This is a genomic window from Spirillospora sp. NPDC048819 (assembly GCF_040650055.1).
Taxonomy (GTDB): domain Bacteria; phylum Actinomycetota; class Actinomycetes; order Streptosporangiales; family Streptosporangiaceae; genus Spirillospora.
Map to the genome: position 1 here is coordinate 1 of NZ_JBEZGN010000052.1, position 47,961 is coordinate 47,961.

The window sequence follows — 47,961 nt, forward strand, 5'->3', positions numbered from 1 at the left end:
GCACGGGGCGGCCCGGCCAAACAACAACCGGACCGATAAAGGCACTGGCTTTTAACACGCTGTTGAGTTCTCAAGAAACGGACACCCACCGCGCCGAACCCGCTTCCGCAGGACCCGGTCTCCGGGGCAACCCTTCTAACTTACCTGTTCCATCTCCGTTGTCAAGCAGATCCGCGAAGATCTTTTTCGACGTCCGGAGGCGGCCCAGTCCCCTGCGGAGACGACACACCCCCAGGCCCAAAGCCTGGAGAAGATCGTTTCCTAGGAGGCGCCCTACGGGCCGGCCACCTTGCGGCGTCCTGCATCCCGTTTCAGGCTGTCAGGCCATCCTACAACAGTCCGAGCGTGGCTCGAACCATTTCGGAGGACCTGGTCCCCTGGGCCGGCCGCTCGGTGGCGTCCCGCATCCCTTGGGGCAGCAGTGACAGTAAGGTCCCCCGCCGAGGTCGTCAAATCGCGACACCTGAAGCGTGCCGCCCCTTTGTCCCTCGCGCACACCATTCGTCTCGCTGACCTCGCCGTTCACACACTACGTGGGTCGGGTCACAGTGGGATACGGTGCGCAGACCGCAGAGCACGCGGAATCCGGCGTCGCGGGCGTGCGGTGGCTCCCGGCAGGACTGCCGGCCGAGGTCTGGAGGAACGCCTCGTGAACGTGCCCGTCGCCATCCGTGCTTCGGTCGAGCGCCTGGTGGTAGCCGCGACGATGGGGCCGACGATCCACGACGTGCATGCGTGGCGGTTCAAGGTCGTGCCCGGTCTGATCGAGGTGCATGCCGATCCCGTGAGGTTCCGGCCGGCGCACGACCCGCTCGGGCGGAGCCTGCATCTGAGCAGCGGGGCCGCGCTCGTGAACCTGCGCCTCGCCGCCGCCCAGCTCGGGCACGAGGCGGTGGTGCGGCTGCTTCCCGACGCGGCCCGCCCATCGGTCCTCGCGTCGGCGCGGCTTGCGGGACGGCACCGGATCACGCGGGAGGAGCGCCTGCTGTACGCCGCCACGCTCCGGCCGTTCCCCGCGGATCGTCCGGCCGCCGCCGCGCGGCCGTCCGTCGCCAGCGTCAATGAACTGGGCGAGGCGGTGCGGCTGGAGGGAGCGGCACTTCATTCGCTGCCCACGGCGCAAGAGGCGATGACTCAGCGGGCGGTGCTGACCACCTACGGGGACTCCCCCGCCGAGTGGCTCCGCGCAGGACAGGCGCTCCAGCGTCTTCTGCTGAGCGGCACGGCGCGCGCGGTCTCGATCTCGTTCAGGTTCGATGTCGACGTCCCCGGTGTGGAGGACGTGACCCAGCCCGGCGAAGTGCCCCAGGTGCTCGTCGAACTCACGCAAGACGTAGATGCGCGGCGCCTACTCGAGCCGCCGGTACCCCGACAGCACGAAGGACATGGGCACTGGGAGCGGGTCGGGTAGCCGTCCCAGGCGTTCGCGGAGCCGTTCGGGCGGGACGTGATGCGCGCTGGGCCCCATTCCCACGAGCGTGGTGACTTCGTCGTGGGTCAGGACGGCCTCGGTCTCGATTTCCTTGCGCGAGTCCAGCTTGAAGTAACCGGCGAGTGCGGCGTCCGTGCGCTCGGTTTTGCGCCGGTCGACCGAGAGCAGCCCGAGCGGCTCAACGAGGGGTGCGAGGTGCCCGGGGGACGGCGTCACGGTGAAGAGCAACCCGTCGTCGCGGAGCACACGGTGGAATTCGGCGGCGTTGCGTGGCGCGAAGACGTTCACGACGATGTCGGCGGCTCCGTCGCGCAGCGGAAGCGGACGCCACAGGTCCGCGACGACCGCGCCGGCGCGCGGATGCGCCTTGGCCGCCCTGCGCGCGGCGTGTTTGGAGATGTCCAAGGCGAGCCCGGAGGCGTCCGGCGACCGGTCGAGGATCCGGCTCAGGTAGTACCCGGTTCCCGCGCCCGCGTCGACGACGAAGGATGGGGCAGCGCGTGAGACCTCCCACGCGAGCCGGTCCGCGAGTGCCGTGAAGTGGCCCGCCCCGAGGAACTCGGCTCTCGCGCGGACCATCTCGGGGGTGTCGGCCGTTCCAGGACGGGCGTTGCCGGGCAGCAGGTTCGCGTACCCCTGCCGCGCGATGTCGAAGGTATGCCCGGCCGGGCAGCGCAATCCGCTGCCGGCCAGTTCGAGGTCCGCTCCGCACACGGGGCACACCAGGTATCGGGCGACATCGGCGAGCATCCGTCCATCATCGACCATGTCCGAGGCGGAAGGGGCGGCACCGTCGGCTTCTTTGCCGTCACGCCGCCGCGCCGACAGCCGGGCTTCCCGCACGCGCCATCTGGGACGCCGGGTCCTCAACGGTTCTCCACGGCCCGGCGGCCAGGCCGTTCGGCGGGCCGGCGGGTTCAGGAACGGAGGCGGTTCAGGACTCCGCGCGGCGGCGGACGTCCTCCATGTCGAGGCCGCGGACCTGCTCGATCACGTTCTCCAGCGTCGACTCCGGCACCGCGCCGGGCTCGGCGAAGACGATCATGCCGTCGCGGATCGCCATCAGGGTGGGGATGGACCTGATCCCGAACCGCTGTGACAGTTCCGGCTCAGCGTCGGTGTCGACCTTGGCAAAGACGATGTCGTCGTGTTTGCCCGCCGACCTCTCGTACACGGGGGCGAACCTCTTGCACGGTCCGCACCACTCCGCCCAGAAGTCGACCAGGACGATTCCGTCCGCCTGAGCGACCTGGTCGAAGTTCTCTGCGGTGAGTGTGACCGTCGCCATGTCGGTTTCTCCTCAGTCGGGGTATCAGGACGTAGAGCGGCTCACAGCCTCGCAGTATTCCCCACCCGGGAATCACAGAGCGGTAATTAGCGTTGTCCTCCTAGGGAGATCGCACCGGAGAAGGGTCAGGATGGCTGCAACCCGTACCAAGGGCGACAGGGTCGACGTTCCCGACAAGGATCTGGTCGGAGCGTACCTCGACCGGATCGGCCGTACCCCCCTGCTCGACGCGCAGGAGGAGGTCGATCTGGCCAAGGCGATCGAAGGGGGCCTGTACGCCGAACAGCTGCTCGAGGAGGGGAAGGCGCCCAAGGGCGTGACCCGTGAGGAGCTGGAGGCGCTGACCGCGGCGGGGCTGCACGCCAAGCAGCGTTTCGTCGAGGCCAATCTACGCCTCGTGGTCTCGATCGCCCGCAAGTACCCGACCGACTCGTTGCCCCTCATCGACCTCATTCAGGAGGGGAACCTGGGGCTTATGCGCGCGGTGGAGAAGTTCGACTACCGCCGCGGCTTCAAGTTCTCCACGTACGCGACATGGTGGATCAGGCAGGCGATCGGCCGCGGGCTCAGCCACACCGCCCGCACGATCCGGCTGCCCGTCCACGTGGAGGAGGAGCTTTCCCGGCTGCGGCGCGCGGAGCGTCAGCTCGGCCGTGAGCTCGGCAGGGAGCCGACCCGCGAGGAGATCGCGGACACGATCGGCGCCGAGGCCGAGCATGTGGACGAGCTGCTGCGCTGGCGGCGCGACCCGGCGAGTCTGGACGCGACCGTCGACGAGGCGGGCGAGACGCCGATGGGCGACCTGCTGGAGGACCCGGACGCCGTGACGCCGGAGGCCGAGATCCTCGCGCTGGACGACATCGAGGGTCTCGGGCGGCTGCTGGACCGGCTGCCGGAACGCGAGTCCGCGATCCTGCGGGCCCGGTTCGGCATGGACAGCGGCCAGCCCCTGTCGTACGCGCAGATCGGCGCCCGGTACGGCCTGAGCCACAACCGGGTGCGGCAGATCACCGACCGTTCGCTGCGGCGGCTGCGGCAGCTGGCGAGCGAGGCCGACCTGAGCGGCCGCCGGACGCTGGCGGCCGGGCCGGGCCCCGCTCGGGAGCCGGTGCGCGCGACCGCCGGGAGCCGGGCGGCCTGAGGCCGGGCCCGCAGCCCCTCCGCTCCGTGATCGACGAGAAACGGGCGGCCCCGAAGCCGGGGCCGCCCTTTCGCGTTCCCGGGTCCATCCCCCGTTCCCTCGGCGGAAGCGGCCGGGCCCGTCCGGCCGCCCGGACGGGCCATGTCCGCCGGGCCGGATCGCCTTGTGTGACGGGGAGGGCTCGTCGTCCGGCAGGGCGGGGCGTGCCATAGCCTTTCAGCGTGAGTACATCCGCCCTCGGGGACCTCGACGCCTGGCGCTCCCTCCCCGCCCTCCAGCAGCCCGATTGGGACGATCCGGACGAGGTCCGGGCGGTCGCCGCCGAACTCGCCAGGCAGCCGCCGCTCGTCTTCGCCGGCGAATGCGACCAGCTCAAGGCCCAGCTCGCGGACGTCGCGCAGGGCCGGGCGTTCGTCCTGCAGGGCGGCGACTGCGCCGAGACGTTCGACGGGTCGACCGCCGACGCGGTGAAGAACAAGCTGAAGACGCTGCTGCAGATGGCGGTCGTGCTCACCTACGCCGCCAGCGTGCCGGTCGTGAAGATCGGCCGGATGGCGGGCCAGTTCGCCAAGCCCCGCTCCAAGCCCGTGGAGGTGCGCGGCGGCGTGGAACTGCCCGCGTACCGGGGCGACGCGGTCAACGGGTTCGGCTTCGACGCCGAGTCCCGGCGCAACGACCCGGACCGGCTGCTGAAGGCCTACCACTGCTCGGCGGTGACGCTGAACCTGTGCAGGGCGTTCACCAAGGGCGGGTACGCCGACCTGCGGCAGGTGCACGCCTGGAACCAGGACTTCGTGGCGACGAGCCCGGCGGGCCGCCGCTACGACCAGCTGGCCGGTGAGATCGACAGGGCGCTGACGTTCATGAAGGCGTGCGGGGCGAACCCCGACGAGTTCCACGGGGTGGAGTTCTACTCCAGCCATGAGGCGCTGCTGCTGGAGTACGAGCGGGCGCTGACCCGGATCGACCACCTCAGCGGCCTGCCGTATGACGTGTCGGCGCACTTCCTGTGGATCGGTGAGCGCACCCGGCAGCTGGACGGGGCGCATGTGGAGTTCCTGCGGCACATCCGGAACCCGATCGGGGTGAAGCTCGGCCCGGCCACCTCGGCCGACGACGCCCTGGCGCTGATCAACCGGCTGAACCCCGATCACGAGCCCGGCCGGCTCACGTTCATCACCCGGATGGGCGCGGGCCGCATCCGGGACGCGCTGCCGCCGCTGATCGAGAAGGTGCATCAGAGCGGCGCGCCGGTCGCGTGGATCTGCGACCCGATGCACGGCAACACCTTCGAGGCGCCGAGCGGGCACAAGACGCGGCGGCTGGACGACGTGCTGGACGAGGTGGCCGGGTTCTTCGAGGTCCACCGGGCTCTCGGGACTCATCCCGGCGGCATCCACATCGAGTTCACGGGCGACGACGTCACCGAGTGCGTCGGCGGCGCCCACGGGCTCGCGGAGGCCGATCTGCACCAGCGGTACGAGACGGCCTGCGACCCGCGGCTCAACCGCGGCCAGTCTCTGGACCTGGCCTTCATGGTCGCCGAGCTGTACCGCAAGTCCGCCTGACCGCGTGGGACCGCGCCCACCGAGGGCGGCCCCGCGGGGCCGCCCTCGGTGGGCGCGGTCCCACAGGAGGTCTTCCGCAGCGGCACGTTCCAGACCGGAACGCGACCGTCAGATGTCGACCTCGGCCCAGACGACCTTGCCGCCGGTCACGGGGTCGGCGCCCCAGGAGTTCGCGAAGCGGTCGACGATGAACAGGCCGCGGTGCGACTCGTCCAGCGGGCCGGGGACGGTCAGCCGCGGCAGCTGGGCGGCGCGGTCGCGGACCTCGACGCGGATGCGCCCGCTGCCGCGCAGCAGGCGCAGCTCCAGCGCCGTCCCCGCGTGCCGGACGGCGTTGGCGACCAGTTCCGCGACGATCGCGGTGACGAGTTCCTCACGCTCCATCAGCGCCCAGGTGCGCATGGTGCGGGCGGCGAGGCGCCGCGCGTACTCGACCGCCTCGGTCTGCGGAGCCGCGCGCAGTGTGGTCTCGGTCATCGGGTCGGTCACTCCGCCCGCTCGCCGTTCTTCATCGTCTCTCCTCACCGCCCATCGGCCGGAGCCTCCTCCGCCGGACCTTCGATCAGGAAGCGATCGAGGCCGGTGGTCCGCAGCACGTTCTCGACCCGGCCGTAGGCGCCGGTGACGGTGAGCGTGGCGTTCTGCGCGCGCGCGTGCTTGTACGCCCGCACGAGGACGTTGAGACCGGAGGAGTCACAGAAGTCGACCGCGGCGAGGTCGACGACGACCGCCCGCTCTCCCGCGTCGACCAGCTCGGTCAGCCGTGACCGCAGCTCGTCGGAGGAGTGCAGGTCGATGGAGCCGCGCGCGGCGATCGTCGCGCGGCCGTCCTGTCGTGTCGTGTGCAAGGCAAGCCCCACGCCACCCCACCTTACCGATTGTTGGTCTCCATCATGACGCCCGCAGAACGATGAGGGCAACGTCGTCGTTCGACGGCTCGGGCCCGAAGTCGCGGACGGCGCGCTGGATACGGGCGGCGACGGCCCCCGCGCTCAGTCCCGTGCAGTCGGCGAGCAGGTTCTCTAGCCCTTCGCCGTCGCCGAGCAGCCGGTTGCCGGAGCGCCGCTCCGTGACGCCGTCGGTGACGCAGAGCAGGACCTCCCCGCGGCGCAGGTCGATCGTGTCGGTGTGGAACTCGACGCCGTCGAACACGCCGAGCAGCGGCTGCGGCGAGGCCGCCTCCCGCACCGTGCCGTCCGTGGCGAGCACCAGCGGGGGCGGGTGCCCCGCGCTCGTCAGCCTGATCGTCACGCCGCCGGCGCCGCGCCTGGCGGCGATCTCGCCGTGCAGCAGGGTGAGCAGCCGCCCGCGTTCGCCCTCGCCGAGGATGAGCCGGTTGAGCCGGCCGAGGACGCCCGGGACGGACATGTCCTCGGCGGCGAGGATGCGCAGCGCGTGCCGGGCGAGCCCGGTGACGGCGGCGGCCTCGGGCCCGGTGCCGCACACGTCGCCGATGGCGAACCGCCAGTGGGACGCGGCGGCCGGGCCGCCGGGGCGCCGCCCGCTCTCGAAGACGTCGTAGAAGTCGCCGCCGACCTCGCTGCCCTCCCCGGCGGGCTCGTACACGACGGCGACCTCCAGGCCGGGGATCTCGGGGATTCCGGGCGGCAGGAGGCTGCGCTGGAGGGCGCTGCTCATGGCGGTCTGCGCGGAGAACAGCCGCGCGTTGTCGACGGCGAGGGCGGCGCGGCGGCTGAGCTCCTCGGCCAGCTCGATCGCGCTGCGGGGGAAGCGGTCGCCGGACGGGCGGCCGATGACGATGGTGCCGATGCGCCGGCCGCGGGCGATCAGCGGGAACGCGTAGACCTGGTCGGCGGCGGTGCCGCCGGTGGCGGCCCGGAGCTCCGCGGGCGCGGCGGCGAGGCCGTTCCAGGGGCCGGGGACGTCCATCGGCGGGGCGGCGCCCGCGTGTTCGAGCAGCTCGCGGAGCCCGTCGGCGCGGTTCTCGTCGGCGTGCCACACGTAGGCCAGCCGGTCGGGCTCGGACTCGGTGACGTTGTAGACGGCGCACCAGGTGGCCAGGCGGGGGACGACGAGCTGGGCGACGAGCGCCATCGTGCGTTCCTGGTCGAGGGTCCCGGCGAGCAGGTCGCTGGCCTCGGCGACGAAGCTGAGCCAGCCCCGCCAGGACCGTTCCAGCTCCCCCACCCTGGCCTTCTCCAGGGAGAGCGACATTTCGTCGGCGAGCCGGCCGAGACGCGCGCCGTCGGCCTCGGCGAACCGGCCGGACACCGACGAGACGGCCACGAGGAGGCCGGTGAGGCGTCCCTGGGACTCCAGCGGCGCGGCGGCCAGCGACCGCGCCTGCAGGGCCGCGGCGGTCGGATCCGAGGCGTCCGAGGCCACCCAGGCCGACCCGGCGCGGGCGGCGGGGCCGAGCCCGGCCACCGACAGTTCGCCGAGGGGCATCTCGGCGGCGGTTCCGGCGGACGCACCCATGATCAGGCGCCCGTCGCGCTCGGTCAGCAGGACGGCCGCGCCCTCGGCGCCGAGGACGTCCCGGACGCCGGCGACGCCGTCCTCCATGGACTCCACGGCTGTCGGGGAGCGCAGGAGCCGGTCACCGGCGGCGGGGACCTCGCCCACGCCCTCGCCGAGCCTGCCCTCCCTGGCCTGGCCTCCGGGGCCCGAGCCGTCGCGGGCGGACTCGCCCGACCCGTCGCGGGCGGCACGTTCGCGGGTGCGCTCACGCCTGGGGGCGCCGTCGCCGGCGGGCTCGGCGGAGGGCCCGGCCTCGGCAGGCTCGCCGGCCAGGGATCCGGGCACCGCGGCGCCCGAGGCGCCCGGCCTGGGCAGCCGGAACCAGACGCCCTTGGTGCGGCGGTCGTAGGAGACGCCCCAGGACGCGGCGAGCCGGGAGATCGACGGCAGGCCGCGCCCGCTGGAGGCGGTGACGCCCGGCATGTCGATGCCCCGGGTGGGATGCCGGTCGCGGACCTCGACCTTGATGTCGCCGTCCTCCAGCCGGCAGGAGACCTCGAAGGACGTGCCGGCGTAGGCGATCGCGTTGGTGGCGAGCTCGCTGGTGGCCAGGACGGCGTCGTCCGCGACCTCGTCCATGCCCCAGTCGGCGAGCACCTTCCGGACGAACCGGCGCGCATCCGCCACCGCGGGGGCGGCGGACGGAAAGGTGGCCGACGCCGTCTGCCGATCCAACTGTCGTCCCTCGTTCGAAGCGTCACTACCGGGCCTGGCCATCGTGACAGACCGGTCGGTGACCCGGCCACGGGACCCGTGGGCCGGGAGGCGGAGCAATGCGCCGGACCTCGGTGACTCGGCCCCCGCCACAACACGACAGACCGTAACACGAAGACTACAAGGGCGGATGCACGATCATTGCCGTCCGTTCACCTCCGGCGTGCGGACGGCGCGTCCAGCACCGCACGGCGACGTAGAGTACTGGGTGCGGCCAGGAAGGCCCTAGAGAAGGAGTCCGTGCCACCAGGCGACCCGGTCTCCGGATACCCGACAATCGCGGGCCAGGAGGATGAAACAGCATGCCGCGTACCGCGTCTCGCGCCCGCCCCGGCGGCGGGTACCGCGACACCACCCCCCGCTACAGCGACGCAGATCTCGAACCGCTCCTCAAGGCGCTCATCGCCGTCCGGGACGGCAAGACGAGGTCGGAGCTGAACGTTCCGGGCGAGGGCGCCGTGGCGGAGGCCGCGGCGGTCCTGGAGGAGATCCGGCAGAACGGCGACGAGCTGTCGTCGGGGCTGAGCCGCGTCCGCCGCGAGATCGGCCGGGAGGGCCAGCTCCGCGGGAGGCTGACGCCGGGCACGCTGCGCGGCACCTGGGCGACCGCCGTGGAGGACGCCAACGCGATCATCGACAAGCTGACCGACCTCGCCACGGGGATGAGCCAGGTGGTGGAGGCGGTGGCCGCGGGCGACCTGAGCCAGCGGGTCGAGCTGCGGGTCCGCGGCCGGCCGATGCGCGGGGAGCTGCTGCGCATGGCCAAGTCGGTCAACGGCATGGTCGAGCTGCTCGACCAGTTCACGTGGGAGGTCACCCAGTTCGCCCGCGAGGTCGGCACCGAGGGGCGGCTCGGCGGCCAGGCCCCGGCGCGCGGGATGACCGGCCGGTGGCGGGACGTGACGGCCTCGGTGAACATCATGGCGGCGCGGCTGACGTCCCAGGTCCGCGACATCGCGGAGGTCACCACGGCGGTGGCGAGGGGCGACCTGACCCGCAAGGTCACCGTGGAGGCGACCGGTGAGCTCCAGGAGCTGAAGCTCACCGTGAACACGATGGTCGATCAGCTGTCGGCGTTCGCCGACGAGGTGACCCGCGTCGCCCGCGAGGTCGGCACCGAGGGGCAGCTGGGCGGCCAGGCCAACGTGCCCGGCGTCAGCGGCGTCTGGAAGAACCTCACCGACAACGTCAACGCGATGGCGAACAACCTGACCTACCAGGTCCGCAACATCGCCCAGGTCACCACCGCCGTCGCCGACGGCGACCTCGGCAAGAAGATCACGGTCGACGCGCAGGGCGAGATCCTGCAGCTCAAGGACACCGTGAACACGATGGTGGACACGCTGTCGGCCTTCGCCGCCGAGGTCACCCGCGTCGCACGCGAGGTCGGCACCGAGGGACGCCTGGGCGGCCAGGCCCGCGTGCCCGGCGTGAGCGGCGTCTGGAAGGACCTGACCAGCAACGTCAACGGGATGGCGTCCAACCTGACCTACCAGGTCCGCAACATCGCCCAGGTCACCACCGCCGTCGCCGAGGGAGACCTCGGCAAGAAGATCACCGTGGACGCGCAGGGCGAGATCCTGGAGCTGAAGGACACGGTGAACGCGATGGTGGACACGCTGTCGTCGTTCGCCTCGGAGGTCACCCGCGTCGCCCGCGAGGTCGGCACCGAGGGGCGCCTCGGCGGCCAGGCGCGGATGCCGGACGTCAGCGGCGTCTGGAAGGACCTGACCGACAACGTCAACTCGATGGCGAACAACCTGACCATGCAGGTCCGCGGGATCGCCCAGGTCACCACGGCGGTCGCGAAGGGCGATCTGACCCGCAAGATCGAGGTGGACGCGCAGGGCGAGATCCTGCAGCTCAAGGACACTTTGAACACGATGGTCGACACCCTGTCGGCGTTCGCCGACGAGGTCAGCCGCGTCGCCCGCGAGGTCGGCACCGAGGGACGCCTCGGCGGCCAGGCGCACGTGCCCGGCGCGGGCGGCATGTGGAAGGACCTGACCGACAACGTCAACGGGATGGCGTCCAACCTGACCTACCAGGTCCGCAACATCGCGCAGGTCGCGACGGCGGTCGCGCACGGCGACCTGACGCGGCGCATCGACGTGAACGCGCAGGGCGAGATCCTGGAGCTGAAGACCACGCTGAACACGATGGTGGACACGCTGTCGTCGTTCGCGTCCGAGGTCACCCGCGTCGCCCGCGAGGTCGGCATCGAGGGCCGGCTCGGCGGGCAGGCCGAGGTCGAGGGCGTGTCGGGCACCTGGAAGCGGCTGACCGAGAGCGTGAACGAGCTGGCCGGCAACCTGACCACGCAGGTCCGCGCGATCGGCGAGGTCGCCAGCGCGGTCGCCACCGGCGACCTGACCCGGACGATCACCGTGGAGGCGCGCGGCGAGGTCGCCGAGCTGAGCGACAACGTCAACCTGATGGTCGCGACGCTGCGCGAGACGACCCGCGCCAACGAGGAGCAGGACTGGCTCAAGACCAACCTGGCGCGGATCGGCGGGCTCATGCAGGGCCACCGGGACCTCATGCAGGTCGCCGAGTTGATCATGCGCGAGCTGACGCCGACCGCGACCGCCCAGTACGGCGCGTTCTACCTCGCCGAGACCATCGGCGAGGAGACCGAGCTGGTCATGATCGCCGGGTACGGGATGCGGCGCGGGCGGATCGGGTCGGTCCGGTTCGCGATGGGCGAGGGGCTGGTCGGGCAGGCGGCGCAGGAGCGCCGGCCGCTGCTGATCGCCGACGCCCCCGCCGACTACGTCAAGATCGGGTCGGGTGTGGGCGAGGCGTCCCCGGTCAACATCATCGTGCTGCCGATCGTGTTCGAGGACGCGGTGCTCGGCGCGATCGAGCTGGCCGCGTTCGGCCGCTTCACCGACGTCCACCTGGCGTTCTTCAGCCAGCTCATCGAGACGATCGGGGTGACGCTGAACGCGATCAGCGCCAACACCCGCACCGAGGCGCTGCTCGGCGAGTCCCAGCGCCTCGCGCAGGAGCTGCAGGAGCGCTCGGACGAGCTGCAGCGCCAGCAGGGGGAGCTGCGGCATTCCAACACCGAGCTGGAGGAGAAGGCGGCGCTGCTGGCCCAGCAGAACCGCGCGATCGAGATCCAGAACTTCCAGATCGAGCAGGCCAGGCGGACGCTGGAGGAGCGCGCCGAGCAGCTGGCGATCTCCTCGCGGTACAAGTCGGAGTTCCTGGCGAACATGTCGCACGAGCTGCGCACGCCGCTGAACAGCCTGCTCGTGCTCGCCAAGCTGCTGTCGGAGAACCAGGGCGGCAACCTCACCGAGAAGCAGGTGGAGTTCGCCCAGACGATCCACGAGTCCGGCACCGACCTGCTGGAGCTGATCAACGACATCCTGGACCTGGCCAAGGTCGAGGCCGGGAAGATGGAGGCGCACCCGCAGCGGCTTTCGGTGTCGGCGCTGGTCGACTACGTCGACGCGACGTTCCGTCCGCTGTCGGTCGACAAGGGCCTGCAGTTCGGCGTGGAGGTCGCGCCGGACGTCCCGTCCGTCCTGAACACCGACGAGCAGCGGCTGCAGCAGGTGCTGCGCAACCTGCTGTCGAACGCGGTGAAGTTCACCGCCGAGGGCGAGGTGCGGCTGCTGATCGAGCGGGCCGGCGACATCGACTTCACGCTGCCCGCCCTGTGGAACACCCCCGACGTGATCGCGTTCCGGGTGATCGACACCGGCATCGGGGTGAGCACGGACAAGCTGCAGGAGATCTTCGAGCCGTTCCAGCAGGCCGACGGGACGACGAGCCGCCGCTACGGCGGCACCGGCCTCGGCCTGTCGATCAGCCGGAACATCGCGCGGCTGCTGGGCGGGGAGATCCACGCGGAGAGCCAGCCGGGCCGCGGCAGCGTGTTCACGCTCTACCTGCCCGCCCAGTACAGCGAGCGCGACGACCGGCGCCGTTCGCCGCTGACGGACGACGTGGTCATCGCGCCGGAGGGCATGGCGGGCATGTTGCCGGGCGGCGAGCCCGGCAACGGCGGCCTGGCCGGCGTCGGGGCCGGGACCGCGCCCGGCGGGGACAACGGGCTGCCGGCGGATCAGCGGGCGCCGGGCGGGGAACGTCCCGGCGAGCCGGAGGCCGCGATCGCGGGCCTGCTGGAGGAACCGCCCGCGGACTTCCTCGACACGGTCCTGTCCGGCCGCAAGGTCCTGATCGTCGACGACGACGTCCGGAACGTGTTCGCCCTCACCAGCGTGCTGGAGGGCTACGGGATGGAGGTCCTGTACGCCGAGGACGGGCAGGCCGGGATCGACGTCCTGCACCGCAACCCGGACGTGGCGGTCGTGCTGATGGACGTGATGATGCCGGGCCTGGACGGCTACGCGACCACCGCCGCGATCAGGGAGATGCCGCAGTTCGCCGAGCTGCCCATTATCGTGATCACTGCGAAGGTGATGAAGGGCGACCGGGAGAAGAGCCTGGAGTCGGGCGCCTCCGACTACGTGCCCAAGCCGGTGGACGTGGACCATCTTCTTGACGTCATGAGGAACTGGCTGCAACCCTCCATCGTCCGCTGAGGAGAGGAGAGGCCTGGAAGTAGGGTCGCCGTAGGCGCTGAAGCGGCCGGCGATGGCGGGGACCGGAATCGGAGAGACGCGCGTGGACGACAAGGCGAAGATCCTGCTCGTGGACGACCGCGAGGAGAACCTGATCGCGCTGGAGGCCATCCTCAGCTCGCTGGATCAGGACCTCGTCCGGGCGCGGTCCGGGGAGGACGCGCTGAAGGCGCTGCTCACCGACGAGTACGCGGTCATCCTGCTGGACGTCGTCATGCCGGGGATGGACGGGTTCGAGACGGCCCGCGACATCAAGCGCCGCAAGAAGACCCGCGACCTGCCGATCATCTTTCTCACGGCGGTGAACAGCGACCCCGACTACGCCTTCCGCGGCTACGCGGCGGGCGCGGTCGACTTCATCTCCAAGCCGTTCGACCCGTGGGTGCTGCGCGCGAAAGTGTCGGTGTTCGTGGAGCTGCACAACAAGAACAAACAGCTCCGCGACCAGACGACGCTGCTGCGCGAGCAGGCCGCCCTGCTGCGGGAGCAGTCGACGCTCCTGCGGGCGCGCCCCGCCGAGGAGGCGCCGCAGCGGGCCGGTGAGCGGCTGGCGGCCGTGGAGGAGCAGGCCGAGGTGGTCGGCAAGCGCGTCCCGGACGCCCTGCGCGGCGAGTTCGACGAACTCGGCCGCCGCCTCACCGAACTCCGCCAGGCCCTCAACGGCGAAGGCCCGGCGTCGTCCTGACCCCCGGCTAGCCGCGATCCAGTACGGCCCTGGCGGCGGCGATGCGGGCGAGCGTGCGGTCGCGGCCGAGGATCTCCAGGGACTCGAACAGCGGGAGCCCGACGGTGCGGCCGGTGACGGCGACGCGGACGGGCGCCTGGGTCTTGCCGAGCTTGAGGCCGTGTTCGGCGCCGATGCGCTCCAGCCGGTCCTTGAGCTCGGCGGCGTTCCACGGCGCGTCCCGGTAGGCGGTCTCGGCGGCGGCGAGGATCGCGGCGGCGGGCTCCTTCATCGCCTTCTTCCAGGACTGCTCGTCGGACGGCGGCTCGTCCAGGAACACGAAGTCGATCATCGGGACGATCTCCGACAGCAGCGCCACCCGGGTCTGCGCCAGCGGCGCCAGCTCGGCGAACACCGCGACGTCGACGTCGAACGGGGCCTCCTGCAGGAACGGGAGGCACTCGGCGATGAACTTCTCGACGGGCAGCGCCCGGAGGTAGTCGCCATTGAACGAGCGGAGCTTCTTCTCGTCGAAGAACGCGGGCGAGGTGTTGACGTCCTCGATGCGGAACTCGTCGACGATCACGTCCCAGGGGACGATCTCGCGGTCGCCCGACGGGGCCCAGCCGAGGAGCATCAGGTAGTTGCGCATGGCCTCGGGGAGGTAGCCCTCGGCCCGGTAGTCCTCCAACGCGACCTTGTCGCGGCGCTTGGACAGCTTCTGCCGCTTCTCGTTGACGATGACGGGGACGTGCGCCCAGACGGGCGGCTCGCCGCCGAGCGCCTCCCACAGCAGCTGCTGCTTGGGCGCGTTGGACAGGTGCTCCTCGCCGCGCACGACGTGGGTGATGCCCTGGCTCATGTCGTCGACCGCGTTGGCCAGCAGGAACGTGACCGACCCGTCGGCGCGGGCGATGACGAAGTCCTCCAGGACGGCGTTCTCGAAGACGGGCTTGCCGCGCAGCAGGTCCACGACGGTGGTCTGGCCCTCGTCGGGCGTGCGGTAGCGGAGGGCGCGTCCGGGACCGGCGTCCAGGCCGCGGTCGCGGCAGAACCCGTCGTAGCCCTTGTGCTGGTCGCCGGTGCGGGCGATCACGGCTTCGCGGGTGCAGTCGCAGTAGTAGGCGCGGCCGGCGGCCTTGAGCGTCTCGACGGCCTCGGCGTGCCTGTCGGTGTTGGCCGACTGGAAGTAGGGGCCCTCGTACTGTTCGCCGTCCATTCCGAGCCAGGCCAGGGCGCGGATGATGCCCTCGGTCCATTCGGGGCTGTTGCGGGAGGCGTCGGTGTCCTCGATCCGCAGCACGAGCGTCCCGCCCGACTGCGCGGCCATCACCCAGTTGAACAGCGCCGAGCGGGCGCCGCCGACATGGAACATGCCGGTCGGGGACGGGGCGAAGCGGACGCGGATCGAAGAGGTCGAAGACATGCTTCAAGGGTAGAGCGCGCGGGGCCCCGTTCGCGCCCGGGACCCGCGCGCCCCGCCCGTGTTCCCACCGGGCTACGCGCCCGGTGCGGGCCTCCAGTGCGGATCGCGGCCGGCCAGCCCGACGAGCCGGTCGAGGAGCGGCGCGTCCTCCGGCACGGGCACCTCGGCGCCGAACGCCCCGTATTCGCGGCCGACCTCCGCCGTCGGGACGAGCTGCTCCCACGCGGCCCGCACGACCTCGGGCGGGTAGCCGGGCTCGCGGCCGGTGGCGGCGGCGAGGTCCCAGCCGTGGGTGACGGACTCGCCGAAGAGGATCCCGGCGATGAACTCGGCCGGCATGCCCTCCTTGTTGCCGGTGAGGCTGGTCGTGCCCTCCCACGCCGCCGGGTCCTGCCAGGCCTCGGCGGTCTTCCTGGCCTGCTCCTCGTACCGCTCGGCCCAGCGGGGCTCGGCGGTGAAGTCGTGGTCCTCCCCCGGCCCGGTGATCGGCAGCTTGTGCGCGGCGGCCTCGCCGCGCGCGCTCCACAGGATCAGGTGGTTGATCAGGGCCCGGACGTCCCAGCCCGCGCACGGGGTCGGCGCGTCCAGCTTCGCCTCGGGGATCTCCAGGACGATCCGCGCCGCGGCCTCCGCGGCGGGAAGCATCTGGCTCCGGATATCCATGATCTCTCCCTCGCTCATCAGTTCGAACACGCCGTCCACGGTAGAACCGGCCGCGGGGTCCGGTCTTGAAGAAACGCGCCACGTTAGCCTGAGCTGATGGAACGACCTCTACCCGGTGGGACGCGGGGCATCCTGCACGCGCGGACGGGGCTGGAGCACTTCCAGGTCGAGCGGACCGCGCCGCCGCCCGCGCTCGCCCCGTTCGCCGAATTCTTCTGGGTGCTGCGCTGGGATCTGCGCGGACGGCCCCCGCACCGCCAGCGGCTGCTCACGCTGCCGTCCGTCCACATGACCTTCACCAGCTATCTGACCAGCGGGGCGACGCGGGCGCGGATCGTGGGCGTGGTGCGCGAAGAGTTCACCGAGGAGATCGCGGACGAGGGCCGCGTGGTCGGGGTCGGTTTCCGGCCGGGCGGTTTCCGGCCGTTCCTCGGCGGCGACGTGCCGGTCTCCGCGCTCACCGGCCGGTTCGCCGGGGTGGACGAGGTGTTCGGCGAGGACGGCCTCGCGCTCGCCGGGGAGATCTTCGCGGCCCCGGGCGCGGCCGAGGGCCTGGCGCTGCTGACGGAGTTCCTGATCGGGCGGCGTCCCGTGCCCGACCCGGCCGCCGAACGGGCCGCCGGGATCGTCGCGCGGATCGCGGCGCGTCCTGGCCTGCTGCGGGTGGACGAGCTGGCCGGGGACGTGGGGATGAGCCCGCGCAGCCTGCAACGCCTGTTCCACGAGTACGTGGGCGTCGGCCCGAAATGGGTGATCCGGCGGTACCGGATGCAGGAGGCGCACGAGCGGGCCGCGTCCGGCTCGGACGTCGACTGGGCGGAGGTGGCGGCGGAACTCGGCTACGCAGACCAGGCGCATTTCACCCGCGACTTCACCGCCGCCGTCGGGACCCCGCCCGCGAAGTACGCGCGGGAGGCGGCGCCGAACCGTGAGCCGGGGACGGAGCGCGAACCGGGGCCTGGCACCATCGACGCATGACCGACCCCCTCGATCCGTTCGGCGACCTCGCCTCGTTCCGGAGTGTCGCCGCCGACAGGCTGGCCTCGTTCGAGCACACGACCGTCCCGGACAAGCCCGGCCTGCGCCGCGCAGGGGTCGTCCTGTGCGCGGTGGAGCACGACGGCGTCCCCGCGGTGATCCTGATCAAGCGCGCCTACCGGGGGCGCAACGCCGGCCAGTGGGGGCTGCCCGGCGGCCGCGTGGAGGAGGGCGAGACGCCCGAGGAGGCGGCCCTGCGGGAGCTGCACGAGGAGATCGGCCTGACCGCGGGGTCCGCCGACGTCCTCGGCAGGCTCGACGACTTCCCCGCCACCTCCGGTTTCTCGATCACGCCGGTCGTGGTGGTGCTGGACGACCCCGGGCCGCTGATGCCGAGCCCGGACGAGGTCCACTCCGTCCACCACACGAGCCTGCGCAAGCTCGCGGACGACGACACGCCGAAATGGGTTCCGCAGCCCGGCGGCGGTCATCTGCTGCAGATGTGGCTGGGGCCCCGGTGGCGCGTCCATGCCCCGACCGGCGCCATGCTGTGGCAGTTCCGCGAGGTGGTGCTGCTCGGGCACGACGTCAGGGTCGCCGATTTCGTCCAGCCCGACTGGACACGCCACTAGCTTCGGCGCTAGAACGTCCCCCCGTCGATGACGATGCGCTGCCCGGTGAGGTAGGACGCCCCGTCGGAGACGAGGAACCGCACCACTCCGGCGACCTCCTCGGGAGTGCAGACGTGCCCATAGGGGGATGAGGCGTCCGCTTGCCGGATGTCCTCGATGCCCGTGGTGGCGCGCACGAGCCGCCGTCCCATGTCGGTGTCGACAACGCCGGGCGCGACGACGTTGACGTGCATGCCGTTGCCGCGCTCCTCCTTGGCGAGGGTCCGCGCGAGCGCCTCCATCGCGGCCTTGCCCATCGTGTAGGGAGCGCCGAACGGCGGCGTGGTGTCGGTGATCACGCTGGAGACGAACACCATGTCGCTGCGTCCGGCGCGGCGCATCAGCGGCAGCAGCGCCTGGCTGAGGTGGTGCGGGCCGAACGCGTGCACGCGCAGCACCCGCTCGAGCTCGGCGGGGTCGGTGTCGGCGACGCTGTGGCCGCGGCTGGCGATCCCGGCGCAGTGCACGAGGATGTCGAGGCCGCCGAGCTCCGCCTCGACGCGGGCGGCGAGGGCTCGGCACTCCTCCAGGTCGTCGACCGACGCGCGGAACGCGTGGCCGCGCACGCCCGCGGCCTCGATGTCGGCGACGGTCTTGCGCGCGGCGTCCTCGTCGCGCCGGTAGGCGACGGCCACCCCGGCCCCGTCGGCGGCCAGGGCCAGGGCGATCGCCCGGCCGATCCCCCGGCCGCCTCCGGTGACCAGGGCGGTACGGCCGGCCAGAGAACTCATGGGGCGCTCCTTCGTCAGGGGGCGGACGACAGCACCATCCTGCACGCTCGCGCCCTCCCGCCGTAAGCGGGGGCCCTGACGAAGACGCCCCCGGGCCTACCCGGCCGGTTCCGCCTCGATGACGTGGTAGGCGGACGGCGGCAGCGGCCCGGTCAGCGAGACCACCGTGAGTCCCGCGCCTTCGAGCAGCTCCCGGAACTCCGCCTCGGTCCGCTCGCGTCCGCCGGTCGAGACGAGCATGTTGAGGTCGTTGCGGACGACGCCGGCCGTCTCCGGCGTGACGATCTCCGGCATCACCTGCTCCAGCACGAGCACCCGGTCGCCGGGACGCATCGCCGCGCGGACGTTCTTCAGGATCGCGGTGGCCTTCTCGTCGTGCCAGTCGTGGATCACGCTCTTGAGGACGTACGCGTCCGGGCCTTCGGGAACGGACTCGAAGAAGTCGCCCGGCATGATCTGCGCCCGGTCGGCGACGTCCGCCAGCGTGCCGGACGCGGCGTCGAGGCCGGCGGGCAGGTCGAAGAGCACTCCGCGCAGCCCGGGGTTGGCGCGCAGGATCGCGGCGAGCAGCGTTCCGTCACCGCCGCCGAGGTCCGCGACCGTGGCGTAGCGGCCGAAGTCGTGCGCCTCGATGATCCCCGGCGCGACCGCCCGGGTGTGCTCGGCCATCGCCGCGTTGAACGTCGCCGACAGCTCTCCGTCCGACTTGAAGAACTCGAACGGCGTCTTGCCGGTCGCGCGTTCCCACGCGTACTCCCCGGTGCGCAGCGTCTCGGTCATGTCGCCCCACGTCCGCCACACGTCGGGGCCGCAGAACAGCTTGATCAGCGCGCGGATCGAGTCGGGGGCGTCGGCGCGGAGCCGCCGCCCCTCCGCGGTCAGCGCGAAGAGGTCGCGCTCCTTCTGGTCCACGACGCCCAGGCCGGTGAGGCCGCGCAGCAGCCGGTACAGCGACGGCGCGTGGGTTCCGGTCTCCTTCGCCAGTTCCGCGCTCGATCTCGGCCCGTCCGCCAGGGCGTCGGCCAGCCGTATCTCCGCGGCCACGTGAAGCATCTGCGCCGGCATGTACCCGAAGGCCAGGTCCAGCAGCGGTGATCTCGACATCGTCGGCTCCCTTCTTTGTCACCAGGGACGCTACGGAGTAGCCGGGGGGCCGTCTTGGACGAATGAAACCTGCCCGGCAGCCGCGGCCGGCATGCCTGCGGCGTCGGCGGGCCTGCGGTGTCAGCGGGCCCGGGTGTGAGCGGGCCTGCGGTGTCAGCGGGCGAGGGCGCGCAGCCAGGTCGCGGCGGCGGCGAGGTGCTCGTCGGTCAGGCCGCCCATCGGGTCGATCTCCACGAGCAGATGCTCGGCGACGTCGGGCTCGCCGGCGATGCACTCGGTGGCGTCGGGCTCGTCCTCGAACCAGACGAACGGGCGGCCCTCGGTCCACGCGGCGACGTGGCGGGCCTTCCACGCGCCGAGCGTCCGCCCCTCCTCGGCGCCGGGGAACTGCGGGATCGGGACGAACGGCAGCTCCGGCAACCCGACTCTCGGAGCGATCCACACGTTGGCGTTGTCGCACCAGTAGCTCGCCCAGGCCAGTTCCGCACCGGCGGACTCGGCCAGGTCCAGCAGGGACGGGCCGTGCGCGGGGTTGAGCCACAGCCTGAACGACATGCCGTTCGGCGAGCAGCGATGCCGTTTGTAGCCCCGGTGGGGCCTTTCGAATGGGTTGAGAACTCCGTCCACGTCCAGAAGAACCACCGGCGACCCCATACCCGGACGGTACGACATCACGGACCGTCCGTCGAAGGTCATTTCCGGCCGCGCGTCATAGGTTTCCGCCGAGCGGGCATGGTGCGGTCATGTGCCGGCTCTTCGGGATGACCACGGGAGGACCGCGCGTCCACAGCACGTTCTGGCTGCTGGACGCTCCGGACAGCATGACGTCCCAGAGCCGCCGCATGCCCGACGGAACGGGACTCGGCTGGTTCTCGCTGGGCGAGGAACCCGTCCGCGACCGCGCGCCCATCGCCGCGTTCCAGGACTGCGACTTCAACGCCGAGGCGCGCCACGTCGTGTCGCACACGTTCGTCTCCCACGTCCGGTTCGCGTCGACGGGCGCACCGGACGTCCACAACTCCCACCCGTTCGTCATGGACGACCGGCTGTTCGCCCACAACGGCGTGGTGAAGCGCCTCGACGTCCTCGGCTCGTGGCTCACCGACGTGGAACGGGCCCTGACCCAGGGGCAGACCGACTCCGAGCTGGTGTTCGCCTACATCACGGCGGAGATCCGGCGATGCGGCGACGCACTGGCGGGGCTGATCTCCGCCGTCCGGCGCATCGCCGCCGAACTGCCCGTCTTCGCGCTGAACGTCCTGCTGGCCGAGTCGCGGCGGCTGTGGGCGCTGCGCTACCCGGACACGCACGAGCTGTGGGTCCTCAAGCCCACGCTGGAGAAGACCGGTCCCGCCCGGCACCTGAGCTCCGGCCGCGAGCCCGGTCAGGTGAGCGTGGGGGCGCACAGGGAGCCGTGCCCGGCGTTCGTCCTCGCCAGCGAGCGCATGGACGACGACCCGGGGTGGCGCCTCCTCGCGCCCGGCGAACTGCTCATGGTGGACGGGCTGGAGGCGACCTCGCTGTTCCCGTTCGACGACCCGGCGCACCCGCTGACGGTCGCCGAACTGTCGGCGGCGGAGGCCACGTCCCAGACGTGATCGACTCCGGCGCGCGGGACGTAGAGTGGGCGGCCGAGTCCTGAAGGAGCCTGGATGACGCACCAACTCACGCTGATGGCCGTGCACGCCCACCCCGACGACGAGGTGCTGGGCACCGGCGGCCTGCTCGCCCGCTGCGCCGCAGAGGGCATCCGCACGGTCCTGGTCACCTGCACCAACGGGGAGCAGGGCGACGACTCCGGCGGCGTGAAGCCCGGCGAACCGGGACACGACGCCTCCGAGGTCGCCGAACGGCGCCTGGCCGAACTGCGCGAGTCGGCCGGCCTGCTCGGCATCGGCCATCTGGAGCTGCTCGGCTACCGCGACTCCGGCATGGCCGGCTGGTCGGCGAACGACGATCCCGAGGCGTTCGCGAACGTCCCGCTGGAGGAGTCCGCCGGGCGGCTCGCCGCGCTGATGGAGCACTACCGCCCGCAGGTCGTCGTCACCTACGACGAGAACGGCGGCTACGGGCACCCCGACCACATCCAGGCCCACCGCATCGCGCTCGCCGCCGCCGAGAAGAGCGGCGTGCCGGACAAGCTGTACTACACCGCCATCCCCCGCTCGGGCATCAAGCAGATGTTCGAGACCATCCGCGAGGCGGGCGTGGAGATCGACTTCGATCCGCCCGAGGACTTCGGGACCCCCGACGAGCTGATCACCAGCACGGTCGACGTGTCCGCGCATGTGGAGGTCAAGCGGAAGGCCCTCCAGGCCCACGCGAGCCAGGGCGAGAACATCTTCCTCCTGCGGCTGCCGGAGGAGGTGCAGCAGGCGGCGTTCTCGTCCGAGACGTTCGTCCGCCACTACTCGCGCGTCGAGGCGTCCGGCAAGGAAGAGGACCTGTTCGACGGTCTCAGGTGATCCGGGCCTGGGCCCTGTAGTGGTCGAGGACGTCCTGACGCAGCAGGTAGCCGAACCCGGACCGCTCAAGCCGCAACGCGAAGGCCGCCTCATCGGTGCCCAGGGAGGCGGCGGTGGCGTCCAGCCGCCACTCGTGCGCGGCCAGCCGCTTGAGGAGGTATCCCCGCTTCACCTGCGCGTCGGAGAGCCGGAACGTCTTCATGTACGCGACGCGCCCGTCGGCGCCGGTGATGGTCTCACCGATGTGGTTCTCCTTGCGCAGGCCGAACGACGGCAGGAACCGCGCCAGCTCGAAGCCGTTGAGGAACTGCACGACCTGGCGGGATCCGTCCTCGTCGAGGAGCTGCCCGGCCATGACCTCGTCATGGAAGGCGGCCCACTCGGCCTGCCGCCTCTCCGCCGCCGCCCGCAGGTCCTTGAGCGAACGGATCCCGGTGTCGTCGATCCCCGCCGACAGGTCGCCCGCGGGCATCCCCAGGAGGCCGTACACGTAGATCAGTTCCCCGAACAGGTCTTCGACCAGGGTCGGATGCAGCGCCCGGTAGTCGTCGGGATGCGGGGTGACGAACGCGCTCGCCAGCGCGTCCGCGACGTAGACCATCACGCCGCACTGCCCCGGATGGATCTCGAAGATCCGCAGGGCGTCCTCGAGCCCCCGCACCTGATGCCCGAGATAGGTCTCCTCGCACCGGGGCGACAGCCCGTGCGCGACCGCCCTGCGCGACCACTCCTCCCACGCGATCTCCGGGCCGCCGAAGTGCAGCGCGAGATAGCCCTCGACGGCCAGGTGCAGCGGCAGGAAGCGAAGCCGGTCCTTGCCCGTCCTCCTCGCCATCCGGCGCGTCGTCCGCACCGGCATCCGCGGCGGCGCGGCCTCGGTGTCGTGCTCCAGGAGCCGCGTCCCGTACGCGGCCGCGGGCAACTGGTCGTTCTCACTCCAGGTCGCCACGAACGCGTGCGGGACGAACGACGTGTACACCGTCCCGTCCCCGACCTCCACGACCGACACCGGCTCCTCGTAGACCTTCCGGTGCAGGCGCAGATGCGGGACGGGCTCGTCCCGGACGAGCGGGACTAGCCGCACGCTGCCCCACGTCTGCGCGGCCCTGGTCTCCAGCCCGTCCAGCGTGAACGTCATGAGAGGTCCCCCAGGAAGCGTGCGGCCCGGTCGTCCAGGTGAGCCCGCAGCTGCGCCAGGCCGACCCGCCCCTCGGCGAAGCGGGCGAGCTCGACCAGCGTCGGCAGGTCCTCGGCGTCCCTGATGCCAGCGGTGGGCACGGTCGGCGCCAGCCGCCGCACGTCGAAGTCGTCGGCGTCGTACACCGGGTTCAGGTGGGCGATCATCACCCGCTGGCCGGGCGCACGCCGGTGCCCCGGGTCGAGGCGGGTCCGCCAGATCCGCAGGACGTCCGCGGCGAGGCCGGGCGGCGCGTTGTCGCAGCCGTCCGAGACGATGAGGAGACGCTCGGGCCGCGTCTCCAGCGCGTCGATGATCCGCTGCCCGAGCGGCGTGGGGCCGAACGGGTACACCAGCAGCTCGTCGGTGCGTCCCGACGTCCACAGCGGCGTGTACTCCTTCGCGAGCGCCTCCAGCAGGTAGTTCGAGGCGAGAGCGACCGCCAGCGGACGCCGCCGCTTCTGCCCCGACCCCGTCGCGGAGTAGCTGTCGTCCAGGACCGCGGTCACCGTGCCCCACGAACCGCGCGCCGCACCGGCCACGCGCCGTGCGGCCGTGCGCAGCGCCTCGGTCAACTCGGCGCGCCGCTCCGCCCTGGCGTCCAGCGACAGGGACAGCACGTACGAGGCGAGCCGGGTGAGGGGCATCTCCCCCAGGTCCGCGCGGACGTTCTCGACCGCGGCCTTCCGCGCGTTCTCCTGCAGGCGGAGCCGCTCCAGCCGGGTCATCCGCGGCTGGATGCGCTCCAGGAACACCTCGCGCGGAACGCCGTGCTTGGCCGCGAACCCCTCCGCGACCGTGTACGGAAGCTCATAGATCGCGGCCTGCTCATAGTGCGCCCGCCGCCACTGCTCGAAGATCGGCGTCTTGAACGCCTTCACGCTGAACGGCGCGAACAGGAAATTGCGCTGCTCCCCCTGAAGCCGCAGATGCGCATGCCGCGCCGCGGCCTTCACCGCGCTCCGGTACTTGACGGAGTCGAACGCCGGGTCACCGCGCCCCGCCATCCAGTCGCGGATGATGGCGCGCGTCCGCCGGTTGTTCACACCGCGCCGCCTCAGTTCCCCGAACACCCGGTACACCCGGTGCTGCGGCATCAGCTCCAGCCGCCGCGCGATCAGGCGCCCCTCGTACCGGCGCCGCCCGACCTCGACGTCCCCCGCCCGCACCAGCAGATTCCGGACGATGATCGCCGCATTGTGGTCGTTGACGTCCAGTGCGAGAGCGGCCGCGTACACCTCCCGGTAGTTCTCCAGCATGTATTCGTGCAGGAATTCAAGGCTGAGCCGCTGATCACCGGGGTAGTGCTGGAATTCCCGCTGCCCGGTCGACGTGATCGCCGCATTGACGAACATCAGCGCGTCCTCGCAGGCGACGAGTTCCTCGAACGTCTCGGTCATCGCTTTCCACGCAGGTCGGGGGGCGGGGTGCCGGCCGGGGAAGGATGGCGCGAGCGGCGAATCATCACTTGAAAGGTGGGTTCCGGAAGTCGCACCGAAGTCCCGCGGCCGGCTTCCGCACCGTAACACCGCGCGGGAACCGCGTGCCTCCCGATATTCCGGCCGGGCTCCCGCCCGTTCCCGGATCAGCGCGTGGGCTCGCCCGGGGCCGCCGCAGGACCGTGGTCGAAGGTGTGGCGCGGTCCCCGCAGGCCGCTGGGCACGGCGGGAGAGCTCTGCGCGACGCGCCGTGCGCCGAGACTGCCGGCGACCTCGTTGCGCAGTTCCGGCAGCCGCGCGTACAGGACGTCCCCAGGGCAGGCGGTGGCGTTGTAGTCGCGATGCCCGACGATGGCCGCGTGCGGGTCGAGCCCGTACGTGTCGCACAGCCACGCGCACGTCGCGACGAGCTTGTCCCACAGCGGGCCAGTGGGCCCCTGGGTCATGTAGATGCCCTCGTTCTCGATGCCGATCGTGTGGCTGTTGTGATTGAGGGTGTGGGCCCCGACCACGTGGTCGCCGGCGTTGACGGCCGCAAGGCTGCGGTTCCGTCCCTCCATCAGGTGGCCGCCGCGGCTGATGGTGAGCTGCTGACCGGTGTCGCTCCATCCGTTGCCGTCCATGTGGAAGTTCTGGATCGAGCGGGACAGCGCGAAGGCGTGCTCCAGCGAGTAGTCGGTGGAGTTCGCCGAGGCGGTGTGGTGGACGACGATGTGGTCGGGGGCCCGGTCCAGCACGGTCGCCGTCGAGGTGGGCGGCCGCGCCCCCCACTCGGAACGGGTGTGGACGCGGGGCGCGGCCTGCGCCGAAGCCGCGGACGGCGCGCCCGCCACCGGACCGAGCAGCGCGCCGCCCAGGACCGCGCCGGTGCCTCCGAGCAGTCCCCGGCGGGTGAGACGCATTTCCGCGGCCATGAGCAACTCCCTCCAGAGATGATCAACCAGACACATGGTCGCGAAAGACAACAAGCGAGACAACAGGGCCCTATGCGCCTATTTTGGATTTATGTGGATCGTGTGATTGTGTGCCAACCCGCCGGGCCCCCGACTGTGGAACTCTTCGGGGTGTGCAGGAGAGGGCGACGGTCGGCCAGTCCGGTGCGGTGGTCAGCAGACGGGACGGGGTCCACCGCAAAGAATCCGACGGCTGGCGCGTAGAGGGTGCGTTCCTGCCTGAGGGGCGGCCCGCCGCAGGCGGCATCGACGCTCAGGGACGATGGGTCGAGGTGCCGCCGGACGGGAGCAAGACGCTTCCCGGACGCTTCGTGCTGCCCGGCCTGGTCGACGCGCACTGCCATCTGAGCATCGCCGGCGGCGAGGACGGATGGCCGCGGCCGCTGAGTCTCGAAGAAGCGCACGCGAACCTCGGCACGGCACGCGACGCGGGGGTCGCGGTCGTCCGGGACCTCGGCAGCCCCGGCAGCCTGACACTGCGGATGCTGGAGGACACCGGAGGCGTGAGGCTACTCGCCTGCGGTCGTTTCCTCGCGCCGGAGGGACGGTACTTTCCAGAGTTGCATTCGCCCGTGTCCGCCGACGAGTTGATCGAGAGCGCGCTGGCGGAGATCGCCGGCGGGGCGCGCTGGGTGAAGCTGATCGGCGATTTCCCCCTGGTGGACGGCGGTGCCATGCGTCCGGGCGACGCCGTTCCGGCGTATCCGGTGGACGACGTCCGGAGGCTGGTGGAGGCCGTCCATCAGGCCGGGGCCAGAGTCGCGGCGCATACGACCACGGGGTTCGCGGGTGACCTGATCGCCGCCGGCGTCGACTCGATCGAGCACGGCGACGGCATGAACGAGGCCGACGTGGCGGCCCTCGCCGATCAGGGCGGCGCATGGACGCCGACGCTGTGCGCGGCCATCGCCCCCAGGCCCGGCGAGGACTCTGGGCGCCGCAGGCGGCGCATGCGGCGACGCGAGCACTTCGAGCACCTGCTGCGGATCGCGGTCGCGCGAGGTGTACGGATCCTGGTCGGCACCGATGTGGCCGGGAGCGTCGCCGATGAGGTCGCGCTGCTGGTGGAACTCGGGGTGTCACCGGAGGAGGCGTTGGCCGCGGCCAGCACCGCGGCCTGCGACTTCCTCGGCGTTCCGGGGCTTCGGGTGGGGCGCCCGGCGAGTCTCGTCACCTTCCATGACGATCCCCGCGAAGATCCGGCGGCGCTGGCGCGGCCGGCCGCCGTGGTCGTCGGCGGGCGCCGGGTCGCTCAGGGGCGGTAGGTGCCGAAGTACCATTCGTTGCCGTCCAGGTCGCGGGCCGCGTAGTCGCGGGAGCCGTAGTCCTGGTCGGTGAGTTCGCGGAAGATCTCGGCGCCGGCGGCCTTCGCGCGGTCGTGGTGGGCGTCGGGGTCGTCGACGGCGACATAGAGCGCGGATTTGCCGGGTTCGCCGTTGCCGAACATGAGGATGCCGGTGTCGTAGCTCATCTCGGCGTGGACGATCTTCCCGTCGTCGTCCCGGTGCACTTCGGTGGGCTTGAAGCCGAACGCCTTCTCCAGCCATTCCATGGACTTGGCCGTGTCGGCGCAGTTGATGAGCGGGTAGAAGGTCCGGCGGATCTCGCTGGTCATGTCGTCCTCCCTCGGTCGTGGCTGACATGCCCAGTCTGGGAGCGGTGGATTCCGGCCGTCTTGGACGAATGTGACCTCAGCGGCGGGCGGCGTCGCGTTCGGCGGCGAGGCGGCGGGTCTCGGGTGAGACGGGGGCGCCGAGGATCGCGGTGACGACGTCGATCAGGTAGCTGGTGAACAGGCGGTCGTCGGCGTGGGGGCCGGAGCGGGCGCGGCGGGCCAGTTCGATCGAGGCGTACAGGATGGCGGTGAAGCGCCGGTGCAGGCGGGCGGCGTCCTCTTCGAGGAGCGGCTCGACGAGGGTGCGCCAGCGGCAGAGGCTGTCCGCTGGGTCGTCGAGAACCGCCATCGGGACCAGGGGGTTCGGGCGGTTGACGACGTCCGCCCAGATCTGGAGGTAGGCGCGGCCCGACGCGTCGGAGAGGCGGGCCGCCATGGGGCGGACCAGGGCGGCGGCCAGGGGGCGGACGCCCTGCTCGCCGTCCTCGCAGACGTCGAGCAGGGCGTGCCGGCGGGCCTCCACTTCGGCCGCGTGCCGGGCGAGGATCGCGCGGACGATCCCGGCGCGGTCGCCGAAGTGGTACTGGACGGCCGTGGCGTTGCGGGCGCCGGCCTCCTGGATGATCTCCCGGAGGCTGACGGCGTCCACGCCGCGTGCGGCGTAGAGGGACTCGGCGGCGTCCAGCAGGCGTTCGCGGGTGTCATTCATTGCCGATTGCGTGCTCCAGGGCGTCGGCGAAGCGTTCGCGGGCCGCCTCCCGGCGGGTGGGCAGGTGGCCGGACGGCCACAGGCCCTCGACGGGTTCGACGTCGCGCAGCAGCTGCCGGGCGAGGGTGATCTTGTGGACTTCGGTGGGGCCGTCGGCGATGGCCATCGCCTGGGCCCCCATCATCATGGCGGCGAACGGCATCTCGTTCGACACGCCGAGGGCTCCGTGCAGGTGCATCGCGCGCTGGACGACGTCGTGGTAGACCTTCGGCATCGCGGCCTTGACGGCGGCGATGTCCTTGCGGACCGCCTTGTAGTCCTTGTGCTTGTCGATCAGCCAGGCGGTGCGCAGGACGAGCAGCCGGAACTGCTCGATCTCGATCCAGCTGTCGGCGATCTTCTCGCGGGTCATCTGCATCTTGGCGAGTGCGCCGAAGCGCGTCTGCCGGGAGACGGCCCGTTCGAGCATCATGTCGAACGCCTTGCGGACCTGCGCGATGGTGCGCATGGCGTGGTGGATGCGGCCGCCGCCGAGGCGGGTCTGGGCGATGACGAACGCGCCGCCCTCGTCGCCGAGGAGGTTCTCGGCGGGCACGCGGACATTGTCGTAGCGCAGATAGCCGTGGGAGCCCTCGCGCTCGCCGCCGACGCCCACGTTGCGGACGGTGATCAGGCCGGGCGCGTCGGCCGGCACGATGAACATCGACATGCCCTCGTAGGCGGACACGTCGGGGTTCGTCACGACCATCACGATCAGGAACGTGGCGTGCCGGGCGTTGGAGGAGAACCACTTCTCGCCGTTGATGATCCAGCCGTCCCCGTCGCGGACGGCCCGCGTGGTGAACAGGGTCGGGTCGGCGCCGCCGTGCGGCTCGGTCATCGAATAGGACGAGGAGATCTCGCCGTCCAGGAGGGGGCGAAGGTAGCGCTCCTTCTGCTCGGGAGTGCCGAAGTGAGCGATGATCTCCGCGTTGCCGGAGTCGGGCGCCTGGCAGCCGAAGACCGAGGGGGCCCAGCGGGAGCGTCCGAGGATCTCGTTCAGCAGCGCCAGCTTCACCTGGCCGTAGCCCTGGCCGCCGAGGTCGGGGCCGAGGTGGCAGGCCCACAGGCCTTTCTCGCGCACCCGGTCCTGGAGAGGGCGCACCAGTTCCTTGTAGCGGGGGTCGGTCTTGTCGTACGGGTCGCCGAGCACCAGGTCGAGCGGCTCGACCTCGTCCCGGACGAAGGCGTCCGCCCAGTCGAGAAGTTCCTGGTAGGCGGGGTCGGTCTCGAAGTCCCATGCCATGGCGAGCCTCCTGACGTCGTTTCCTGGATAATGCCTGCACCTGAACGAGTAATGCAACCGCATGACTGTTACTCTCCGGTATCTCGTGTCGGCAGGTGATCCGTGTCCGGAAAGGGACCCGCCAGTGCAGCCTGAGCAGATCGATCGTGCGCTCGTCGACTTCGACGTCCTGACCGGCTGGATGGACGGGCAGGGCCTCCCGGGCGGCCCGTTCGAGAACGTCGAGCCGCTGGCCGGGGGCACGCAGAACACCCTGATCCGGTTCCGCAGGGGCGGCCGCGACTATGTGCTCCGGCGCGGCCCGAGCCATCTGCGCGCGAGGACGAACGACGTCCTGCGCCGGGAGGCCCGCGTCCTGGCGGCCCTGGACGGCACGGACGTTCCCGCGCCGCGCCTCATCGCCGCCTGCCCGGACGAGTCCGTCATGGGCGGCGCGGTCTTCTACCTGATGACCCCGGTGGAGGGCTTCAACGCCACGGTGGCACTGCCTGACCTTCATGCCGGGGACGCGTCCGTCCGGCGCGAAATGGGGCTGCACGCTGCGCGCGCACTGTCGGCCCTGGGCGCGGTCGACCACGAGGCCGCCGGCCTGGGCGACTTCGGCAAACCCGAAGGGTTCCTGGAGCGGCAGGTGGGCCGCTGGCTTTCGGAACTCGACTCCTACGGCGCGCTCGACGGGTACCCGGGTCCGGACATCCCGGGCCTGGACGACGTGGCCCGCTGGCTGGGCGAACACCGTCCGGCGACGTGGCGGCCGGGGATCCTGCACGGCGACTATCACCTGGCGAACCTGATGTACTCGTTCGACGGTCCCGAGGTCGCCGCGATCGTCGACTGGGAGATGTGCACGATCGGCGACCCGCTGCTGGACCTCGGGTGGCTGCTGGCCACCTGGCCCGACCGCGACGATCAGGGCGCGGCGCTGGCCGGTCCGCTCGGTGAGGCGGGCGGCCTTCCGGCGGCGGACGAACTGGTCGCCGCCTACGCCGAGCGCGCGGACGCCGTCGCCGGACGCGACCTGTCGTCCATCACCTGGTACGCGGTGCTCGCGTGCTTCAAGCTCGGCATCGTCCTGGAGGGCACGAACGCCCGCGCGTTCGCGGGGAAGGCGCCCCGGGAGACGGGCGACCTGCTGCACTCGATCACCCTCGGCCTGTTCCGCCGCGCGCAGCAGTTCATCGGCGCCTGAGGCGTCCCCCGTCTCACGCCGCCGATCGAGAACCTGTCAGGATCGGCGGCACGAGGAGGTGCGATGGAGATCCGCAGAGGCGGCGCCGCCGACGCGCCGGTGATGATGGCGATGCTGGACGGCGCCGTGGCGTGGCTCGCGGCGCACGGGCGGTCGGGGCAGTGGGGCAGCGAACCCTGGTCGGAGGATCCGCGGAGGGTGGAGCGGATCGCCGGCATCGCCCGCGACGACGAGATCTGGGTGGCCGAGGTGGACGGCCGCCCGGCCGGGGTCATGGCGGTCTCGCCGCGGCCGCCTTCCTACATCGACGCGATCGACGAGCCCGAGCTCTACATCACGCTGCTGGTGACGGACCGCGCGTTCGCCGGGCACGGCGTCGGCGGCGCGCTCATCGGCAAGGCGAAGGACGAGGCCCGGGCCAAGGGCGTCGGCCTGCTGCGCGTCGACTGCTACGGCGGCGGCGGTGGACGGCTCGTCGAGTACTACCGGCGCAACGGCTTCGAGCCGGTCGCCGAGTTCAAGGTCGGCGACTGGCCGGGCCGCCTGCTGTCCCAGCGCGTCGGCCCGCAGGCGTCCCGTGGCCACATGTAAGAACACCGCGGGTTGCAAATCGGGGAATCGCGACGCAGCCTGGAAGTGACCGGTGGGACCGGGGCAGTCGGTGACGCCCTTGCGCCGCACGGACGGCGAATCGAGCCACTCGCCCCGTTCCGCCGGTCGGCCCCTCGCCGCGAACCCGGTGTCGGATACCCGCCAGCGCAGGGGCCGCCCGCCCCGCATGCTGACGGCATGGACAGGAAATTCCGTTTCGGTGTCGTCGGAGAGTCGATCCGTTCCGGCGCCGAACTGACCGGCACGGCACGGCGCGCCGAGGAACTCGGCTACGACGCGCTGGTTCTGCGCGACCATTTCGTCGCCGAGCCGTTCGGGGACCAGCTCGCGCCGATGGTGGCACTGGCGGCCGCCGCGGCCGCCACGACCACGCTGCGGCTGGGGACGATGGTCCTGGCCAACGACTACCGGCACCCCGTGATGCTCGCCAAGGAGGCCGCCACCCTCGATCACCTGTCGGGAGGACGGTTCGAGCTGGGCATCGGCGCGGGCTGGTTCCGCGAAGAGTACGAGGCCGCCGGAATGGCGTTCGACCGGGCCGGCGCCAGAGTGGGACGGCTGGAGGAGTCCCTGGAGATTCTTCGGAACCTCCTCGCGGGTCGGAAGACCGCGTTCGCGGGCGACCATTACCGGATCGACGGGCTGACCGTCTTCCCACCGCCCGCGCACCCGCCGCCGATCGTCGTCGGCGCGGGCAGCAGGCGCATGCTCGGCATCGCCGGCCGGCACGCCGACACCGTCGGCATCCTCCCCCGGGCCCTCCCCGAGGGGGCGATCTCCGAGGAGGTCGCCGAGCGGCTCCCGGACACCATCGCCCGCAAGGTCGGCTGGGTCCGCGAAGCCGCCGGAGGCCGGGACGTCGAGCTGAGCATGATGGTGACGCCCACGTTCGGGCCCGATCCGCGCCGCGCCGCCGCCCGCGTCGCCGTCCTGCGCGGCTGGGGGACGTCGGCGGCCGGCCTCGTCCTCGACATGCCGTCGCAGTTCGTGGGCCCGCCCGAGCACGTCGCCGAGCAGATGCTCGCCCGCCGCGACCGCTTCGGCTTCACCTACTACCAGGTCTCGGACGAGGTGATGGAGGAGTTCGCCCCCGTCATCGCGCTGCTCGCCGGCTGAGCTGAAATGGGGATTCCCCGGTGATCTCGCGATACCGGGGAATCCCCGTTCTCCATGCACCGGCAGCCCTGTGCCGGGTCTGTGGGAGGCCCCGCGCACCTTTCGTGAGCTGGCTCACATCGGTTCGGTGAGTCCTTTCACGGCCGGTTTGCGAGCGGCCTCATGTCAGGAGCCGAAAGGCTGCGGCTTGCCCTTCCCGGGGCCCTTGCCCCAGTCGAGGACTTCCCACTTGAGGCCCTTCAGGTGTCCTTGGCCGGTACCGGCGACGTACTTGCTCTCGGGCTTGCCGCCGTCCAGCAGGTAACGGAACGTGTAGGTGTCGAGGTCCAGCATGATCCCCCGGTGCGAGGGCTCGCCGGGCCCGCGGTCGCCGACGAAGCCGGTGACGCTCCGGCCGTTGTAGGAGACCTTGACCTTGGTGAGCATCGGCCAGCTCGGGCTGGCGAACATGCCCTTCTGCATCGGCTTCCCGCTCGCGGGCGCGCCGGTGTCGCCGCGGACGCCGGAACCGTCGTCCCAGAAGTAGGACGCGGTGGTCGTACCGCTGAGCAGGACCTCGGGGTCCTTCACCTCACGCTTGGTGTCGGCGGCCCCGGACTTCGCGGCCCCGGACTTCGCGGCCCCGGACTTCGCGGCCTCGCGCTTCGCCGCCTCGCGCCTGTCGGCCTCGCGCTCGCCGGCCTCGCGCTTCTCGGCGGCGCCGGCGGAGATCTTCTTCTCGGCCTCGCGCTTCTCGGCGGAGGCCTCCTTGCCCGCCTTGTCCTGCTGCTTGCCCGCGGCGTGCTGCTGCGCGGCCACGGCCTCCTGGGTCAGGAACTGCTGCTCGCCGGGAGCGGAGTCGACACTGGCGGCGGCCACACCGGCCACGAGCATGCCCGCGAGGGCGGTACCGGTGACGCCGGTCAGGACGGCATTGATCGCTCGCTGCTGCATGAATTTCCTTCGTTCGGGGTACAGGGCTGCCGTTCCGCGCCGGGCGGCGTACGCCGGAATCCGGGCAGGGGGGAACGGCTCCGAGACTCGGGACTCGGGAGATGCCGCCGCGAGAAGGACCCCGCAGAAACGGACCGCGGGCATGGCGGACCGTGCTCGCGCTCAACGGCGCACGACCGTTCTCGGGCATGCGTGTGACGCGGGCTGTATTAAGCGGGGATGAACGCCGACCGGGGGCTCATAGGCCCAGCACGGTGAACGGCCGGTGCATGGTGCGGCCGTGTTCTCGGCGCATGGATCCCGCCTGGCGGGCGGGAGGCGACGGCTTTGTGATCAGCCGGGTCAACGGTTTCATGACCCTGACCTGGCGTTGACTATATCCGCAATAACCGAAGTTTCGCCAAACAGGCGATTTCTTTACCTTTGGCCAGGTAGATCTTTTTCTCCGGGACTGGGCCGGAGCGCCTTTCCTGTCGGGCTTCCCGGCCGATGACCATGCACCGGCGACGGGCAAAAAGATCTTTATGCTCGGATGGCTCTTACCTGGTTCCAGGGTTCAGCGCTTGCGGGCCCGGATATGTTCCCGGAGCCGGCCGCCGGATGGACGCCGACGAGGCGCACGGCCGATGGGGATCCGCACCGTCCGGACCTGGAATCCCGCACAGCGGGCGGTGCAGAGCGGCCAGGTGAGGCGGCCGGGTCAGTACGTGGGGTAGACCGACGGCACGAGGGGCGTCGGACCGGTCCCGCCGGTGTAGACAGGGCCTCCCGGCTGCTGCTGGACGAACCGCGGGTCCCCGTAAGGAGGCTCGCCGTAGGCGGGCTCTCCATAAGCGGGATCACCGTAGGCGGGCTCACCGTAGGCGGGGTCTCCGAATGTTGCGGCCACCACGGGGCCCTGGGCCGCCGGAACGGCCTGGGCCGACGGCGCGCCCGGCACGTGAGAGCCGTCGATCCGGCGCTGTTCCCCGGACGGGGGGCCGGCCCGCTCCATGCGACGCTCGGCCAAGAGAGCCATCAGCGCGCGGGCGGTGTCGGCGTCCATCCGCAGCAGGACGCTGGGCATCCCGGTCTGGTCGACGAACGGGGAGACCGAAGGGGCGGCCGGCAGCTGTGGAAGCGCCGCCCGCATCTCCTCGCGGAGATCGTGGGCAAGCCGCAGCGCCTGTCGGTCACTGTCGCTCAAGTGTGCGTTCATCGCGATCTCCGGGGAGTTCACGTGCGGGGGTCCGGGCTCATCCTGCTAGGGATGGCGTGCAGGTGCAAGAGCTGATGCACGTGCATTTTAGGAAAGTTCACCCCGTAACCCTTGCGCCCGCCGATCGTTCCCGATCACGCCGCCCCGTTGCCCCCAGGTCTCCGGGAGCCGCTTGACGTGCGAGAACTCGCGTCCTTCGCCGCGCTCGGCGCCCATGCACGGCCGTGGGCCTGCGCCCCGCAGGTGGTCAGGGCATCCTGGTCGGATGACAGACATCCTGAGCGTCAGGGCACTGAACCGCGCAACGCTGGCGCGGCAGCTCCTGCTCACGCGGGAGCCGATCCCCGTCACCGAGGCGGTGGAGCGGCTGGCCGGCATGCAGGCGCAGGAGCCCAAACCGCCGTTCCTGGGGCTGTGGACGCGCCTGGACGGCTTCGAGGCGTCCGAGCTGAACAGTGCCTTGCACGACCGGTCACTCGTCCGCGCCACGATGATGCGCGCCACCCTGCACCTCATGTCCGGTGCTGACTACAGGGCGTTCCGCACGACGATGCAGCCGATGCTGGACGGCGCCCTCCGCGTCCTGGGCGACCGCGCCAAGGGAATGGATCTGAACCAGGTCGTCCCGGCGGCGCGTGCGCTTCTCGAAGCGGAGCCCCGGACGTTCAACGAGGTCCGTGCGCTGCTGCAGGAGCAGTTTCCGGACGTCAACGACAGGGCCCTCGGGTATGCCGTCCGGCTCTGCGTGCCGCTGGTCATGGTTCCGACGGAGGACAGGTGGGGCTTCCCCCGTACTTCGCGGTTCACGCCGGCCGATGACTGGCTGGGCGCCGCCCTGGCGGCGGAGTCCGCGACAGACGAACTGTTGCTTCGCTACCTGGCGGCATACGGGCCCGCGTCCGCCGCCGACGCGCAGGCCTGGTCGGGGCTCCCCGCGACCGGTGAGGCACTGGAGCGCCTGCGTCCCGGCCTCCGCGTCTTCGCCGACGACAAGGGAAGAGAACTGTTCGACCTGCCCGACGCTCCACGCCCCGGCGAGAACGTTCCGGCGCCGGCGCGGTTCCTGCCCGAGTTCGACAGCCTCGTCCTGGCGCACGCCGACCGCAGGCGCATCATCGCCGACGCGCATCGGCCGTCGCTCACCACCAAGAACCTCCGCGTCCGTGCCGTCTTCCTCTGGGACGGCTTCGCACACGGCGTCTGGGAGACGGAGTACAAGCGCAAGGTCGCCACACTGCGGTTGCGTCCCTTCGAGCCACTCCCCCAAGGGGCCATGGAGGAACTGACCACCGAAGGCGAGTCGCTGCTCCGCTTCATCGAACCGGACGCGAAGGAAACCGTCGTCACCGTCGCCGACGGCTGACGCGGCTGGTGCGGCCGTCTCAGGCGATGGTCCGGCCCAGGCCTTCCCAGTAGGGCGCGCGCAGATCCTTCTTGAGGATCTTGCCGCTGGGATTGCGGGGCAGGGCGTCCACGAAGTCGACCGAACGGGGGCGCTTGAAGCCGGCGAGGCGGTCGCGGGCATACGCGAGCAGCTCGTCCTCCGTCGGCGCGGCGCCCGGGGCGAGCACGACGACGGCCTTGACGGTCTCGCCCCAGCGCTCGTCCGGGACGCCGATGACCGCGACGTCGGCGATCGCCGGGTGGGCGGCGAGGACCTCTTCGACCTCGATCGGATACACGTTCTCCGCACCCGTGACGATCATGTCCTTGATCCGGTCGGTGAGGAACAGGTAGCCGTCGGCGTCGACGTAACCGGCGTCGCCCGTGCGGAGCCAGCCGTCCCCGGCGAGGAGCCGATCGGTCTCCGCGGGACGGTTCCAGTAGCCCGGCGTGTTCTGCGTGGACCTGGTCAGCACCTCGCCGACCTCGCCCGCCGGCCGCTCCGCGTCCCCGCCCGGCTCGACGATCTTCACCTCCACCCAGTCGTACGGGCGTCCGGCCGAGCGCATCAGATGGGCGCGCGGCCCCTCCGGATCGTGGTCCTCGGGTTCGAGCTGGACGATCGCGCCGGTCGTCTCCGTCATCCCGTACAGCTGGAAGAGCGGGGCCTTGAAGGTGTCGAGGGCGCGGCGCAGCGCCTCCGAGGTGATCGGCGAAGCGCCGTAGGTGATCGCCCGCAGCGCCGAATGGTCACGTGCGGCGGCGCCGGGGACCTGGCACATGAACTGCAGCACCGCCGGGACGATGAACGCGTTCGTGATCCGCTCCCGCTCGAACGTGTCGACCAGCGCGGCCGGGTCGACGTCGCGGACGAGGACCTGCCGGCACCCGGCGAACAGCCCGGCCAGGGCCCAGCCGGAGCCGCCGATGTGGAACAGCGGCATCGGGACGAGGCTCACCGACGAGCCGTCCAGCCGCCACCGGCGGGCCATCCGCTCCCCCACCTCGAAGTTGGCGTTGGTCAACTGGACGCCCTTCGGGACCCCCGTCGTACCGGAGGTGTAGAGCTGCATTACGACGTCGTCCGGTTCTCCGACGAAGCCGGGGTCGTCGGCGTGATGCGCCGCGAGCCACGCCTCGTGGTCCTCGCCGGTGAGGACGGTCCGTCCGGGAATCTCGGACGCGAGGGCGGCGAACTCGGCGTCCAGCACCGTCATCGGCGCCTGCGCGTCCGCGATGACCGCGGCGATCTCGGCGGGGGTCAACCGCCAGTTGACCGGGGCCGTCACCGCGCCGATCTTCGCGGCGCCGAACAGCAGGTCGAAGAACTCGGGCGCGTTCTTGCCCACGTAGGCGACCCGCGAGCCGTGCCCGAGGCCCGCCGCCAGCAGAGCCCTCGCGACCCGGCTGGAGCGCTCGTCCAGTTCGGCGTAGCTCACGGTCCGCCCGTCCCCGGTGACGGCCGGCGCCGTCCCCCGTTCGCGGGCGTGGTCACGGACGATGGACACGACCCGGTAGTCCACACCGACCCCTTCCGAATCTCGTTCGGTTGCGTGCGGCCGACCCTATCGATCTGGGCACGGGCGACGAAAGCGGCCATCCGCCGCCACATGCGGACATGACGCTGTGAGCGTGGACAACTTCGAATAGTGATCAATCCGATACCTGCACTGATTGAAAGATCCACCAAATGGGTTCAAGCTGTCTCCGACGTCTGGAATGCCCCGCCCCGTTCCGTCCGACCGCCGACAGGACACGACCAATGTTCGAGATCTGGGAGACGAGTGAGCCGGCGCGGCTCATCAGCGACGCGGGGAGCCTGAAAGTGGCATTGGAGAAGGTCGACACCATGTGCCGCCTGCGGCATGACCAGGCCGCGGCCCATGTGGGCGAGGCCGGGGAGGGCTACCACTTCGAGATCAGGGACCTCCACGGCAAGGCCCTCGCACGGCTCAGCTACGTCCCCGACACCTCCCGCGCCTATCAGAGCGTCGTCATCGAGGAGATGCGAGGCGAAGAGCACCGCGAATAGGAGCGCCGCCACTCCCAGCGCCCCGCCCCCGGCCGCACGGCCGGGGGCTTTCGCTTGCGAGGGCCGAAACCCGCGGGGAGTGCGGCGAGTCCGCCGCCGGATGGCAGGATGCGTCCGTACCCATGTGACCTCGGACGGCGGGAGTGGCGGTGCGGAAGGCGCGGCGGCGATCACAGCCGCGGGAGGCGACGGCCGCGGCTCCCCTCACGGAGGCCGCCGGCGAACTGACCGCCGAGGCCGTGCGGTCCCTCCACCGAGGCGACGCCGCGGCATTCCGGCAGCTCGTGGCGGAGCTCACCCGACGGCCCGGAGTTCCCGGCTGGCCGCTCGCCGTCCGCCGATGCCTGGCCACGCGGCTGGAGCGGGGGATCACCACGGCCTGGGAGCGCGGCTGGCAACCGGCCGACGTGGTCCGGTTCACGTCCCACCGCCGCACCGCCAGGCACGCACGGCTGGCGGCGGACGCGATCGCGGGCGAGTTGCGGGCCTACACCGCCACCACCCTGGACGACGAGTGGTACGCACAACTCGCCGTCCTCGAAGCCGAGGTGTGGTGGGAGGACGATGACGAGCATCCGGACGCCTGGTGCGAACGCGAAGGGGTCGGAACCTCGGCCTACATCGCCTGCGCCATCGAACTCGTCCACCTTCTGGAGGCCCTGCCAAAGCTCCCGGCCCTTGGCCCACCCCCTGGCACGGCCACCACGGGCAGGGCCGACACAGGAGCGTCCGCTCCAGACGGGTCCAGCACCGGCAGCTCCAATACCGGCTCGTCCTATACGGGCAGAGCCAGACCAGGCACGTCCGGCACGGGCAGGGCGAGCACAGCAGGGGCCAGTACGGGCGCGTACGGTTCGGACGGCCCGAGCTTGGGCTCGGGGACGGCGGCGCGCGAGCGGGTGCAGGACGTCGATCAGCGGACGCTCGGCCGGGTCAGGGCGCTTCTGGCCAAGGCGGAGTCGACCGAGTTCCCCGAAGAGGCGGAGGCGCTGAGCACACGCGCCCAGGAACTGATGGCGCGGCACAGCATCGACCACGCGTTGCTGGCGGCGGAGACAGGCGACATCAGCGGCCCCGCCGGACGCCGCATCGCGGTGGACAACCCCTACGACGCGCCCAAGGCGGTCTTGCTGACGGTTGTGGCCGACGCGAACCGCTGCAGGGCCGTGTGGCATCGGGAGCTGGGGTTCTCCACGGTCGTCGGTTTTCCGGCCGATCTGGCCGCGGTGGAGATGCTGTTCACGTCGCTGCTCGTCCAGGCGACGTCCGCCATGGTGCACGCGGGTCCCCGACGCGATGCGCGGGGAAGGTCAAGGACGCGTTCGTTCCGTCACGCCTTCCTCAACGCCTACGCCGCCCGTATCGGGGAGCGGCTGCGGGAGGCGGCGGACCGGGCGACCGTGAACGCGGGCGGAAACGCTCTGGTTCCCGTCCTGACCGTGCGCGACCGGGCCGTCGAAGAGGCCGTCGGCACGCTGTTCCCGAACCTCGCCAAGGGTAGGGCGGGTTCGGTCTCCAACTATGAAGGCTGGGTCGCCGGGCGAGCGGCCGCGGACCTCGCCAGCCTGAACGGGCGCCACGAGGTCACCGGGGCGTATCACCGTTCCTAGCGCGCGGGGTCCCCCCGGGGGGCGAGGGGGACTTCCGGTCATGTGCGCGTTTCCTTCTGATCGCGGGAGCGGGTCAGGCCTTCTTACGCCGGGTATTGCCGCCCCGGCCACGGAGCGGCACGCCCGCCTCCTTCAGGACGTTGTAGATGAACCCGTACGACCGGCCGGTCTCGGCCGCCAGGTCTCGGATGCTCTCGCCGGCGGCGTACCGCGGAGCGAGCTCGGCGGCGAGTCGTGTGCGTTCGGCACCGGTCACACGGGTGCCCCTCGACAGTGTTCGGGCCACGGGGACCTCCAGTTTCCAAGGCTGCGCCACGGGGCCCGTCCCCGCAGCTCACAGCAGTGTTGATCTCCCCAACGTACACATTCCCCCTGATTACGCCGTCGATGCCGCGCGAATCACCGCGAATTCGGCCGAAGCTGGTCTTTTCCGTGGTGAACGGCGTGTCGCACCTGGACGGCGGGCCTCAGATCGCAGGCGTCGGCCGTCACCGGGCCCCTCGGCCGAAGCGGGCCCCGGACCGGAACCCCGGCCCCGCCGACCCCCTCGCACACGCCCACGATGGACCACCCCACCATGCCGAGAGTCGGCCCTAGGCAGGACCACTGGCGGGGATGGCGGCGGAGGCGACGGCACGGACCCGCCCTGCACCCGACGACACAGTGGCACCTGACAACACGGCGTTCGAAGCGACGGCGCCGGCACGTGCCGCACCCGACAATGCAGCGGCGACGGACCCGGCGGCATCGGACGGCTTGGCGGAGGCGGAGGGAAAGCCCTCAGGCGGCACGCTGGGGCGCGGCACCGCACTGGGTACAGCCGGCACAGCACCGACGGCAACGGGCGCAGCGACGGACGGAGCCCCAGACGAAGCGGAGGACGGAGCAGCGGACGGCGCGGAGGACGAGGCCTGAGCGGAGGGGACGGTGGCAGAGGTGCCCGAGCTGGTGACGGCCGAAAGGGCGGCGGAGGTGTCGGTGAGTGCGCGCGTGCCGGGGGCGACCGGCGGACCGGCGGTACCGGGGGCGGTCGCCTGGGAAGCGGCTTCACGGATGGACAGGTCCGAGCGGCGCAGCGGATGGCGCAGGGGGTCGAACGGGAAGAAGGACGTCTCGGTCAGCCCGTCGACGGTGAGCAGCTCACCGGGCTGGAGGGGGCGCCAGCCCGGCCGGTCGTCCATCGGCTCGCTGGCGATGACGACGGCGGGCACCGGCCCGTCCGTCCCGGCCGCACGTCCGGGCCCGCTCACGCCGCCCTCGCCGGGCGACAGCACCCACAGCTCGTTGCTCTCCGGGTAGCGCAGCGCCCACATCCGCCCGGCCTCCGCGACGAGCAGGTTGAGGGAGAAGACCGGGAGCTCGGCCGCGATGCGCCGCACCGCCTCGACGATCCCGGCCGTCGTGTCGCCGCGGCGGCGGATCTCCGCGGTCACGTAGGCGAAGACGAGCTCGGAGTCGGTTTCGCCGGCGACATGGGCGCGGTCCACGTCCGTCATCCAGGTGCGGAGGACGTCGAGGCCCTTGACCACCCCATTGTGCGCGAAGAGCCGGTCGCTCATGACGAACGGGTGGCAGTTGTGCACGGTCAGACCACCGACCGAGGCGTCCCGGACATGCGACACGAACGTGTGGGACGGCACGTTCCTGGCGTGCAGGTCGAAGTCGGCGTTCTCGAAGGCGGCCAGCGGTGCCCGGTCGCGGACTGGTTCACCGCCGAGCGAGAACCATCCGAGCCCGGCCCCATGCTGCATCCGGTGGCTCTGTGCACGCAGGCTCCTGGGCGCGTCCAGCAGCCAGTGGGCCGCCCTGACACGGGGTCCTCCTGTACTCATACCGAAAAGTCGGCACATGCCGTCGCCTTTCACATCAACCTAACCGCGGGTGACGGCAACCTTACCGAACGTCGCCATCTTCGTTGGGCGATTCTCGCCAATCCGGCCCGTGTCCCTGACAGGCAAGCCCGAGGGTCCCGCAGAGACAAGACGGCCCCGGGCAGGCACGGTTCGCTGCTGGTTACGACCGGCGCACGTTGGAGGATGCCATGCCCGAGGACGCGACGACGGAGTTCTGGAAGAACCTGAAGCCGATCCGGAACTCGCAGAAGCCGGACGCCCTGCCCGAGGTGTACCTGTCGAAGGTCGCCACGGACGACGACCGCTACTACGTGCCGTTCACCGAGACCGTCGGTTCCCGCCCGCTGTGGATCAACGTCAAGGACAACTCGTGGGCGGACGTCCTGCGCGCCACCAGCGCGGGACTGGTCAACCGGCACTACCACCCCCACGAGGTGTTCGCCTACACCATCTCCGGCAAGTGGGGCTATCTCGAACGTCCCTGGACCGCCACGGCCGGGGACTTCGTCTACGAGGCGCCCGGCGAGGGCCACACGCTGGTCGCCTACGAGAGCGGCGAGCCGATGAAGACGATGTTCATCGTGAAGGGCCCGCTCATCTGGCTGGACGAGAACGGTGACGCCGATGGCTATTTCGACGTCCACGACTACATCGCGATGTGCCGCGAGCACTACGACAAGGTCGGCCTAGGGTCCGACTACGTCGACTCCCTCTTCCGCTGAGGGCCGGCGGATAGACTCGGCCTCCTCCACCGCCCTGCCAGGGAGCGTTCCCGCGAACGCGAGGAGGTCGAGATGGCCGTTTCCGTCACGGAGTCGCGCGTGTCGACCGAGGAGGTCCCGCCCGACGACCGGATCGCCTACTGGGAGGAGTACAACGCGCGTGCACTGGTCGGGCTCACCTGCTCCTCGTACGCGGAGGGCGGGCTCCTGGCGCAACAGACGAACCTGCGTGTCGGAGGGCTGCGCCTGGCCGACATCCGGGGCAACGAACACGTCATAGAACGGACACCGCGAACCTGCCGGGACTTCCCCAAGGAATCGGTCTTCGCGAGTCTCGTCCTCAAGGGCGAGGCGGTCTTCTACCATTCCGGCGGATGCCTGACCGTCAACGCGGGCGACCTCGTCCTCTACGACACGGCCCGTCCCTACCTCTTCGGCTTCTCCACCCCCATGCGGAAGCTGCTCCTGGACATCCCACGGGAGATGTTCGCCGAACGTTTCCGTTCACCGGCCCTGCCTGCACCCATCGCACTCACCACAGACCACGATTCACCGGCGTCCAGGGCCCTTCGGTCCCTCCTCCTAGGGCTCGCCCAAGCAAAGGGACCGGACGGCGCCGACGGTCTCGCCCTTGAACTCCTCGGCAATCTCGCGACCGCACGAGCCGGGGACCGCCCCGGCTCGCCCACCCGCCTGCTCCACCTCGTCGTGGCAAAGGACTACATCGAACGGCACCTCCATGACCACGGTCTGAGCACTGGACGGATCGCCGCCGCACTGGGCATCTCGGTCCGGCACCTCAGCCGCGTCTTCGAACCGGAAGGGCTCACCCCCGCCCGTTACGTCATGCAGCGTCGGTTGACGAAGGCCAAGGAGGATCTGACCGATCCCACGGCGACCCGTACCACCGTCGCCGAGATCGCGCACCGTCACGGGTTCGCCGACCAGGCTCACTTCACCCGCGTCTTCCGCGAGCACTTCGGCTGCACGCCGGGGGCTGCCAGACCGGCGTGAGCGAGGGTTATCCCCAGAATCGGGTTCTACTGCTTCCGGCCGGGACGGCGGCACATGCTTGCCAGGTCCCGTCCCGGCACGGAAGGAGCGGCCTCCGATGGCCACGATCACGTTCCCGGTTCCGTCCACCACGACCTCCCGGTTCGCCGTCGCGGCCAGGAGCATCCCCGGCGACCTCGCCGGCCTGATCCGCCGAAGTCCCGCCGACCCCTTCCACGCCCACATCACCGGACGGCTCGGCTCGCCGCAGTTGCAGGTCATCCGGGAGGACCTCACTTCCCTGCGCTGGGACCCCGCGCAGGTCAAGGCCGCCGGCCCCGACGACGGCCCGGCCGCGCGGGCCTTCAACAACGCCCCGGAGTTCGCCGTCATCACCGCCTTCGCGCCGATCACCGACCAGCCCCGAGGCGTCCAGGTCGCCCGCGCAGCCGCCTACGCCATCGCGAACGCCACCGGCGGCATCGTGGCCGACCTCATCACCGGCCACATCCTGACGCGCACCACCGAGAGGACGCACTTCGTCCTGGCCGACCAGTGGCTCGGCGACGTCCTCCCGCCATTTCGCTCCAACGGCCGCTGCACGGCCGCGGAACCCGACCTCGACCCCGAGGGGGTGAACGGCTGTGCCTGCGTGCGTCTCCGCACCCGCGGCCTCCGCCGCTTCGGCCTCCCCGAACTCCAGATCAGCGACGTCGCCTGCCCGCACGACCTGGCGGCCCTCAACGTCCTGCGTACAACCGCCCGCCGCCTCCTGACCGACCACTGGTCCTGGCTGGCCACCGGCCCCGCCGCCCACACCCGCACGATCACGGCCACCCCGCACCTCGGCCAAAGCGACTTCAACGACTTCTGGGGCGCCACCCGCCGCCCGCACCCGGCACCGTTCCAGGTGCGCCTGTCCCCCTTGACCCCACGTCTCCTCACCGTCGGCCCACCCGACGACTTCGACGGCACGATCAACGACTGGCTCTGCAGCGAAACCCTCCCCCGCGGCATGTACGACGTCCTGAAGGCCCCCGCCGACACCCCACTCCCAACCGCCGCCTGACCCTCCACACCACGCGTCGACGCGCACACCACCAACCACGCCTGGACGCCACCAGCTCCAGCTCGTTGACGCGGTAGCCGTGGAGCTCGGCTGCTTTGAAAGATCAGCCCGGCGCTCGCTCGCGCACGGTGACGAACTCGTGCACGGTCACGGACCCGTGCACGGTCACGGACTCGTGCACGGTGACGGACTCGTGCACGGTGACGGAGGCGACGGCGGCGTCGCGGTCGGCGGACGGCGCAGCGACGAGGTCGGCGCCGGTGGCGTTGTGGTCTCACCGCACGCCGCCCTCACCGCACGCCGCCCTCACCGCACGCCGTCTCAGCGCACGCAGGCCTCACCGCGCGTCGGCCTCACCGCGCGCTGGCCTTGCCGGGAGTCGCGGGGCGCGGGCGACAGCGACGCTGCGCGGTGCCGGGGCGCGGGTCGCCGGCGCTGGCAGCCACGGGCAGGCACGCCCGCCCACCGCCGCCTGCCACGCAGGCGATTGGGAGTGTCCTGTCGCTGACGGCGGCCGACCCGTCCGACGAGCTCATCGGCATCCTGCTGACGCAGCGCCGACCGGCCTCCCCGGCAGCACCCCGTGCGCGGCGGCACCCCGCATGGACCATGGCAGGGCTGTGGCCGCGACTGCACCATGCGGTACAGGGCGAGCCCGGGGCGCGCGGCAGGTGGACTGGCCGTCGACGCTCGTGGACGCCGCCGCCAACCGCGCCAAAAGGGAATCGCCGTCCGGCCCCAATCCGGTCGATCGGTGCAAGAGGGGCAGCAAGATCCACGTGCAGTCGGACGCCGCCGCTGGGCTGCCGCTGGTGGTCACGGTGCCGACTGCCAACGTTCACGACAGCCGGGCGTTCAGCCGCTCCCGATGGCGTTGCGGGCAATCGGGTCTCAGCGTGGACCACGCCGCCGGCGACCAACCGGGGCCAATCGTGTCGTCCATGAGCCCTCGATAACGCCGAGTGAGACTTATGACACCACGCCGCCACCCGCACATGCTGCTTCAGGCCCGGTGAACCGCCGCTAAAGCGGCTGGGGGCACACGCGAAACCATCCGGGCATCTTCAGGCCGCGTGCGCGCAAACCATGTATTGCCAGGGAAATTTGTGAAGGTGCTTCTGCCGCTTCAAACGCACTGCAGGCAACGAACCGACGAATCGGAATAATCCAGAAAATGCCGCACATATAACCCGGAGCGGGACGGAAGAACGACGACGGTCGCAAGATCAACTGTGAGCAATGTTCAACGCTCCGTAGCCAAAGTGACTACGATCGGCATTCTCACGGTGACCGACGCGATCCCCCGGGGCGAAGATGAACCGTTTCCTGGCACAACCCAGACTTGCCGTCGTGATCTGCGGCTTGCTCCGCTGTACCGGCGGGGTGCTGGGTTGTACCGCGGTGGCCGGCGCCATCTCCATCGGCGCGGCCGCACCTGCCGACGCGGTCGCCCGTGTCGAGCCGGAGCCGCGCAGGTCCATACCGCCCGTCTGCCGTCATGCCAGGAGCACCGGGGACTGGTACACCGCGTACAAATGCAGGGAGGCATGGCTGGCGATGTACGAGAGGTCTCGCAGGAAATCCGGTCGCGGTGGGGAGTTCGACCGCTGGGGAGACCGATACGACCGGCCGCCCAGGCGCCGGTCCCCATCGCGCAGGCAGCTTGAGGAGTGGCTCCGCCAACGGCCCACCGCGCCGGACTCTCCCGATATCACGCCTCCACCACGGGCACGGCCGAAGATCACAACATCGCCGCCCCGATCCCCAGAACCGACTCCGGCACGCTCCCCCGGATCGTCCGCCGAGCCCTCCATTGAGCCGACTCCCACCTCCGTACGCACAACTCTCACCCGTGAGGCGGAGGACCTCGACTCACGTCCGCCCTCCCTGCAGCCTGTCCTGCTCCTGGGCCTGCTCCTCCCCACCGTGGCGGCGATCTGCTACCCGTTCCGGCACCGTCTCTACGCCGCCGCCGGCCTCCCCCCGTTCTCCACGACCGGACCCGCCGAACCACCACCCCGGGCCGTCCCTTCCAGTCACCAGCCGGACCTCGACCCCTTCGCGGCTCCGGCCCTGGGCCTGACCGGCCCGGGCGCGGTCGCGACGGCGCGAATACTGGCCTTGTCGGCCCTAGACGAGCACGGCGGGAAGTCCCTGGTGGTGATACCGCGCCCTGATACCACCAGTCTGTTCGGCCTGGCCGAGGACGAGCTCCTCGACGACGACACCGCCGGCCTCTTCATACCGGGCAACCTCGACGCCGCCCTGGCATATCTCGAGACCGAACTCGCCATCCGCGAGAACACCGGCGTGACACAGGCACGGCGTCTCCTCCTCGTGGCCGATCCCGATGGAGAGACCGACAGGATCAAGGCCCTCCTCGACCGCCACCCGGGTGGTGTCTCCGTGATCCTGCTCGGCGCCTGGACGGGCGAGCAAGCCAGCGTGGATGACGAGGGCCTGGTCGACGCCTCTCCCGCAATGGCCGTCTCCTTCCCCGAGCGTCTCCCCGCGATGTCCCGCACCGAGGCCCGTGACCGCCTCTTCTCGGCCCTCGTCCGCCAACGACAGGACCAGAAACCCCCGTCCAGACGCCGCTCCACCTCCCGCCGCCCTTAGGAGGGGTCCGATGCCCCTATGGATGTCAAGCCGCGGCTGGGGCTGTCGCGCGGGGTGGGCAGGTGATGAGCTGGTGGATCTCACGGGCGATGTATCGCTTGAGGCACCGGACGGCCTCCCCGGGAAGTGGGGAAGGTCTTGTTGCCCAGCAAGACGCCCAGCGGGGGGAGGGCGGCGGCGACATGGAAGTCCTCGTGGGTGTCCACTCCCACGATCACCTCTGACCATCGGTGGACGACGGAACAGAGGCGAGGTGAGGGGTGCCGGGCACGATGTCTCCCCTCGTATAGGCTGCCGCGATCGCGGCATCCACCGCCCCCACATCAGCCAGGACCCTTGCCATGAACGACGACCATCACGGCCTCGCGCCAGTTCCTGAGCGCGCAGCCGCGCTCATGCACGCCTCCCTGGCCGGCTTGTCGGTCGGTGACGCGTTCGGTGACCAGTTCTTCCTGCATGCCAACCGGCATCTCACTGCCGCGGACCTCCCTTCACCGCCGTGGGAGTGGAGCGACGATACCGAGATGGCCTGCTCGGTCGTCGCCTGCCTGCGCCGTCACGGATCCATCGACCAGGACGCTCTTGCCGCCTCCTTCGCCGCACGCATGGACACCGGACGCCGCTACGGCGCCGGGGCCCTGGAACTCCTCGAACGCATCCGGGACGGACACCTGTGGCGGGCCGCATCGGCCGAGTCCTTCGGCGGCAATGGTTCCTTCGGCAACGGCGCCGCCATGCGTGTCGCTCCCCTGGGAGCCTTCTACATCGGCGACCCGGCGCGCGCCGCCGCGGAGGCCACCCTCCAAGCCGAGATCACCCACGCCCACACTGAAGGGATCGCAGGCGCGGTCGCCGTCGCCGTCGCCGCCTCCCTCGCGGCCACCGACGCCGCCGAGAACCTGATCGAGGCAGCACTCGATCACGCTCCCGGAACCTACGTCCGACGAGGCCTCCAACGCGCCCGCCGCCTCAAGAAGGCGACACCCGAACAAGCGGTACAGGCCCTGGGCAACGGCTCACGCATCACCGCCCAAGACACCGTGCCATTCGCGCTCTGGACAGCCGCCCGTCACCTAGACGACTACCCGGTCGGTGTCCGGGCCTGCGTCACGGCCAGCGGCGACATGGACACCACTGCCGCGATCGTCGGCGGCATCATCGCCGCCAGCACCGGGATCGACGGCATCCCATCAGCGTGGCTCGACTCCCGCGAATCCCTCCCCGGATGGCTGGAGAACAGCCCAACAGCTTGACACCCCGGTGCAGATTCCAAATACCGGTGCAGGTTCCAGATATAGGCGTGTAGTCGTGCGGCAGATAGCGCCCGGGGATGCCGGTGTAGTCGACGTAGAGGATCGCGTCCATGATGGTGCGCAGATCGTGTTCGGGTGGGCGGCCGATGTCCAGGGCTCCTGCGCGGCGCCGTTCGCGCTAGTACTCCAGCCGCATTTAGTGATCGATGAGGCGTTGTTGTCGTTGGTAGTGGCAGCGGCGGGCGCGGGCCTGGTGGCGGCGTCGCCAGCGTGACCA

General features: G+C 71.1%; 43 protein-coding genes. 21 read left to right on the forward strand and 22 right to left on the reverse strand.

Features of this window, described 5'->3' with window-relative positions; genetic code table 11:
• Nucleotides 1–649 precede the first annotated feature (649 nt).
• Nucleotides 650–1,411: a hypothetical protein gene (locus AB0C35_RS41570; protein WP_358468600.1), complete on the forward strand. Its 762-nt coding sequence runs from the start codon at nucleotides 650–652 to the stop codon at nucleotides 1,409–1,411.
• Here the strand turns inward: AB0C35_RS41570 and AB0C35_RS41575 are convergent.
• Both AB0C35_RS41575 and trxA read right to left on the reverse strand, forming a co-directional pair.
• On the reverse strand, nucleotides 1,349–2,182 hold the full coding sequence (locus AB0C35_RS41575; RefSeq protein ID WP_358468603.1) for a putative RNA methyltransferase: 834 nt from the start codon (nucleotides 2,180–2,182) through the stop codon (nucleotides 1,349–1,351). The two genes, AB0C35_RS41570 and AB0C35_RS41575, sit on opposite strands and share 63 nt — an antisense overlap.
• A 184-nt stretch (nucleotides 2,183–2,366) precedes the next feature.
• Nucleotides 2,367–2,720: a thioredoxin gene (gene trxA, locus AB0C35_RS41580; RefSeq protein WP_358468606.1), complete on the reverse strand. Its 354-nt coding sequence runs from the start codon at nucleotides 2,718–2,720 to the stop codon at nucleotides 2,367–2,369.
• 130 nt (nucleotides 2,721–2,850) lie between these two features.
• Between trxA and AB0C35_RS41585 the strand changes: the two genes are divergently transcribed.
• Nucleotides 2,851–3,861 carry a sigma-70 family RNA polymerase sigma factor gene (locus tag AB0C35_RS41585; protein ID WP_358468609.1) on the forward strand — a complete coding sequence of 337 codons (1,011 nt, stop codon included), beginning with the start codon at nucleotides 2,851–2,853 and terminating at the stop codon, nucleotides 3,859–3,861.
• 221 nt (nucleotides 3,862–4,082) lie between these two features.
• On the forward strand, nucleotides 4,083–5,429 hold the full coding sequence (locus AB0C35_RS41590; protein ID WP_358468611.1) for a class II 3-deoxy-7-phosphoheptulonate synthase: 1,347 nt from the start codon (nucleotides 4,083–4,085) through the stop codon (nucleotides 5,427–5,429).
• A 108-nt stretch (nucleotides 5,430–5,537) separates the two neighbouring features.
• Here the strand turns inward: AB0C35_RS41590 and AB0C35_RS41595 are convergent, their stop codons facing one another.
• From AB0C35_RS41595 to AB0C35_RS41605, 3 genes are read right to left on the reverse strand one after another with little or no spacing between them, the layout of a single operon-like run.
• Nucleotides 5,538–5,906, reverse strand: coding sequence for an ATP-binding protein (locus AB0C35_RS41595; protein WP_358468614.1), 369 nt, complete (start codon nucleotides 5,904–5,906; stop codon nucleotides 5,538–5,540).
• A gap of 44 nt (nucleotides 5,907–5,950) precedes the next feature.
• Nucleotides 5,951–6,277, reverse strand: coding sequence for an STAS domain-containing protein (locus tag AB0C35_RS41600; protein ID WP_358468617.1), 327 nt, complete (start codon nucleotides 6,275–6,277; stop codon nucleotides 5,951–5,953).
• 43 nt (nucleotides 6,278–6,320) lie between these two features.
• Entirely contained in the window at nucleotides 6,321–8,585 is a 2,265-nt protein-coding gene (locus AB0C35_RS41605) for a SpoIIE family protein phosphatase (RefSeq protein WP_358468620.1), read from the reverse strand.
• Nucleotides 8,586–8,926: 341 nt separating this feature from the next.
• Here AB0C35_RS41605 and AB0C35_RS41610 point away from each other — a divergent pair, with 341 nt between their 5' ends.
• Nucleotides 8,927–13,183: a HAMP domain-containing protein gene (locus AB0C35_RS41610; RefSeq protein ID WP_358468623.1), complete on the forward strand. Its 4,257-nt coding sequence runs from the start codon at nucleotides 8,927–8,929 to the stop codon at nucleotides 13,181–13,183.
• An 82-nt stretch (nucleotides 13,184–13,265) separates the two neighbouring features.
• Nucleotides 13,266–13,907 carry a response regulator gene (locus AB0C35_RS41615; RefSeq protein WP_358468626.1) on the forward strand — a complete coding sequence of 214 codons (642 nt, stop codon included), beginning with the start codon at nucleotides 13,266–13,268 and terminating at the stop codon, nucleotides 13,905–13,907.
• Between the two features lie 7 nt (nucleotides 13,908–13,914).
• Here AB0C35_RS41615 and gltX read toward each other — a convergent pair whose 3' ends face one another.
• Together gltX and AB0C35_RS41625 are read right to left on the reverse strand one after the other, a co-directional pair.
• Nucleotides 13,915–15,312 carry a glutamate--tRNA ligase gene (gene gltX, locus AB0C35_RS41620; protein WP_358468628.1) on the reverse strand — a complete coding sequence of 466 codons (1,398 nt, stop codon included), beginning with the start codon at nucleotides 15,310–15,312 and terminating at the stop codon, nucleotides 13,915–13,917.
• Nucleotides 15,313–15,384: 72 nt separating this feature from the next.
• On the reverse strand, nucleotides 15,385–16,005 hold the full coding sequence (locus AB0C35_RS41625) for a TIGR03086 family metal-binding protein (protein WP_358468630.1): 621 nt from the start codon (nucleotides 16,003–16,005) through the stop codon (nucleotides 15,385–15,387).
• A 66-nt stretch (nucleotides 16,006–16,071) separates the two neighbouring features.
• Between AB0C35_RS41625 and AB0C35_RS41630 the strand changes: the two genes are divergently transcribed.
• Nucleotides 16,072–16,953 carry an AraC family transcriptional regulator gene (locus tag AB0C35_RS41630; protein WP_358468632.1) on the forward strand — a complete coding sequence of 294 codons (882 nt, stop codon included), beginning with the start codon at nucleotides 16,072–16,074 and terminating at the stop codon, nucleotides 16,951–16,953.
• The gene (locus AB0C35_RS41635; RefSeq protein WP_358468634.1) at nucleotides 16,950–17,585 is read left to right on the forward strand and encodes a CoA pyrophosphatase; all 636 of its coding nucleotides are present in this window, start codon (nucleotides 16,950–16,952) and stop codon (nucleotides 17,583–17,585) included. Before AB0C35_RS41630 ends, AB0C35_RS41635 begins: the two co-directional genes overlap by 4 nt.
• Before the next feature lie 8 nt (nucleotides 17,586–17,593).
• On the opposite strand, the gene AB0C35_RS41640 is transcribed toward AB0C35_RS41635, so the two are convergent.
• The 3 genes from AB0C35_RS41640 to AB0C35_RS41650 all read right to left on the reverse strand — a co-directional run bounded on the left by AB0C35_RS41640 (nucleotide 17,594) and on the right by AB0C35_RS41650 (nucleotide 20,155).
• Nucleotides 17,594–18,355, reverse strand: a complete 762-nt coding sequence (locus AB0C35_RS41640; RefSeq protein ID WP_358468636.1) for an SDR family oxidoreductase — start codon at nucleotides 18,353–18,355, stop codon at nucleotides 17,594–17,596.
• A gap of 96 nt (nucleotides 18,356–18,451) precedes the next feature.
• Nucleotides 18,452–19,459: a methyltransferase gene (locus tag AB0C35_RS41645; RefSeq protein ID WP_358468638.1), complete on the reverse strand. Its 1,008-nt coding sequence runs from the start codon at nucleotides 19,457–19,459 to the stop codon at nucleotides 18,452–18,454.
• Between the two features lie 153 nt (nucleotides 19,460–19,612).
• A complete protein-coding gene (locus AB0C35_RS41650; protein ID WP_358468641.1) occupies nucleotides 19,613–20,155 on the reverse strand; it encodes an HAD domain-containing protein in 543 nt (180 codons plus the stop codon).
• Between the two features lie 47 nt (nucleotides 20,156–20,202).
• On the opposite strand from AB0C35_RS41650, the gene AB0C35_RS41655 reads away from it, so the two are divergent.
• Entirely contained in the window at nucleotides 20,203–21,057 is an 855-nt protein-coding gene (locus tag AB0C35_RS41655) for a class II glutamine amidotransferase (protein WP_358468644.1), read from the forward strand.
• A gap of 54 nt (nucleotides 21,058–21,111) precedes the next feature.
• Complete coding sequence (locus AB0C35_RS41660; RefSeq protein WP_358468647.1) at nucleotides 21,112–21,924, forward strand: PIG-L family deacetylase; 813 nt, start codon at nucleotides 21,112–21,114, stop codon at nucleotides 21,922–21,924.
• Here the strand turns inward: AB0C35_RS41660 and AB0C35_RS41665 are convergent.
• The 3 genes from AB0C35_RS41665 to AB0C35_RS41675 all read right to left on the reverse strand — a co-directional run bounded on the left by AB0C35_RS41665 (nucleotide 21,917) and on the right by AB0C35_RS41675 (nucleotide 25,454).
• Entirely contained in the window at nucleotides 21,917–23,062 is a 1,146-nt protein-coding gene (locus AB0C35_RS41665) for a hypothetical protein (protein WP_358468650.1), read from the reverse strand. The two genes, AB0C35_RS41660 and AB0C35_RS41665, sit on opposite strands and share 8 nt — an antisense overlap.
• Nucleotides 23,059–24,501, reverse strand: coding sequence for a hypothetical protein (locus tag AB0C35_RS41670; protein ID WP_358468653.1), 1,443 nt, complete (start codon nucleotides 24,499–24,501; stop codon nucleotides 23,059–23,061). The genes AB0C35_RS41665 and AB0C35_RS41670 overlap by 4 nt, the downstream gene beginning before the upstream one ends.
• Nucleotides 24,502–24,686: 185 nt before the next feature.
• A complete protein-coding gene (locus AB0C35_RS41675) occupies nucleotides 24,687–25,454 on the reverse strand; it encodes a peptidoglycan recognition family protein (RefSeq protein ID WP_358468656.1) in 768 nt (255 codons plus the stop codon).
• A 152-nt stretch (nucleotides 25,455–25,606) separates the two neighbouring features.
• On the opposite strand from AB0C35_RS41675, the gene AB0C35_RS41680 reads away from it, so the two are divergent.
• Nucleotides 25,607–26,758 (forward strand): amidohydrolase family protein, encoded by a 1,152-nt coding sequence (locus tag AB0C35_RS41680; RefSeq protein WP_358468659.1) that lies wholly within the window; start codon nucleotides 25,607–25,609, stop codon nucleotides 26,756–26,758.
• Here AB0C35_RS41680 and AB0C35_RS41685 read toward each other — a convergent pair.
• From AB0C35_RS41685 to AB0C35_RS41695, 3 genes are all read right to left on the reverse strand, one after another.
• A complete protein-coding gene (locus AB0C35_RS41685; RefSeq protein ID WP_358468662.1) occupies nucleotides 26,746–27,108 on the reverse strand; it encodes a VOC family protein in 363 nt (120 codons plus the stop codon). The two genes, AB0C35_RS41680 and AB0C35_RS41685, sit on opposite strands and share 13 nt — an antisense overlap.
• Before the next feature lie 76 nt (nucleotides 27,109–27,184).
• On the reverse strand, nucleotides 27,185–27,817 hold the full coding sequence (locus AB0C35_RS41690; protein ID WP_358468665.1) for a helix-turn-helix domain-containing protein: 633 nt from the start codon (nucleotides 27,815–27,817) through the stop codon (nucleotides 27,185–27,187).
• Nucleotides 27,810–29,102 (reverse strand): acyl-CoA dehydrogenase family protein, encoded by a 1,293-nt coding sequence (locus tag AB0C35_RS41695; protein ID WP_358468668.1) that lies wholly within the window; start codon nucleotides 29,100–29,102, stop codon nucleotides 27,810–27,812. The genes AB0C35_RS41690 and AB0C35_RS41695 overlap by 8 nt, the downstream gene beginning before the upstream one ends.
• Nucleotides 29,103–29,226: 124 nt before the next feature.
• Here AB0C35_RS41695 and AB0C35_RS41700 point away from each other — a divergent pair, with 124 nt between their 5' ends.
• The 3 genes from AB0C35_RS41700 (at nucleotide 29,227) to AB0C35_RS41710 (ending at nucleotide 32,019) form a co-directional block, all read left to right on the forward strand.
• Nucleotides 29,227–30,291: a phosphotransferase family protein gene (locus tag AB0C35_RS41700; RefSeq protein WP_358468671.1), complete on the forward strand. Its 1,065-nt coding sequence runs from the start codon at nucleotides 29,227–29,229 to the stop codon at nucleotides 30,289–30,291.
• 63 nt (nucleotides 30,292–30,354) lie between these two features.
• Nucleotides 30,355–30,882, forward strand: a complete 528-nt coding sequence (locus AB0C35_RS41705; RefSeq protein ID WP_358468674.1) for a GNAT family N-acetyltransferase — start codon at nucleotides 30,355–30,357, stop codon at nucleotides 30,880–30,882.
• A gap of 198 nt (nucleotides 30,883–31,080) precedes the next feature.
• A complete protein-coding gene (locus AB0C35_RS41710) occupies nucleotides 31,081–32,019 on the forward strand; it encodes a TIGR03621 family F420-dependent LLM class oxidoreductase (protein ID WP_358468677.1) in 939 nt (312 codons plus the stop codon).
• Nucleotides 32,020–32,184: 165 nt separating this feature from the next.
• Here the strand turns inward: AB0C35_RS41710 and AB0C35_RS41715 are convergent, their stop codons facing one another.
• Nucleotides 32,185–32,952, reverse strand: coding sequence for a hypothetical protein (locus tag AB0C35_RS41715; RefSeq protein WP_358468680.1), 768 nt, complete (start codon nucleotides 32,950–32,952; stop codon nucleotides 32,185–32,187).
• 700 nt (nucleotides 32,953–33,652) lie between these two features.
• Complete coding sequence (locus AB0C35_RS41720) at nucleotides 33,653–34,150, reverse strand: hypothetical protein (RefSeq protein ID WP_358468683.1); 498 nt, start codon at nucleotides 34,148–34,150, stop codon at nucleotides 33,653–33,655.
• Between the two features lie 265 nt (nucleotides 34,151–34,415).
• Here AB0C35_RS41720 and AB0C35_RS41725 point away from each other — a divergent pair, with 265 nt between their 5' ends.
• Nucleotides 34,416–35,513: a winged helix DNA-binding domain-containing protein gene (locus AB0C35_RS41725; protein ID WP_358468685.1), complete on the forward strand. Its 1,098-nt coding sequence runs from the start codon at nucleotides 34,416–34,418 to the stop codon at nucleotides 35,511–35,513.
• 19 nt (nucleotides 35,514–35,532) lie between these two features.
• Here the strand turns inward: AB0C35_RS41725 and AB0C35_RS41730 are convergent, their stop codons facing one another.
• Nucleotides 35,533–37,056: a long-chain-fatty-acid--CoA ligase gene (locus AB0C35_RS41730; RefSeq protein ID WP_358468688.1), complete on the reverse strand. Its 1,524-nt coding sequence runs from the start codon at nucleotides 37,054–37,056 to the stop codon at nucleotides 35,533–35,535.
• Between the two features lie 239 nt (nucleotides 37,057–37,295).
• On the opposite strand from AB0C35_RS41730, the gene AB0C35_RS41735 reads away from it, so the two are divergent.
• On the forward strand, nucleotides 37,296–37,565 hold the full coding sequence (locus AB0C35_RS41735) for a hypothetical protein (RefSeq protein ID WP_358468691.1): 270 nt from the start codon (nucleotides 37,296–37,298) through the stop codon (nucleotides 37,563–37,565).
• Between the two features lie 149 nt (nucleotides 37,566–37,714).
• A complete protein-coding gene (locus AB0C35_RS41740; protein WP_358468694.1) occupies nucleotides 37,715–39,175 on the forward strand; it encodes a DUF2786 domain-containing protein in 1,461 nt (486 codons plus the stop codon).
• A 73-nt stretch (nucleotides 39,176–39,248) separates the two neighbouring features.
• Here AB0C35_RS41740 and AB0C35_RS41745 read toward each other — a convergent pair whose 3' ends face one another.
• A complete protein-coding gene (locus tag AB0C35_RS41745) occupies nucleotides 39,249–39,461 on the reverse strand; it encodes a helix-turn-helix domain-containing protein (RefSeq protein ID WP_358468696.1) in 213 nt (70 codons plus the stop codon).
• A 307-nt stretch (nucleotides 39,462–39,768) separates the two neighbouring features.
• Nucleotides 39,769–41,025 (reverse strand): class II glutamine amidotransferase, encoded by a 1,257-nt coding sequence (locus tag AB0C35_RS41750; RefSeq protein WP_358468699.1) that lies wholly within the window; start codon nucleotides 41,023–41,025, stop codon nucleotides 39,769–39,771.
• 191 nt (nucleotides 41,026–41,216) lie between these two features.
• Between AB0C35_RS41750 and AB0C35_RS41755 the strand changes: the two genes are divergently transcribed.
• The 5 genes from AB0C35_RS41755 to AB0C35_RS41775 all read left to right on the forward strand — a co-directional run bounded on the left by AB0C35_RS41755 (nucleotide 41,217) and on the right by AB0C35_RS41775 (nucleotide 47,684).
• Complete coding sequence (locus AB0C35_RS41755) at nucleotides 41,217–41,750, forward strand: 2,4'-dihydroxyacetophenone dioxygenase family protein (RefSeq protein ID WP_358468702.1); 534 nt, start codon at nucleotides 41,217–41,219, stop codon at nucleotides 41,748–41,750.
• Nucleotides 41,751–41,822: 72 nt separating this feature from the next.
• The gene (locus AB0C35_RS41760) at nucleotides 41,823–42,764 is read left to right on the forward strand and encodes a helix-turn-helix domain-containing protein (RefSeq protein ID WP_358468705.1); all 942 of its coding nucleotides are present in this window, start codon (nucleotides 41,823–41,825) and stop codon (nucleotides 42,762–42,764) included.
• Between the two features lie 97 nt (nucleotides 42,765–42,861).
• Entirely contained in the window at nucleotides 42,862–43,812 is a 951-nt protein-coding gene (locus tag AB0C35_RS41765) for a hypothetical protein (protein WP_358468708.1), read from the forward strand.
• Between the two features lie 1,926 nt (nucleotides 43,813–45,738).
• Nucleotides 45,739–46,431 (forward strand): hypothetical protein, encoded by a 693-nt coding sequence (locus tag AB0C35_RS41770; protein WP_358468711.1) that lies wholly within the window; start codon nucleotides 45,739–45,741, stop codon nucleotides 46,429–46,431.
• Nucleotides 46,432–46,772: 341 nt separating this feature from the next.
• The gene (locus AB0C35_RS41775) at nucleotides 46,773–47,684 is read left to right on the forward strand and encodes an ADP-ribosylglycohydrolase family protein (protein ID WP_358468714.1); all 912 of its coding nucleotides are present in this window, start codon (nucleotides 46,773–46,775) and stop codon (nucleotides 47,682–47,684) included.
• Here AB0C35_RS41775 and AB0C35_RS41780 read toward each other — a convergent pair.
• Entirely contained in the window at nucleotides 47,587–47,838 is a 252-nt protein-coding gene (locus tag AB0C35_RS41780; protein ID WP_358468717.1) for a transposase, read from the reverse strand. The genes AB0C35_RS41775 and AB0C35_RS41780 overlap by 98 nt on opposite strands.
• Nucleotides 47,839–47,961 lie beyond the last annotated feature (123 nt).

What these genes read in the sequence shown, in the direction of transcription:
- AB0C35_RS41575 (WP_358468603.1), bottom strand. Translation starts at nt 2,182, where the DNA reads ATGCTCGCCGATGTCGCCCGATACCTGGTGTGCCCCGTGTGCGGAGCG.
- trxA (WP_358468606.1), bottom strand. Translation starts at nt 2,720, where the DNA reads ATGGCGACGGTCACACTCACCGCAGAGAACTTCGACCAGGTCGCTCAG.
- AB0C35_RS41585 (WP_358468609.1), top strand. Translation starts at nt 2,851, where the DNA reads ATGGCTGCAACCCGTACCAAGGGCGACAGGGTCGACGTTCCCGACAAG.
- AB0C35_RS41595 (WP_358468614.1), bottom strand. Translation starts at nt 5,906, where the DNA reads ATGACCGAGACCACACTGCGCGCGGCTCCGCAGACCGAGGCGGTCGAG.
- AB0C35_RS41610 (WP_358468623.1), top strand. Translation starts at nt 8,927, where the DNA reads ATGCCGCGTACCGCGTCTCGCGCCCGCCCCGGCGGCGGGTACCGCGAC.
- gltX (WP_358468628.1), bottom strand. Translation starts at nt 15,312, where the DNA reads ATGTCTTCGACCTCTTCGATCCGCGTCCGCTTCGCCCCGTCCCCGACC.
- AB0C35_RS41630 (WP_358468632.1), top strand. Translation starts at nt 16,072, where the DNA reads ATGGAACGACCTCTACCCGGTGGGACGCGGGGCATCCTGCACGCGCGG.
- AB0C35_RS41635 (WP_358468634.1), top strand. Translation starts at nt 16,950, where the DNA reads ATGACCGACCCCCTCGATCCGTTCGGCGACCTCGCCTCGTTCCGGAGT.
- AB0C35_RS41640 (WP_358468636.1), bottom strand. Translation starts at nt 18,355, where the DNA reads ATGAGTTCTCTGGCCGGCCGTACCGCCCTGGTCACCGGAGGCGGCCGG.
- AB0C35_RS41645 (WP_358468638.1), bottom strand. Translation starts at nt 19,459, where the DNA reads ATGTCGAGATCACCGCTGCTGGACCTGGCCTTCGGGTACATGCCGGCG.
- AB0C35_RS41650 (WP_358468641.1), bottom strand. Translation starts at nt 20,155, where the DNA reads ATGACCTTCGACGGACGGTCCGTGATGTCGTACCGTCCGGGTATGGGG.
- AB0C35_RS41655 (WP_358468644.1), top strand. Translation starts at nt 20,203, where the DNA reads ATGTGCCGGCTCTTCGGGATGACCACGGGAGGACCGCGCGTCCACAGC.
- AB0C35_RS41660 (WP_358468647.1), top strand. Translation starts at nt 21,112, where the DNA reads ATGACGCACCAACTCACGCTGATGGCCGTGCACGCCCACCCCGACGAC.
- AB0C35_RS41665 (WP_358468650.1), bottom strand. Translation starts at nt 23,062, where the DNA reads ATGACGTTCACGCTGGACGGGCTGGAGACCAGGGCCGCGCAGACGTGG.
- AB0C35_RS41670 (WP_358468653.1), bottom strand. Translation starts at nt 24,501, where the DNA reads ATGACCGAGACGTTCGAGGAACTCGTCGCCTGCGAGGACGCGCTGATG.
- AB0C35_RS41675 (WP_358468656.1), bottom strand. Translation starts at nt 25,454, where the DNA reads ATGGCCGCGGAAATGCGTCTCACCCGCCGGGGACTGCTCGGAGGCACC.
- AB0C35_RS41685 (WP_358468662.1), bottom strand. Translation starts at nt 27,108, where the DNA reads ATGACCAGCGAGATCCGCCGGACCTTCTACCCGCTCATCAACTGCGCC.
- AB0C35_RS41690 (WP_358468665.1), bottom strand. Translation starts at nt 27,817, where the DNA reads ATGAATGACACCCGCGAACGCCTGCTGGACGCCGCCGAGTCCCTCTAC.
- AB0C35_RS41695 (WP_358468668.1), bottom strand. Translation starts at nt 29,102, where the DNA reads ATGGCATGGGACTTCGAGACCGACCCCGCCTACCAGGAACTTCTCGAC.
- AB0C35_RS41705 (WP_358468674.1), top strand. Translation starts at nt 30,355, where the DNA reads ATGGAGATCCGCAGAGGCGGCGCCGCCGACGCGCCGGTGATGATGGCG.
- AB0C35_RS41710 (WP_358468677.1), top strand. Translation starts at nt 31,081, where the DNA reads ATGGACAGGAAATTCCGTTTCGGTGTCGTCGGAGAGTCGATCCGTTCC.
- AB0C35_RS41715 (WP_358468680.1), bottom strand. Translation starts at nt 32,952, where the DNA reads ATGCAGCAGCGAGCGATCAATGCCGTCCTGACCGGCGTCACCGGTACC.
- AB0C35_RS41720 (WP_358468683.1), bottom strand. Translation starts at nt 34,150, where the DNA reads ATGAACGCACACTTGAGCGACAGTGACCGACAGGCGCTGCGGCTTGCC.
- AB0C35_RS41725 (WP_358468685.1), top strand. Translation starts at nt 34,416, where the DNA reads ATGACAGACATCCTGAGCGTCAGGGCACTGAACCGCGCAACGCTGGCG.
- AB0C35_RS41735 (WP_358468691.1), top strand. Translation starts at nt 37,296, where the DNA reads ATGTTCGAGATCTGGGAGACGAGTGAGCCGGCGCGGCTCATCAGCGAC.
- AB0C35_RS41750 (WP_358468699.1), bottom strand. Translation starts at nt 41,025, where the DNA reads ATGTGCCGACTTTTCGGTATGAGTACAGGAGGACCCCGTGTCAGGGCG.
- AB0C35_RS41755 (WP_358468702.1), top strand. Translation starts at nt 41,217, where the DNA reads ATGCCCGAGGACGCGACGACGGAGTTCTGGAAGAACCTGAAGCCGATC.
- AB0C35_RS41760 (WP_358468705.1), top strand. Translation starts at nt 41,823, where the DNA reads ATGGCCGTTTCCGTCACGGAGTCGCGCGTGTCGACCGAGGAGGTCCCG.
- AB0C35_RS41765 (WP_358468708.1), top strand. Translation starts at nt 42,862, where the DNA reads ATGGCCACGATCACGTTCCCGGTTCCGTCCACCACGACCTCCCGGTTC.
- AB0C35_RS41775 (WP_358468714.1), top strand. Translation starts at nt 46,773, where the DNA reads ATGAACGACGACCATCACGGCCTCGCGCCAGTTCCTGAGCGCGCAGCC.